We start from the raw sequence: 48055 nt of genomic DNA, 5'->3' as shown, positions 1-48055 counted from the left end.
AATGAGGAGGAATACGCTAGTTTAGTTGTGGAAAAAACTTAAGCCTCTGTAGCCTGGATTAGCGCAGCGTAATCCGGGGGGAAACGCATTGAGCCAGGGCATTCCCCGTATTACGCTGCGCGCTAATATGAGCTACGATTTATTAGGCACGATCCTAGGTATGGACCGTTCTATCTCTATCCTGTAAACACTGTAATACATCATAAAAACTCAGCTCACAGGTTTTTAACAGAACTAATAAGTGAAAAATTAAATCGGCACATTCATTAACCAATTCTTCTTTATTATTGCCTACTGCTGCAATAACCGTTTCCACTGCTTCTTCGCCTACTTTTTGGGCACATCGGTGAACACCAGACTCCAAAAGTTTTACTGTATAACTGTTTTCATCATTCGTTTCTGCACGTTCATTAATTAATTCAATTAATGCATCCAGAAAACCAAGAGTACTATAAAAGGGCGGCTGATAGCAGCTGTTATATCCTAAATGGCAGGCGGGTCCTTTAGGAATGACCTGAATTAAAAGACTGTCATTATCACAATCGGCACTGATGTGTTGCACGGCCATGCTATTACCAGACGATTCGCCTTTACGCCACAATCTTTTTCGGCTGCGACTGTATAAAGTCAACTGGCCAGACGTTAATGTAGCAATTAATGACTCCTGGTTCATATAACCTAACATGAGTACTTTGCCATTTTCTGCATTTTGGATAATGGCGGGAAGTAACCCCTGCATTTTCTGCCAATCCAGAGAGTTAATTTCTAAATCACTCATAATCTTACCTCTATTTTTTGTTCTTTAAGGGCTAATTTAACTTCGTTTATAGTTAATATATTGTCATGAAAAACGCTGGCTGCCAAAGCCCCATTTACATGAGACTGAAGAAAAACCTCAATAAAATCTTCGGTTTTGCCAGCTCCTCCTGAAGCAATTAAGGGAACCTGGCAGAGTGTACGCATTTCTTGTAATTGTTGGATATCATAACCAGAACGCACGCCATCAGATTGCATACAATTCAGAACAATTTCCCCAGCACCACGATCTTGAGCTTCTCGAATCCATTCTCGTGTTTTTCGTTTGGAATTGATACTTTTAGTTTCACTTCCCGTATATTGATAAACATAGTAATCATCAACTATCCATTGGCTGTCAATTCCTATAACAATACATTGACTGCCAAAACGAGTACTTAATTCATTGATCAAGGAAGGCTTTTCTAAAGCGGGACTATTAATTGAAATCTTATCTGCCCCCGCATTCAATATCGATTTTGCCTGTTCCAGGCATCGAATGCCACCCGCTACTGTGAAGGGAATATTAATCGTTGCTGCAACTTGATTGACCCAATCAGGGCATACGGATCTTTGATCGCTACTTGCAGTAATATCATAAAACACCAATTCATCGGCGCCTGAAGTGGAGTACTGAGAGGCCAAGGGCAGGATATCACCTATAATTCGGTGATCGCGAAATTTTACTCCTTTTACTACTTGATTATCGCGAACGTCAAGACAAGGAATAATTCGTTTGGTTAACATAAATCAATACCTCATGTAGTCCATATGGAGCATTGCTTCGTACGGACAATTAATCTTTAAAAACCTACGCCCCATAGAAGAGGGGACACAGGTTTGATTTAGGCAACAACACCAATCAAGTCGTGGGGCGTTGAAAAAATGATCAATGCGCTCCAGCATATTCTGCTAAACACTCAGATAAATCAAAATCACCAGTGTATAAGGTGAGTCCCAAAATAGCAGCAGTCACACCCAGATCATGCAGAATGGCGATATCTTTGGGGTTACGGATGCCTCCAGATGCTTGCCAGGCGATGTTTGGAAAGCGTTCCACAGCCTGTTGATATAAATTAAAATTAGGTCCTCCCATCATTCCATCACAAGCAATATCAGTGCAGAGTATTTCACGGACACCTAATTGTTGATAATAAGAAACCACTTCCCACAGGTTGCTTTTGCTGTTTGTTTGCCAACCATTAATAGCAGGAACAGGTATTTTTTGTTCTATACGGACATCAAGGGCAAGGATAATATGTTCTGGTTTAATTGCCTCAATGATTTGTCCGGTAAGAGTGGGATTGGAAATAGCGATACTCCCTAGTACTAAGCGAGATATTCCAGCCTTATAACACAGCTGTGCTTGCTCCATAGTTCTAATGCCTCCGCCTGCCTGAATCGGGATCCCCGTATTTTGCATGGCACAGATCAGGGGTAATTGTTGCATTGCACCAATCCGAGCACCATCCAAATCTACAATGTGAAGGCGTTGGGCACCTACTTGAGAAAAGTATGCCGCCCGTTCTATAGGAGGAGTATTAAACTCTGTAACTCGATCAAATTGACCTTGTTTTAAGCGTACACAAGTTCCTCCTTGTAAATCGATTGCGGGAATAATTAACATATCGACTCCAAAGATAAAAAATTATTAAGTAAAATCATGCCTGTTTCTGCTGATTTTTCAGGATGAAATTGCATGCCAAAAATATTATTCTTATTAATGATTGCGGAAAACTCCTGATTGTAATCACAGCTGGCTAAGGCATGTTGCGTTTCTTTTAAGGCATAACTATGGACAAAATAAACATGTTCCTTAGAGTCTAGCCCCTGTTGTAAAGGAGAGTTTTGGCGCCATTTTAATTGATTCCATCCCATATGAGGCACAGGATAGTATTTCTCTCTTGTTAAAAGCTCCGCGGTGCCAGGAATTAATCCTAAACAATCCACATCACCCTCTTCACTGTACTCAAGTAATAACTGCATTCCCAGACAAATTCCCAGTATGGGCTGTGTTAGTGTGGTCAAGACTTTATCCAGGCCATGTTCACGCAGGCTATTCATTCCATAAGCGGCAGCGCCTACACCGGGTAAAATAACATGGCTGGCTTTTTGAATTTCTTTGGCATCATGGGTCAAGACATAGTCAAAACCCAACCGTCGCAGAGCATTGGTCAGAGAGGTGAGGTTATTGCCACTTACATCGATGACTGCAATCATAAAACCCCCTTGGTAGAGGGAAGGAACTCACTGGTTTTCATACAAGCCTGACGTAATGCTCTTCCTAGTGATTTAAAGCAAGCTTCTATCATATGGTGGTGATTGGTCCCTGTGACGCTGATGTGGATGGTGGCACCCAAGGCACTGGCAAAAGAGTGGAAAAAGTGAGGGACCATTTCAGTGGCCATACCGCCAACAAATTCACGAGTAAACTGGCCTTTGAATTCACAAAAGCTTCGGCCACTAATGTCTATGGCAATGGATGCCAATGCTTCATCCATGGGTAGGGTGAATCCGTAACGGTTAATGCCCCATTTATCGCCAAGGGATTCTCTTAGCGCCTCTCCAAGAGCAATCGCAGTATCTTCTACTAAATGATGATCATCGACCTCTATATCACCAGTGGCGTTTAATTCAAGATTAAATCCACCATGTTTTGCTATTTGTTCCAACATGTGATTAAAAAAAGGTAATGGTGTTTTAATGCTGCCACTTTGGTCTGTATCTAAGGTTAAAGTCAAATCGATATCGGTTTCATTTGTTTTTCTTTTTATTACAGCAGTACGAGGAGTATTAAGTATTTCCTGGGCAATTTGACTCCAGGTGGATTGTTTGGACACCGGAAGGAATTTAACCCCTAAATTGTCTGCCAATTCTCTATCGGTATCTCTATCCCCTATGACCCATGAGGCTCGTTTATCAATAGCTGTGTGTCTCATCCATTGATCCAACAGTCCGGTTTTGGGCTTGCGACAAACACAATTATCCTCTGGCAAGTGGGGACAAACAAAAATTTCATCAAAGACTATTCCTTGAGAAGAAAAAAGATCGAGAATAAAATCATGACAAATTGCAAAATCTTCTTCTGGAAAAGCAGGTGTTCCAATGCCATTTTGATTCGTTACCATAATGAATTTAAAATCGGCATTTCTTAACTGGAGTAGTGCAGGAATTACTCCTGGAGTTAACTTGATTTTATCTAAAGAATCCACTTGAAAGTCAAATGGCTCTTCAACTAAAGTACCGTCGCGGTCAATAAATAAGATTTTTTGCATTTTTTAATCCTGAAACATTATTGATAAAAGAAGAGAGCGTATCGATTAATAATTGATTTTGCTGTTCTTCACCTACGGTAATACGCAGATGATCATGCAATAAAGAATTGGCTGGAAAATCTCTAATCGCTATACCATGACTGGCAAACCAGGTAGTTAATTCTTTAGCATAAGGGGTTTTAACCAGAATAAAATTGGCTTCAGTTGGATAGATTTTTTCGATAACTTCATTTTTTTGTAGCTCATTAAATAGCCAGTCTCTAGAGATTTTAATCTTTTCCAGAGCGGATAAAAACCAGCTATCTATTGCCAGGGCATTGGAGGCTAATTCGATAACAGCGCTGGAAAGTGTATAAGGGGGAATAATTTTTCTAAAAGCCTGTATGACATGTGCTTGGGCAATAACGCCGCCCAAACGCAGGCCAGCCAAACCACCTGCCTTGGACAGCGTTCTTAGTACCACTAAATTCTCAAATTGGGGAATTAAAGTTATGGCACTCTTGGCTTTGGCAAATTCAATATACGCTTCATCAACGACTACGAGTGATCGATTCTTATAGTGCTCACAGACTGCTGCAATGAGCTCCAAATCAATAAGAGTTCCAGTGGGATTATTGGGACTGCAAAACATGATAATTTTGCAGTTGGGCTGCCAGCTGCTTTTAATTTTATCCAGGGAAAGACTAAAGTTATCCTGCGGATCTAAAGGGCATTGAATCAATTCTCCCTGTTGCAAGCGGACATAAAATGCATACATGGGGAAGGTTGGTGAAAATTGCATGAACGCATCTTTGCCTGCGCTTAAAAATAAACGGGTGACTAAATCAATGCCATCATCACTTCCTCGGGTCAGCGCCAACTGCTCATCCTCAACCTGGTAACGTGCGGCTAACTGCTTTTGTAATTCATTGTGTAAATTAGTATTGGGGTAAAAATTTAAATTAACAGGCCTTGTTTCTATGGGAGTCCAGGGTAATTCATTGGCATGCAATCTATATTTTGCCTCCTCTCCGCCAGGCACATAATTGGGACTGTTTAATAATTCGGGGCGTATTAAATTGAGTATGGACATTTAAACCTCCAAAGCATTGAGTCGAATTTGTACTGCATTAGCATGAGCATCCAAACCTTCGATTTGCGCTAAAGTAACCGCTGTTGGGCCCAAATTACGTATCCCTTCCTGATTAATTGATTGCACGCTAAAGCGCGTCAGAAAATCTATGGTGCTCAGCCCATTATGACTTCTTGCAAAACCATTTGTAGGCAGCACATGATTACTTCCTGTCACATAATCACCCATAGTTTCTGCGGCCCAAGAGCCAAGAAATACAGTGCCAACAGCGCATATCTGGTCTACCCACAAAGCCGCGTCTTCCCTGTTAATGATTAAGTGTTCTGGCGCGTAGTCATTAATGATGCTGATTTGTTCTCTTTGAACAGACGATATAATAATCATACTGTGAGCTAGCGATCGTTTAATAAGATCTTGTCGGGACAGATGGGCTAATTGTGTTTTTAATTGCTGATTAACTTTTTCAGCACAGTCCGAGCTATTACAAACCAGTAATACTTGAGAGTCTGGACCGTGTTCTGCCTGAGCTAATAAATCAGCCGCCAGAAAAGCAGGATTAGCCTGATCATCAGCGATGATCATGACTTCAGATGGTCCGGCCGGCATGTCTATAGCCGCTCCACAGGGATCACTGGCAACCTGGGTTTTGGCTTCGGTGACATAACTATTACCAGGGCCAAATAATTTATCTACTTTAGTCACTGTTTCAGTCCCATAAGCCATAGCAGCAATCGCTTGGGCTCCACCCAGTGTATAAATAGTCTCAATACCACTCAACCGCGCCGCCACAAGCAAATGCTCATTGATTTCTCCTTTGGCATCAGGGGGGGTACAAAGTACTCTGATAGGGCATCCGGCAACACGTGCAGGTATTGCTTGCATTAACAACGAAGAGATCAGAGGGGTTTTATTTCCTCCTGGAACATATAATCCTACTCTTTGAATGGGTCTGTAGGTCGTTAAGATATCAATGCCTTTTGCGGTAGAAATCCGGGTATTTTCTGGCAATAAAGCCTGGTGGTAAGCAGTAATGGTTTCTATTGCCTGATTAATAGCCGTTAATGATTGTTGGTTCACGGCCGCTTTTGTAATTTTTTCAATGGGAACCTGAAGCGTTTCCAAGTGAGCTCCATCGAATTGTTCTGTTAATTCCAATAGGGCTTTATCGCCAAAAGACCGTACTTGTTTGATAACGGCTGAAACATTATTTTTGGCAGCAGAAACTTGCAAAGGTCGGGATAAGCATTGCTTTTTATCCGCTGAAGATAAAGAAGACCAGTTTTTGATGGTTAACATAATACTTACTCCAACATTTTTTCTATAGGTAAAACTAAAATAGAGCTGGCACCTAAACCTTGAATGGTTTCCAACGTATTCCAAAATACTCGTTCACTGGAAACAACGTGGACTGCTACTTTTTCCGGGTTACCGGGCAACGGAAGAATAGTGGGGGCTTCTGCTCCCGGCAGATTTTCCGCAATTCGTTCAAGTGCAGATTTGGGCGCATGAAAGACAATATATTTTCTTTCCTGTGCCTGCTGTACTGCCTGGATTCGCCGGGCAAGCATGTCAAATAAATCCTCATGCTCAGGCATAAATTGCTTTGACGTCTGAATGAACACCGCCTGGCTTTGCAAAACCGTGTCTACTTCAAGCAATTTGTTGTCTTCCAGCGTTTGGCCGCTTGATACCAGATCGCAAATTGCCTCTGCCATACCCATACGCGGTGCTACTTCAACTGAACCAGACAAGATGAGGCTTTCAGCGCATATTTTGCGTTCTTTTAAATATTCATTCAGTAAATAAGGGTAACTGGTAGCGATGCGCTTTCCATCCAGGCTTCCTGGACCTTGGTAATCGAAAGACTCAGGCACTGCTATAGATAAACGACAAGTACAGGTACCCAAGGCGAGTAATTTTTTGTATTGCTTTTGTGGTTTGGCAAGAGAAGCTTCCAATAAGACATTTTCGCCAACAATTCCGCCATCACATAAATTATCAAAAACTAACGTAGGGATGTCATCATCGCGAACAAAAAGTAAATCAATAGGAAAGTTATCTACATGAGTAAGTAACGCATTGGGTTTGATGCGAAATTTTAAACCACAACGTTGTAAAAGATTAAGTGATTCTTCAGACAAACGCCCTTTTTTTTGTAATGCCAAGCGTAAACGATTTTTCATTACTTCTCCGTTCTATCTGCAATAAGATTATATCCGCCTGTACCAAAGCTTAAACATCGTGCAACACGAGTAATTGTGGTGACGCTTACTCCGGTTTGCTCATGAATGGTACGGTAGGGGATGCCTTGTCGTAGCAAAGGTACAACTTGCCAACGATCAGCCATAGACTCTAATTCTGCTGGGGTACACAAATCAGTAAAAAAGTTTAAAGCTTCTTCTTGGTTTTTCAGCAAGCTAATTGCGTACATTAAATCAGGAAGAGCAGAGTGTTTTGTAGTAGAATGTATTTTCATATTAATGTATTAATGCGCTGCAACATGACTCAGATGATAATGATTATCTTTATTATTGTCAATATAAAAGTGAAAATATTTGGAAATAAAGCGCTAAATCATATAAAGTAATTACTTGTTTAAAATGGATAACGATTATGAAACCTTTTACTCGAGATATAACGTTAACTATTACCATTAAATTGATATTACTTTTTTTATTGTGGTGGATCTGCGTCAGGGGGATGCATCCGGTATTAACCAGCAGTCAGGAATGGTTGTTAGGAAAGAGTCAACAACCAGTTTTTTCCAAAAATAATAACATGAGGTGATTTGATGATACCCGCAAGTGAGGTAGTTGATCTATCTAGGTTACAGTTTGCTTTAACGGCACTGTATCATTTTTTATTTGTCCCTTTAACCTTAGGATTGTCAGTTCTGCTCGCCATTATGGAAACTGTTTATGTAATGACAGGACGTGAAATATGGCGGCAGATGGTAAAGTATTGGGGGGTTTTATTTGGAATTAACTTCGTTTTAGGGGTTGCCACGGGGCTCACCATGGAGTTTCAGTTTGGGACTAACTGGGCTTACTATTCTCATTATGTGGGTGATGTTTTTGGTGCCCCATTAGCAATAGAAGGATTAATGGCTTTCTTTCTCGAAGCAACCTTCGTGGGTCTTTTTTTCTTTGGATGGGATAAACTATCCAAATTAAAACATTTAACCTGTACTTGGCTATTGGCTTTAGGCACTAATTTATCGGCTTTGTGGATTTTAATCGCTAATGGATGGATGCAGAATCCAGTAGGGGCTTTTTTTAATTACCAAACCATGCGTATGGAAGTAAGCAGTTTTTATGACATGCTCTTTAATCCTGTAGCCCAGGCAAAATTTGTTCATACTATAAGTGCTGGTTATGTCACTGGTGCTATGTTCGTTCTTTCTATTAGTTCGTATTTTCTTTTACGCGGACGAAATAAAGCATTTGCGAAGCGCTCTATGACTGTTGCCGTTTCTTTTGGTCTGGCTTCGGCTTTGTCTGTTGTGGTACTAGGTGATGAAAGTGGTTATGTCGCCAACGAGAACCAAAAAATGAAGATAGCAGTAATGGAAGGAATGTGGCATACGGAGAAAGCTCCTGCGGGATTGACTTTGTTTGGAATTCCCGATGAAAAAGCACAGACCACACGCTATGCAATAGATATTCCTTTTGTACTGGGAATCATTGCTACCCGTTCGTTCAATACTCCTCTGGAAGGAATAATGAATTTAATTGAAGATGGGAAAGTAAAAATCAAGGACGGGATGATTGCTTATGAAGCGTTAAAGGCCTTGCAGAAAGATCCAAAAAATGAGCAGGCTAAAGCGACATTTGAACAACACAGTAGTTCTCTTGGTTACGGTTTGTTGCTTAAAAAATACACAGAGAACGTAACGGATGCAACTGAGGATCAAATCAATCAAGCTGCTCAGGATTTAAAACCTAAAGTTATCCCTATGTTCTTTTCTTTTAGGCTTATGGTTGCTTGTGGCATGTATTTTATTCTTTTGTTTGCTACAGGTTTCTATCTTTCAGCAAAGCATACCTTACACAGCTCGCGCTGGTTCCACAGGATCGCTTTCTATTCCTTGCCCTTACCCTGGATTGCTGCTGAATTAGGTTGGGTAGTTGCTGAATATGGTCGTCAACCCTGGGTTGTTCAGGGAGTGCTGCCTACGTTTATGGGAACCTCTGCATTATCTTCTGGTCAAGTAATGACGTCCATTGGAGGTTTTGTATTGTTTTACACAACTCTTGCTGTGGTAGAGCTTTATTTGATGGTGAAGTACATTCGCCGTGGACCTGATGGAATGATGCAGTATTAATTTTTAGGAGACTCTAATGCCCTTGGATTATGAAACTTTAAGAGTAATTTGGTGGTTATTGCTTGGCGTCTTGTTAATAGGGTTCGCCATTATGGATGGTTTTGATCTGGGTGTAGCGATGTGGCTTCCCTGGATAGCTAAATCGGATATGGAAAGACGAGTGCTTATCAATAGCATAGGTCCAACCTGGGAGGGGAACCAGGTATGGTTCATATTAGGTGGAGGAGCTATTTTTGCTGCCTGGCCTATGTTGTATGCTTTGTCCTTTTCAGGTTTTTATCTGGCCATGTTGGTAGTTCTATTGGCCTTGATTTTACGGCCGGTGGGATTTAAATATCGCTCCAAGATGGAAAATCGGACATGGAGAGCTACTTGGGATTGGGCATTATTTGTTGGCGGTTTTGTTCCTGCCTTGATTTTTGGTGTAGCCATAGGAAATGTGATACAAGGCGTGCCATTTTTCATTGATGATAGCTTAAGACCCTTTTATACAGGTACTTTTTTGGAGTTATTAAATCCCTTTGCATTAGCTTGTGGGGTGGTGTCTGTATTAATGCTTGCTATGCATGGAGCGTTTTTTCTCCAAGTGAAAACGGAAGGGATTCTTCAGCGCCGAGCCAGGATAAATGCGCGAATATGTGCGTTTTTATTGATGGTCTTGTTTGTGGCTTGTGGTTTCTGGGTTCATTATGGTATCAATGGTTATGTCTTATCCAGTCTGGTTCCTCATGATGGTCCTTCTAATCCATTATATAAAGATGCGGTCAGCCAGGCCGGTGCTTGGTTTAATAACTACAGAACTTATCCCATCACTTTAATAGTACCGATTATTGGTTTGGTGAGTGCTTTACTAGCGATAGTACTTGCTCGCAGGGCCGTAATCGCTTTTGTTTTCAGTGCATTGAGCGTGGGGAGTGTTATTGCAACCGTAGGAGTAAGTATGTTTCCTTTCATACTCCCTTCTTCAACCACTCCTAAAAGCAGTTTAATTGTTTGGGATAGTTCATCCAGCCAGCTCACGTTGTTTATTATGCTGATTGCTACGGTAATTTTTTTACCAATTGTTTTGGCATACACTGCTTGGGTTTATAGAGTTTTACGCGGCAAAGTGACTGAGGAAACCGTAAGGGCGAATCAGGAATCTGCTTATTAAGGAGGGTTTATGTGGTATTTTTCCTGGATATTAGGTACTGGCTTAGCCTGTGCTTTTGCAATATTGAATGCAGTGTGGTTAGAGCTTAGGGAAGGCGATAATAAGGAAATTATAGTTGAGGCAGATGTCATAAAATAAATTGACAATGTCGTTTTGAGCCCGGGCGAAGGCTTGCCGTAACCCGGGCGCTCGGAGCCTGTGCGTGTTCAGGTAAGGGCGTCAACTTAAGAGAAAATTGTAGCCTGGATGGAGCGAAGTGTAATCCGGGATCAATGCTCGAATCAGGTTTCGATCCTGGGTTACGGCTGCGCCTTCACCCAGGCTACTGATTTAGAACTAACTTGAGAGAAAAGATTATTCAATACAACCGTAACGCTGTTGGTACGCTTCCAACTTTTTAACTTCTTCATGTTGATTCACATTCTTTAAATAATCAATTAAATCAAATAAATTAATAATGGAATAAACATTGATTCCCATAGCTTTAATTTCTGATAGAGTAGATTTTTCCGTGGCTCCTTGTTCACAGCGATCGAGTGCTATAATCACCGCGGTTAACAAACCACCATTCTCTTTTATTAGCGCTTGTGATTCCCTAAAAGCAGTTCCGGCGGTAATCACATCATCTATTATTACCGTTTTTCCAGTTAAGGGAGATCCAATTAATTGACCTCCTTCACCATGGTTTTTAACTTCTTTACGATTGAACGTTACGGTACAATTTTTACCTTGTTCTGCAAGAGCAACTGCTGTCGTTGTGGCAAGAGGAAGTCCTTTATAAGCCGGACCGAATAAATGTTCAAACTCAACTTTATTGTCTAGAAGTGTTTGTGCATAAAATTGTCCTAACTGGCGTAAGGCATTTCCTTGGTAAAATAATCCTGCATTAAAAAAATAAGGGCTTGTGCGGCCTGACTTTAAAGTAAATTCACCAAATTTTAAAACCTGACAATCCAGAGCTAATTTTATAAAAGATGATTTGGTATGATTCATTATTCATTCCTAAAACAAAAAATTATTGAAAACAAACACATATTTTGTAAAAAATCCTTAACAATCAATAAAAAACTGTTATGCTAATCATAGTGTGCGTGATTGGTCGTGCATGGATAAAGTGCTTATTATAGCGCAGATGACTCATAAGCAAGTGTTTTTTTTTCGGGTCTTTTTCTGTCGTTCTAAAATGAGTAACTAAACTATTAAAAATAACGATAAAAATGTAAAAAGCTTAAGACAAAGGGGATAGCTAATGTCGCAAAGAGAAATAGGCCATGTTAAATGGTTTAATGAAAAAAAGGGATTTGGATTTATTATTAATCAGCAAGGCGATGATATTTTTGTACATTACAAAGACATCCAAGGTGTTGGATTTAAAACACTTCATGAAAATGATCCTGTAACTTTTGTGCTAGATAAAGGACCTAAGGGGCTTAAGGCACAAGAAGTTGTTGTAGAAACCGAATAATACTAATACAAGCCAGATAATTTTGTCTGGCTTGTTGTTTCAATGATTTTCTAAATATTTACTTCTCTCCTCAGCTTCATTCTTTAATGCCTCATTTTTTTATTTTGTAAATTTTAATTTCAGATCAATAAATAGCCAACTGCTGTAAAAAGAAGAGCAGTTATTAGCATTTTCTATATAACCAATAATTAATCATATGGGTCTATTTGTAATTATAATGGTTTAAATGTAAACTTAAATAAAGCGGTATTCGGAGAGAGGACTTTGACTCAAGCTAAAGAAAATAAGGAACAACACCTTGTCCAATCCATGAGCAAAAAAAAGCCACTTGCAGGAAAGTTGGCCTATACGCTTGATGGAATCGATCAAAAATATTTTGCTATTTTAGATGATTATAAGCAGAGGCTGGAGCAAATCACTACTCTTGATGAACTTCTGTATTATCAAAATAAAATAGTTAAAAACCATGGGGATGATATAAAGAACAAATCTAGTCCTGAAGTTTTACAGATGATTTATCAAATGTCCAATGATGCTGTAAAAATACTTGCAGAGGATCCTGGGTATTCTGTATTTGTTTATAATAAACAACCGAATGACCTATCTAAAATCCCTAAAAATGAAATTGCTATTTATTTCGATGAGACGGAAAAATCTTGGAATTTCATTGTGAATGAAAAATCGCATGTGCTTGCTGATCAGGATTTATCTGCACTCATTAAAGAGAACTTAACTTTTACTGTGAGTTTCCCCACCTTTGATAGTTTTGATCAAGTGACAAGTTGCTTGGATGGTGTCAAAAATAGTACGAAAAACGGAAAAGAGGGTAAATCAAATCTTCAAGATGAGAAAAGCACTGAGCGTCAAGTGTTTATAGCCCAGATGTTGCTAGCTATAACGGAGAGAGAAGGTCTTTTAAATGACACTGTAAGTACTCAAGTTCAATCCCCCCCAGCTCAGGATAGCAAAGAGCAAGACAAAGGGGCTTCATATCCACTGCAAGATCGAGTTAGCATCACTGTCCAATCCATGAGCAAAAAAAAGCCACTTGCAGGAAAGTTGGCCTATACGCTTGATGGAATCGATCAAAAATATTTTGCTATTTTAGATGATTATAAGCAGAAGCTGGAGCAAATCACTACTCTTGATGAACTTCTGTATTATCAAAATAAAATAGTTAAAAACCATGGGGATGATATAAAGAACAAATCTAGTCCTGAAGTTTTACAGATGATTTATCAAATGTCCAATGATGCTGTAAAAATACTTGCAGAGGATCCTGGGTATTCTGTATTTGTTTATAATAAACAACCGAATGACCTATCTAAAATCCCTAAAAATGAAATTGCTATTTATTTCGATGAGACGGAAAAATCTTGGAATTTCATTGTGAATGAAAAATCGCATGTGCTTGCTGATCAGGATTTATCTGCACTCATTAAAGAGAACTTAACTTTTACTGTGAGTTTCCCCACCTTTGATAGTTTTGATCAAGTGACAAGTTGCTTGGATGGTGTCAAAAATAGTACGAAAAACGGAAAAGAGGGTAAATCAAATCTTCAAGATGAGAAAAGCACTGAGCGTCAAGTGTTTATAGCCCAGATGTTGCTAGCTATAACGGAGAGAGAAGGTCTTTTAAATGACGCTGTAAGTACTCAAGTTCAATCCCCCCCAGCTCAGGATAGCAAAGAGCAAGACAAAGAGGCTTCATCTCCACTGAAAGATCGAGTCAGCATCACTTATCCATACGGTAAAGAGGGCAAGTCTCGAAGTCATTTTTATACAGTAGAACACTCAGACCCCAAATACAAAGACGAAAAAGGTAATCCACTTAGAGGGGATGCGCTTAAACGATACATTTTAAATGAGTTTAAAAAAGAAGTGGAACAATGCGCTACTCTGGATAAGCTGAATGAGCTTTTTGCACGATTTAAGACTCCTGATAATAAGGAATATAAGATTCTTGCAACGCATCAGCGGCCGCAGTTATTTTGTCAAGGAAAGCCAACCTCTGCTATCCAGGCTGTTGATCAGATGTACCTTGATGCTGTTAAGATATTTGCTCCTAAAGTCGAGTTGAATAGCGACAGTGATAAAAAAGAAGACATTGAGCCGGATTATGAAGGCGGACTTAGTATGAGTTAACAACAATAAGCATTGCATGTAGGCTAAACGAAGTGCAGAGTACACCTTTATAATATTTCAACTCGTTTGCTGCTGCACCTCCAGGTTGTAAACTCAGGATGATAAATATAATTGAACTGCTAGTTAGAAAAGCTTGTTGGGAGAACCTTGAATTGTTTCTTTTTCAAGATATTCCGTATCTATAGGCCCTTTACGAGTCCCCATTACTTCTTCATTTTTTTTGCGTCCACTTTTAGGTTTTTCCCCAGGGAAAAATTTAAATTTTTCTCCTATAGAAGATGAAGTAGTGGTGAGCGCAACGGGGGATTCTGAAGGTGTTAAGCCAGAGGAATGATCTTCCATTTCTTCTATCTCTATAAAGCCTGTAGTGATATCTTGTACATGATGACTTTTATGAGCACCCATGAGTTCTCTATCTTTTGGACGTTCATTTTTAGGTTTTTCTGCACGAAAGAGTTTAAATTTTTCTTCTTCAGGAGATGGAGTTATGGAAGTAGTAGAATTGAACCCTAAAGGCGTTGGTGCGGAGAAATGTTTTTTTTCTATAGTAGGCTTATCAAGTTTTTCAGTACTGCTATGTTTAGAGAAATGTAATTTTTTCACCTCACCAAAAAATTTTTCTTTTTTAGCAGATGGGGCTTCTGGCGGATTCAGCGGCATCATACCGGGCTCGTAATGGTTAATACATTTTATAGCTGACATGTCAAAACCATATTTTTGAGCTTCAGCATAGCTGGTAATTGCCTTTGAGGCTCCTGTGGCGCTTATATCCATTCCTTTTTCGGTCATTTTTTCTATCGTTACTGCCGCCATGGTTTTGACGGTTTGCCTGTAGTGTTTGTCTGCCTCTGGTCTTGTTCCGCTAATAGAGGGATAGTCCACTACCAAAGGATCAATCTCATGACTGTTTCTATCTATAGGACCTCTATACAGTTTCAAATTTAAGGTGACATTGCTTGGAATCAAATCTCGATGTTTTAAAAAATAGGCGTGTAATTGATTTAAAATATCTTCTCTATCGTCGAAAAAATTAAAATTAATAGGTTCATCGGGATGTTCTAAAGATACTTTATGCATTTGAGCATAAAGAACAGTCAGCTTACTTTCATCATGAATCCAGTTATAAAGAGATTTAAATTTTTTCTGACTGAGTTCTTTATAATCTTTATTGTTTTTAGCAAGATATTTTAATGCTTGCTTCAAACAAGTTCCGTCAGGCAGATCGTTATAGATATCACCTAGTAAAAAATTATCGAAAACCCCACCCAGCTCCGCAGCAACCTGCTCAGTTGCTGGATAACAAGACCCTCTCTCATCCGCTGAAGAGTTAGCAAGATCATCCCTAGGAGCCTGGCGATTAGAGCCTATGTAAATAATTTTGCGATTATTTGATGACTTAATTCTATCGAAGAGGATTTTATTGGCCCCAATAATATCTTTGATTTTACTTGATAAAAAAAGATAGTTGGCTGTACACCCATCAAAATCAAAAGAATACACATCATAAGCCACGGTATTTACTCCACAGAGACGAACGGCAGTTAACAGAACGAACAATTATTTTTGCTACACATATAAGCATATTGTTGAATATATTAAAAGTAATCTTTGACATAAAGTGGCTACGGTTGGTTTTTGAGGCTATAACTTAACATAGTGAGATTTAAACCCACATAAGAATGGGTAGCGAGGATCCATTGCAAGCAAATCTATTTTACCTTATCTGGGGGATGAAATTATTATGTACGGTGAGCATCAGAGTTATCTTATACACTATTTTATTTGTTGCAGCAAAACACAGCGCCCATCTTAATAGTTATTCTTGGGTAGGTGTAGCGGTTAATTTCTTTATTATTATTGCTTCATTGTTAACCTATAAAATGCTCGATAAATTTCTACTGCGTCATGTATTTCAACTTGTAGTATTAAGTCAATTTTTGGCTATTCTCTTATTATCCCACGTTGGGATAAATATTAAGAACATATATCCTATTCTAATTATCATTAGTTTATTTATCCTTAATACCATTGAAACCAGTCTGTTTGATAAATCAATTAAAGTTCTTTTGCCTGAGAATATATGGAGCGTGGGTATATCGCTTAGTTTAGTCATTACTGCATTAAGCTATATTATGTCTCCGCTTCTGGCCAATTTTTTGCAAAAAATTATATTACCGTCTCAGCTGTGCTGGATTACTATAGTTTTTTTAACTCTTTATTTTATTGTACTTCATTTTATTAAAAACAATAAAAAGGCGGAGATAACCTCAAACCAAAATTTATCTGATTTTTTTCATTTCAAGTTAATTGGAAGCAAAAAGATCGTTATTCAATTGTTATTATCATTTTCCATTGCTACTGTATGGATAAATTTTATGACTCTTCTTGCCATACCTATTGTCAGTGTGTACCACAGCCAACAATTTATTAGTATAGTGCTGGCCTTTAGTGGTACAGGCCTATTATTTGGTGCAATATCACTATCCTTCTTCTCTTGGCTTCCTTGCAATTCTAACGGATTATTGTTCTGTGTTCTCAGTACCATCGGTTGTATTTTTATATTTCTCCTATTTTGTGACAATTATTTAATTTGTCTTTTATCTGCATTTTCAGGAAGCGTTTTATCTTATTGGGCTTATGGCTTATCACAAAAAATCAGTCAAACCAAATTTGACTCAGAAAAATTGGCCGGCTTTTATACCTTACGCGGCGCATGTAGCGCTTTTTTACTAATCATTTTTTATGTGGTTAATATTTTTTTCTCGGAAAATCTAACCCAATTATCATTCAGTATCATCGGCTATTTAACTGCTTATAGTCTGATTTATACCTACACTTATATATCTCAGAAATACATCTAATTTAATTTAAAATACGGTCCATATTGAACAATATGTTTTGAGAGGCGAAAAACTGGTGTGGGATTGAGGGCATTAGGTAATGCCCTCAATCATTCATTTAAAATTAATCCTCATCTTTAAATTCAAGCAGATCTCCTGGTGCACAATTCAAGTATTTACAAATAGCATCTAAAGTGGATAAACGAATCGCCTTTGCTTTTCCTGTTTTCAAGATCGATAAATTTTGTTCTGTTATTCCTATGGCCTCAGCTAACTCTTTAGAGCGAATTTTTCTTTTAGCCAACATGACATCAATATTTACAATAATAGACATTTTAATACCTAAATAGTCAGTTGCTGTTCATCTTTTAATTGGCAGGCCTCTGACATAATCCAGGAAATTAAAATAATCATGAGGGAGGTCAAAACGATAATGACGCTAGTACCTGATAAACTGATGACCGCAATTCGCTGTCCTACTGGATTGTGCCAGGTAAGAGTTGCTGATAATAATGCTTCATGGAAGGGAGCCAAGAGACAGCCAACAAGAAGGGTGCGTCCAATTTTTTTGATGTAAGTGACGCTGTCCAGATTAAAAATCTCATTTTTTTCATACTGCTTAAACAGTCTAATCAAGAAAAATAAAATGATCTCTGAAACCGTTACTGGAATAAGAGAAATCAAAAAACCCAAGAATTTGGTATTTGCAGAAAGAGGGGACAATATTTTTTGTTGAATGTTCTCCGGAATAAAATGAATCAGACCGCCCCATTGTTCTGTCCCAAGGTTATCTGGCAAAAAAAGCCAAAATAAAGTTAATACCACGGGCGTAGCATAAAACAGACATTGAAAAAAAATACGAAAATAAAAACTGACCCGCTGAATCTTATTCATTACAACCGCTCCAAATAAATTAATCAAAGGAAACTCAAGAGAATATTAGTTAATTTATTATCGTTTTACAATGATAAATTAACTAATTTTTTAAATTATCCAGAATTCGATTCAGAAATTCACGTAGTTTAAGTTGCTCTTCTTCTGTAAAGCCGGAAAAGGCTTGATGGTTTAAACGATCGGCACTTTGAACCAAATCACTTTGAGTGCTTTTGGCTTTCTCGGTCAGATGGATATGAACAACTCTTCGGTCTGAAGTGCTGGGCTTTCTGGTAATAAATCCATCTCTCTCCATTCTGTCCAAGGTTCTTACTGCGGTAGGCTGTTCTACTTCTATTAATTGAACCAGTTCTGACTGGGTTAAACCATCCTGATTAAATAATTCCATCAGGATAAAAGTATAAGCATGATTAATATCATAAGGCTTAATGACTTCATTGGCTCGTTTAAGTAATAATCTGTTGGTTTTTTTCAGTAGAGTAGATAGATACATGAATGCCCTTAAATTAAATAGCTTGCTATATAATAATAAGCTATGTTATTCTGATCAAGTGATTTAGGAGGAGTTTATGAAGAGTTTAGCTATATATCAAGTTGATGCATTTGCTTCTGCCTTATTTAAGGGAAATCCTGCTGCAGTTTGTCCTTTAGATAAGTGGTTGAGTGATGAGCAAATGCAGAATATTGCTGCAGAAAATAATTTATCGGAAACGGCTTTTTTTGTTCCCGAGGGGGAGGGGTTTCGCATTCGCTGGTTTACTCCTAATGAAGAAGTAGCTTTATGCGGACATGCAACTCTTGCTAGTGCTCATGTTCTTTTTGAACAATTGGGATTTGCTGGTGAAAAAATAATATTTACTAGTCTTAGTGGGGAACTGCTCATTAAAAAAACAGCTCGTGGTTTAGTAATGGATTTCCCTGCATTGCCTTATCATGAAATTGAATTTTTGTCCCAATTTCAGTCTTTGAATTTAAAGAAACCAAAGCAAGTGCTACAAAGCCAATTTGATTTGATGTTTGTTTATGAAAATGAAGAGGATGTGAAAGAGGCTCAGCCTGATTTGGATGCAGTTGCTGGTTTGGACTATCGTGGATTGATATTAACTGCTCCTGCAAGTAGTTCAGATATTTATTCTCGCTGTTTTTATCCTGGCTGTGATGTCCCGGAAGATCCAGTAACCGGCTCAGCTCATTGCGTTATTGCACCTTATTGGTGCGAACGGCTTGGTAAGACGGAAGTCAATGCACTACAGGGTGGGCGACGCCAAGGTGAATTATTTTGTGAGGTAAAAGAAAATCGCGTTTTATTACATGGTACCTGCCATCTTTATTTAGAAGGAAGGATCTATTTACCATGAACACATTGGAAACCCCGCGACTTTTATTAAGACCTTGGAACGATGAGGATGTCGTTCCTTTTTATACTATGGGGCAGGATCCACTGGTTATGGAATATTTTCCCAGTCTATGGTCTATGGAGATGGTTAACCAGTTTATTGATCGCATGAATGTTCAATTGATTGATAAAAAATTTACCTTATGGGCGGTAGAAGAAAAAAGCACTAAAAAATTTATGGGATTCATTGGCTTAAATTGTCCTGCCTGGGAGTCCCATTTTACTCCCTGTGTAGAAATCGGTTGGCGTTTGGCTACAGTTTTTTGGGGTAAGGGGTATGCAACTGAAGGGGCTCAGACTGCTCTGGAATATGCGTTCAAACATTTAAAATTGCCGCAAGTGGTTGCTTTTACTGTACCAGATAATCTTAAATCGAGAAGAGTGATGGAGAGAATCGGGATGAGTAGAGATTTTGAGGGGGATTTTCTCCATCCTAAACTGGAACCCCAACATCCATTGGCCAGGCATGTTTTATATAGGATTAAGAACTCTTGTTTTAATCAGAGCTAGCCATGAGTTTTCTTCCAGCACAGGGGCGCCATTCAAACACGTTGATCAGGATTATGAAACAATAAGGTTACTAAACAATAATTTTAGTGCCAAAGCGATTAAGATAATCCCAGTAATTCGCTCTACCCAATGACTGATTTTTTCAAATTTAGCCCTGGTTTTTTTTCCTGAGAGGCTAAAGGCTACAAACGAGAACCAAAGCAACGTTTCTAAGAAGAGGATTAACGCTAAAATTAATTTGTTGGTTAGGGTTATATCTTTAGGGATAAGTACCGAAAACAAGCTAACGCAAAAGAGCATGAGTTTAGGATTAAAGAGATTAGTAAGTAATCCTGTTGAAAATGCTTTCATTGGTTTCAGATCGGTTTTTGAATGTGCCCCACTAATTTTGTCTAAATGACTTTGAGCTTTAAGGCTCTTGTATCCTATATAAAAGAGGTACCCTGCACCTAAGTATTGAATAATATGTAGCAATACAGGGGTTTTGGTAATCAATAACGCCAGTCCAAGCAGGGTATAGCTAATATGGAACAGGCATCCTGACGCAATGCCTAAGGCGGTTAATAAACCACTGCGTCGCGAATAAATAAGGCTGTTTCTGACCGTAATAGCGAAATCAGGTCCCGGACTAATTAATGAGACGAAAAATACAATAAGAAGAGGCAAAAGATTTGTAAATTGCGATAGAGATGACATAAAAAATCCTTACAGCTTGAAAGCGAATTTTAAGCAAGATCATAACTGATTTTTAAGCGATCTTGCTTGATTTTTGCTTTAATTAATCGCACTATTTTTAATTCGTTTAAGTTCAGTAAATGGGTGCCGCCACATGGTTGGAACGGGTAATCTCCAATGCGAATCAAGCGAACTTGTTCTTCTGCAGGTATCGAGTAGGGGAGATTAGGGCAATATTTTGATAACTCATTCCCTGAAATAAATTTAGACTCAAGCCTTAAGTTTTCTTCAATAACCTGCTTTATTTCTTTATCCACTTGGGACAGATCAATGTTCTTAATTGAGTGTTTTGCTTTAAATTCAACATAGGCTTCACCAGGAAAATGATGTCCTTTTACGGCCACCCAATCAGGGTGCATTTTTTCAACAATATTACTTAATAAATGCCCTGCCGAATGGAAGCGGGTGTGAGTTACTCTCTTTTCCTTATTAATCTGACTATTCGCTACACAGCCGGGCTCAAAGATCTGAGGTTGGCGCGTGTAATGACGCACTTGACTGTGGATCATTCTTACATGATGAATTTCAATTAAGGAGTCATTGATGGCAATAACTCCTTGATCTGCAGGTTGCCCTCCTCCTTGAGGGTAGAAAATCGTGTTGTTCAAAGTTAAATAATGCCCTAAATCATCAAGTCCGTGGTTTTGATACGTTGATGTATTTTCAGTTAACAATGGGTTATCTAAATAATTAAGTTTAGTCTTCATAATTAATAAAATTAAGTAAAATATGAAACAACTTTAATTAAAAAATTAATTATACGCAATAAAATAATGGGTTTTTTTATATAAATTATGTAAAATACATAAATGATGAAAGTAATTTAATAATAATGAGGTTTATTATGGAGCCCAACTCTATCGATTTATTAAGACATTATTCCAGAAAATTAGTCCGGGAATTAGGAATGTTGCAACTGGATAAGTTTGATGAAAAAGAACAACCTTCTTATTGGCATACTTTAATAGAGATTAACAAAGAACCTGATCTGACTATTTCCAAACTAAGCCAATTACTATTAATTTCATTACCTACGGTATCTCGTATTGTCTCTGCATTAATTAAAAATGGATTAGTCACCGTAAGAGAGGGTTTAGATAAACGTGAGCGCTTTCTGAGTATTACAGAAAAAGGGAAGGATAAAATTCGTTATATTGATGAATACTCTAATGCAAAAATCAAAAGAGCATTTCATTTTTTAACTCTTGAAGATAGGGCGCAATTGATTCATGCCATTGAAAAATATGCTATGGCTTTGGAGCAAGGTCGTGTCATCCGAGAGCAAGTCAAAATATTAAAGCTGTCAACTTCACGAACTTTACGCAAACAGATTATTTATATGATCGAACAAATTCAGATAAATGAGTTTCATCTTCCTATTACCCCTGAAATAAACTCTCCTATTCTTAAAGCAGAAGATGAATATTATTATCATCAAACCTGTAATTTCTGGTATGCCGTTGATGGCCAGGGGGCAATCATAGGTTGTATTGGATTAAAAAAATTAAACGAAAAACAAGGAGAGGTGAAAAAATTTTTTGTCCTTCCTGAATATCGTGGACTAGGGGTAGCACAACAATTAATGAGTAACTTGATTAAAAATAGCTTAAAACATGGTTTTACTGAATTGTTCCTTGGCACCGTCGAACAATTGAGCGCCGCTCGGCATTTTTATGTGAAAAATGGATTTAAACCCATCGAAAAAGAATCATTACCTCAGCAATTTCAATTGTCGCCGGTGGATACCCATTTTTATGTTGGAGACACTAAAGAGGTGGATAAAACATTAGGGCGGTTATTTTAGCATGGAGGAGAGGGCTACTCTTGCTTGATGTGAGACTTGGAGACAGCGTAAACACCTCCTCAGTCTGAACGGTTAATTATTAACCTATAAGAAATACTCGTTATCAAAATTAGTCTTAATCTGACGTCTATGGGGTATGACCCGCTCTGCCGTGGAGCAAAATAACCAGAAAAGACTCTGTCTAATGCAGATTTCTTATTTACTTTATACTATGACATCAATATTCTTAACTACTTGATTTTTTTTTATTCTGATGGAGTTTTTAATGGGTTCAGGTTTTGCTTACCTGTTGAAAGAAAGAAGATTCTTGCCTCTTTTTCTTACTCAGTTTTTTGGGGCTTTTAATGATAATGCCTTTAAGTTAGCCATGCTAACCATGATTAGTTATCATTTATCTCATACGCAAGATCAATCGGAATATTATCAGGCTCTGGCCGGCGCTTTATTTATACTACCTTTTTTTCTTTTTTCAGCAACAGCAGGTCAGTTGGCTGATAAGTATGACAAAGCCTTGATGGCTCGTTTAGTTAAAGTGTTTGAAGTAATCCTGATGATTATGGGGAGTTTTGCATTTTATAAAAGTAATATTTTTTTCATGATGTTAACGCTTACGGGTATGGGAATCCATTCTGCTTTTTTTGGACCAATAAAATACGCTATTCTTCCTGACCATTTACCCAAAAAAGATATACTGAGGGCCACAGGTCTCATTGAGGCCAGTACTTTTTTAGCCATTTTATTAGGTACAACTCTTGGCACCTTGGCTATTGGGACTACTAATGTGACCCCATTCATTGCCATTTTTATGACGGTCTTTGTTGCTTTTGCTGGTTTGATTTCCAGTTTATTTATTCCAAGTGCTCCATCCAGTAGTGTCGTGAGTTTAAAGATTGATTTAAATATTTGGCGAGCCATAGTAAATCTGTTGAAACAAGCTAGAAAAGAGCCTGGAGTTTTATTAGTCATTTTGACTATCTCCTGGTTTTGGCTTATCGGAGCTGTTCTTCTGACAAAATTACCTGATTATACTCATTATGTATTGGGAGCTAATACTACTGTTTTTGCCGTATTTCTTGCTTTATTTTCTTTAGGCATTGCGTTCGGTTCCTTGCTGATTAGTTGCATTTTACAAGGGCGTATTACTCTTTCCGTTGTTCCCGGAGCTATGTTCTTGCTCACTTGTTTTTCTTTTGATCTTTATTGGGTATCTCCGATTGAAGAGGCCAAAGAACCACTTTTGACTTTATTGTCCTTCTTTACTGATTTTAATCACTGGCGTATTACTTTCGATTTATTTATGTTGGCTCTTAGCGGGGGAATATTTGTGGTGCCGTTGTATGCTTATTTACAAGTTGCCAGTCAAGCAGAAACGAGGGCACGAACTATAGCGGCAAATAATATTTATAATTCCTTATTTATGGTGTTAGGAACTTTGTTGGTGATGCTGTTATTGAAGTTCAAGGTTGCCATTCCTCAAGTATTTTTAATCCTCGGTTTATTAAATATTCTTGCCGCGTCATGTTTATGGATTTTTTTGAAGAAACAGAAAAAAAATGCAGAGGACAGGCCTCATAAATAACCTCTCGACAACTTGGGGAAAACCATAGCTATCCCGATGTTCGAGACGACGTTTCTTGTATTGTAAAATGAACCTGTACGTCTAAACAGTACAGGTTCATAAAGTAAGTTACATCTGCGGGGAACTTGAACCAGGGAGTTGTGTCGGTGAGCTATTATCATCCTTATCCTCATCAGATGATAATGGGGCAAAAATGCTCATAACGTGTGGTTTCGGTCCTTCTTGTCGCGGTGTAACACTTCCATTCGGTTTAAAGTTCAATCCCGAAAATTCTTCAGCTTTCAGTAGCTCACTTAACTGTCTGATACATTGGGTAACATTCAACGTTATTGAGGAGTACGTACGCTTGGGTTTTTCCTCGGAAGGATTTTCAAGATCTTCGGAAGATTTTGCGGTGGGATCAACCAGAACAAATCCTGTTCTAATGATTTCAAATAATTCTGTTCTAAGGCTTTTATTTTTAGTTACAGGATCAAAAATTGCTTCCTGTAAGGTTTCCTCTTCATCCAGTCCATCCGGGTTGATGCTACTACTAGCATTACTTAATATAGCCGATAAGGACTGTATGGCGGCTGGAAGGATTTTCATGTACCACATTTTTAGATTTTGATTCGCCAAATGCTTGTTGGCTTCTTGTTGAATTATTGGATTAATAAAGCGCAATAAAATAAATCCAAGAAACGTCCTCATTCGATTATCATTTTCATTATGAATGTCTTCTCTTTGTGCTAAATCAGCATAAGCCAGACTTAGGAATTTCTGTATTAGAGGAGGAAAATTTTTAGAGGCCAGCATACTTTTCATTACGGTAGAGAATTCTTGCTGTAATGAGCTAATATCAGCTGTCTCGGCGCTAAAACTCTCGGGTGTCATTGCCATTGAGGCTCGTTGTTGAACTTTAATGTTGGATATCGGTTTTGCTAGAGCGTAAAGAGTAGTCCAGAGAAAATCTTTAAACCCCTGACATTCTTCTTTTGCCATATATTGCTGTATTAATATAGGTAAAAGTTTGTTACCCCGGCACCAAGAGTCGCTTTTTTCCCCTTTAAGTAGTTCATCAAAAACATTCAGCAATTCTGATTGACTCAGATTATTGATTAGTACGTCTGCTATCTGCTTATTGGTTTTGTCACAGGCTTCATTTAAAACCTGAATGCCCCAGGAAAATTTGGTTACATCTTTAGTTCGGACAAGAGAGAGCACAAACAGGGTGGCCTTTTCCCTATCACAAGTAAATAAATCATTAAAGTAACCTTCCAGGGTATTTTCATTTTTCTTAGCAGGGATAGAGAGCATTGGAACGGCGCTTAATGTTGGTAACACGTTTTTTTTGCCAGCCAGGGCTGAGGTGGAACGTTTTCTTGTAAGTTCAGCAGATGGTGCTGGTCGCGGCGTTTCGATTTGAGAATTACCTGATGATTTATAAAAACTGATAGCTCTGGTTTTATTAGCATAGGCATCTCTTAATAGAGATTTCGTAGACGAACTCGCTTTCTCCTGTGGTTCCTCTTGAGTTGATGTCGGTTTGCTGGTTGTCACATTTCGGGGGGAAGTTGCTTTCTTCTGTAGCATTGTTTCACTATTTTCACTGTCAGCCAAATAGCCAAGAGTAGCAGAACTCGATTTCTTTTCTTCTCTTGTTTTCTTCTCTCCTTTAGATGTCCCAATAGCCGTAAAAGTACGTTTTACCGTTTCTTCCATAAGAGGACTGCTAACCAGATCAAATAATGCAGGACAAATAACTCCTGCTGATTTAATTTTTGCAATCTTATCAGGTGATTTCAACCCGAGCATAATATCAAAGGCGAGCGATAATTCCAGTCTGAATTGTTGACGAGCCTGATCTGGCCATTTGCCTGTCAGTTTATTTTCAACCTGCGCCAGGAGGGGCGAAATCAGGCCGAAATAAAATGCTGATTTCAATAGAGCATCCTGGCTCGCCTGTAATTGGGTAATTTTGAGATCTCTATTGGCCAAATCTTGCATGGCAATATCTAAAATAGGTCTAAAATGAATTGCTGTATTTAAGACTGAGCTTAAAAACTCAATAAACGCGTCATTGCCAGAACCTTCTTTGTTATTTTCTAACAAGGCTTTAACGCTGGTTTCAGAGCCGCCCAAGATGCCTTTGACAAAGGAATCACATATTTTGTTACACACCAGATCCTGATTGACAAGTAAAGCCAGTGATTGAACGAGTAAACTGGAGTTACGACAATATTGCTCTGTTTTTTCTGCTGCAAAAAATGCACGCATAATCAGATGATTTTCCTCGTTGTCTTCTGCGAAAAAGCCCACGCAAGCCTGAGTTAGATGGTCATTCTGGATTCCATTAATTATTTTAATTAATTTATATAATCCATTAATACTGATCCCATTGAATTTAAAGTTGAGAGGCTTCTTGTCTTTTAAAAGCAGATGAGCTATTCGCGCAATATGGATAACAGTAGTCGCTGTTTCTGCAGATGATGCCAAAAATCTCTTTTCTAAAAGTGCACGTGCTTCACGTATATCTGCCTTAGTAACACCAAATTTTTCTTTTATATAATCTCTGATATTCTCTTTTACATAAGCAATGACATGATCGAAAACTAAAACGTCTCCAGAAGTGATTTTTTTTATTTCTTTTTCACTGGGAGACAGGATTTTTATAAAATCTTCATCTACTTTTTTTGAGGGCAAATCAAAACCGAAAATATTTGCCACTAACTGATTTAAATGAGTTTGTTTTTCTTTATAGGCTTTCTTAAATAATTTTTCCTCCTCAATTAGATTGAATAAACTTTGAGGATTAGTTGCCGTATGGAGGGATTTTTTAAATTCTTCCAGCATGGCAACACCATCATTTAAGCCAAATTTACGGGCTAAACGCTGTGCTTCTTCGATAACACTCAATAGAAGTTGGTATTTCTGTTGTGCAGTAAGTGACATAAAAACAACCTATAACATAAAAAATTCACTAATTAAGCGCATCTTTCTAAAAAAATAAAAATCTGCTCTTGAGTAGGTGCAATAATACACGGAAATTTATATATGTACAATATTTGGCCATTGTTTTAGTCGGATTTTGGACTAATTGAAGCTTTTTTTAACCTCCCCTCAGGGAGGAAAATAGAAACAGTTTTGTTTTCACCAACAGACGGCGGCTATTTTGGGATATTGACTGTATTTAACCAGTCGCGCGCAGGCAGATAATCGGTGTAGAGTTTTGCTTCAGCGCTGTTTTCTTCGGGATGCCAATTATATTGCCAACTTACTTGTGGGGGCAGTGACATTAATATTGATTCCGTTCTTCCTCCTGACTGTAATCCAAACAAAGTACCTCGGTCATAGATTAAATTAAATTCGACATAGCGGCCGCGTCGGTAATTTTGAAAGGCTTTTTCTCTTTGTGCGAAGGGATGGGACATTCGACGAGATACAATAGGAGAATAAGCTTTTATAAAATGATCTCCTATGCTTTGCATCAGGCTAAAACTGTGATCAAAACTAATTTCATTGTAATCATCAAAAAATAATCCGCCAATTCCCCGTGCTTCTTTTCTATGTTTAATAAAAAAGTAATCGTCACACCATTGTTTAAATCTGGGATAAATCTCATCACCAAAAGGTTGGCATGCTTGTTGTGCCGTTTGATGCCAGTGTTGACAGTCTTCCTCAAAACCATAATAGGGGGTTAGATCAAAACCACCGCCAAACCACCACACGGGAGCAGATCCTTCTTTTTCAGCAATAAAAAAACGCACATTTGCATGAGTAGTTGGAACGTATGGATTATCAGGGTGAATCACCAGGGATACTCCTAAAGCACTAAAATTTCTCCCCGCCAATTCCGGTCTTTGTGCTGTGGCTGAAGCAGGGAGTTGCTCACCGGATACGTGTGAAAAATTGACTCCTGCTTTTTCAAATACGTCACCATGGGTCAGCACTCGACTAATCCCGCCACCTCCAGTGGGTCGTTCCCAGACGTCTTCAATAAAAGCAGCTTTTTTATCTAAAACTTCAAGGGTGGAGCAAATAGTATTTTGCAGTTGGAGGAGGTAAGATTTTACCTGTTCAAGGGCATTTGACGGGAGCATTTTAGCGTAGGACATGAGGTACTCCACTTACTGGTAATTGGTTTAATTATTTTATTTTCTCATTCTTTCGAAATTGGCACAATGTTTGCTTTAATAAAACGACTTAAAAACAGGAGTGTTTATGGCCCTTAATCTCGATTCTTATCTGGGGATTCATGCTAAGGCTCTGATAGCCCGAGATCAACGTGCGTCCCAATTAGCGAATAATTTAGCTAATGCTAATACCCCAAATTATAAAGCGATGGATGTAGATTTTAATGATTTGTTAGCTACCAGCATGGGAACGGGTTCTCAACGCCTTCAGGTAACTGCATCTAACCATATAAATACTAATGCTGATTTTAGTACTAATTTGAAATACCGTACTCCGAATCAAACCTCTTTGGATGGAAACACAGTGGATAAAGAGATAGAAACGACTGAGTTTGCCCGAAATGCGCTTAATTATCAGGCAAGTTTAAGTTTCCTGGATAATAAAATAAAATCCATGGTATTGGCGTTGAAAGGGGAGTAATTATGTCATTAAATACAGTCTTTGATATCGCTGGATCTGCAATGAGTGCTGAAACGACACGTTTAAGTACCAGTGCGGAGAACATGAGCAATGCAAATGTCTCCAGAGGAAGCCCCGACGAAGTCTATCAACCCAAATATCCGATTTTCGAAACCGTCCAGGAGAAGCAAAGTCAATGGATGGGCGATCAGATAAAAGCAGGTGTTCAAGTTAAGGGAATATATGAGAGTGATGTTGAACCTACCAAACGCTATGAGCCCAATAATCCCATTGCTGATGAAAAAGGTTTTGTTTACTCATCCAATGTGAATTATGTTGAACAAATGGCTAATGTGATTTCTGCTTCTCGATCCTATCAAATGAATGTCGAATTAATTAATACAACAAAGCAACTGATGCAACGAACACTACAACTGGGTGAATAAGGGGAAAAGGATGACAACAAATTCAGTTAATGGGTCCAATTCTGCAGCAAACCTGGGTTTAAATCAGCCAGATTCTGCTTCAAGAACAAGTTTAGGCCAAAAGGATTTTTTACGCTTGATGGTCGCGCAGGTTAAAAATCAAGATCCAATGCAGCCTCAAGCTAATGGTGAATTTTTATCGCAGTTGGCTCAATTTAGCACTAATGATGGAGTGACGAGAATGCAAGAGTCTTTACAGCAAATGGCTTCATCGCTACAGTCTAATCAGGCTTTGCAAGCTTCTGCTCTAGTGGGGCGCAAGGTTTTGGTTAATAGCGACCATCTAAGTTTGGGCTCTGAAGGGGATGTAAAAGCAGCAATTGATATGCCTTCAGGCCTGAGTAACTTAACTGCATCGGTATACTCAGAGTCCGGGGAGTTAATAAAAACAATTCCTTTGGGGCAACCAACCCCCGGATTTTTCCAATTTGCCTGGGACGGTACAGGGCAAAATAATCAGCGTATGGCGGCAGGCAATTATAAAATTTCTGTTCGTGGTACCTATTCTGGAAAGGAGGTATCCTTAAATACAATGACCTCAGCTAATGTGGACAGTGTCAGTCTTGGGCAAAATGGCGAAGGCTTAAAATTAAACGTTGCCGGAGTAGGCTCAGTATCACTGGATCAAGTAAGACAAATAACAGTATAGTTATAAGTATCTGCAATCCCTTGATTAAGAGGGGAAAATAAAAATTATAAGCAGGAGGCTAATATGGTTTTTAATACAGCGTTAAGTGGAATTCAAGCAGCAAGTAAGGCTTTGGATGTAACCGGTAATAATATTGCCAACTCAGCAACCGTCGGTTTTAAAGGGTCTCGAGCCGAATTTGCAGATGTTTATAATTATAATGCCTATGGTGTAAGTAGAACGGCAGTAGGCGGGGGCGTGAGTCTTTCTCGAGTCAGCCAATCATTTGCTACCGGGGATATATATGGAACAAATAATGCCCTGGATCTTGCAATTAATGGCTCAGGATTTTTTATCCTGAACGACCAGGGAGCTAAAGCTTATACTCGAGCGGGTCAATTTAGCTTAAACAATCAGAGCTATATAGTAAACGACAAGAATCAACGTCTAACAGGATTGCTTGCCGATAATAATGGTAACATCACAGGGGTTTCTGGTGATTTACAAATTAATACTGCGAACATAAAACCTAAAGCAAGTTCTGTTGTGACTGCGGGTTTGAATCTGTATGCTACCAGTACTCCTGCTGCTATTGACTGGACAGGGGGCGCAACACCGGTTAGTGATACTTATAACAATACTACCTCATCAACTGTTTACGATAGTTTAGGTAATTCCCATGTCTTAAGTATGTATTTTATAAAAGCGGATCCTAATGCCCTCGCCGGCGCACCAAACGCTGCGTCACCTCCAGGTACACTGGATCAGTGGTATGTTGCTTTTCAAATTGACAATCAGGATGTTCCTGCTCTTGGTGGAGCTCAGAATACTAATAATCTTTTTAGAGCAAATTTTAATCCCGATGGCTCTTTTGCAGGGGTTCAGGACACAACCAATACCGGATTACCTAATAATTTAATCCCCTTAACCATGAATTTAAACAACGGAGCTAATCCATTAAATTTAAATATTGATTTATCTGCAAGTACTCAGTTTGGTAGTCCATTTGCGGTGCAATCAACATTCAATGATGGTTATACAACTGGAAGTCTGGCGGGATTGGATATAGATGTCAGCGGCGTTATTTTTGGTCGTTATACGAATGGTCAGGCTATGGCTATGGGGCAAATCCAGTTAGCCAACTTTGCGGATCCCGAAAGTTTGCAAAATGTGGGTAATACCAGCTGGGCTGAAACCACTGGTTCAGGCCAGGCTCTGATTGGCGTTGCGGGGACCGGGGGATTGGGTTCAATTAATGCGGGTAACCTTGAGCAGTCGAATGTGGATATAACAAATGAGTTAGTCGATTTAATAACGGAACAGCGTAATTTCCAGGCTAACGCCCAAACGATACGTACAGGGGATGCTGTAACACAAACCATTATTAATATACGTTAGGAGATAAATGATGGATCCTATCCTGTATAACGCCTCCAGCGGCGGTCGAGCTGAGTTTAACAAGCAGGCAATAATCGCCAATAATTTGGCGAATGTGAATACGCCTGGTTTTAAAGCAGACCTGTACCAAGCGCAAACCATGTATATGGGTAATGGTAATAATGCAAGCAGACAAACTTTTAATGTTCAGGGGCCTAATGGTATTGATCTAAGCCCTGGCGAAATAATTCCTACTGGTCGTGACTTGGATGTGGCCGTTGATGGAAATGGATGGATTGCATTGAAAGACACTCACGGACGAGAGGTATATACGCGGGGAGGTAGTTTGCGTGTAGGCGTGAATGGTCAGTTAACTACTGCTTCGGGCAAGGCTGTATTAGGGGATGGAGGACCTATTTCCATCCCGCCAGCCCGATCGATTGAAATAGGATCAGATGGAACCATTTCCATTATTCCGTTAGATGGTAATGTCAATGAATTGGCAGTATTGGATCGGATTAAGCTGGTTACTTTGGATAAGAATAATGTAGTTAAAAACGATGAAGGTATGATACAACTTAAGCAAGGACTTAATGCGCCTGCTGCTGATGCATCAATTAAATTAATTAATGGCGCTATTGAAGGCAGTAATGTGAAAGCGGTAGAGCAGATGGTAGAAATGATCAGTGCCGGTCGGGAGTTTGATGCTCAGATGAAAATTTTATCGACAGTTGATGATAATTCACAAAAATTGGCACAAGTATTGCACGAGTAGTTCCCATGATAATTAAGAATTATTGCAGGAGGCTTTAATGGAACCAGCACTATGGGTGAGTAAATCTGGCTTGGAAGCTCAAGATCAAACTATTGCTACCATTGCGAACAACCTGGCTAACGTCAATACAACTGGTTTTAAAAAGGGCAGAGCTATATTTGAAGATTTGATTTATCAAAACCTCCGTCAGGCAGGGGCACAGTCTACTGCAAATTCGCAGATCCCCACCGGTATTAACATGGGAACTGGGGTGCATTTAGTTGCTACCGAAAAATTGTTCGCTCAGGGCGGGCTGCAGAATACACAAAATTCTTTGGATGTCGCTATAGAGGGCGCAGGATTTATGACGGTCATTATGCCTGATGGCAGTTTGGCTTATACTCGCGACGGTAACTTAAAATTAAATAATGCCGGTCAAATAGTCACCAGCAATGGTTATTTAATTCAACCCACGATGACTATTCCCGCACAAACCGAGAACATTACTATTGGTAATGATGGCACGGTGAGTGTTACTGTAGCAGGAAATAACGCCCCCTCTGTTCTGGGAAATATTCAATTAACCAATTTTATTAATCCAGCGGGATTACAACCTATTGGCCAAAACCTGTTTTTAGAAACTCAGGCAAGCGGGAATCCTTTGACTGATAATCCCGGTAGTTCAGGCTTAGGTACATTATTGCAAGGGAATTTGGAAGCTTCTAACGTCAATGTGGTTGAAGAGTTAGTTAACATGATTCAAGCACAAAGAAGTTATGAGATCACCGCGAAGAGCATACAGACTGTAGATAGTATGCTGCAATATTTAAATCAAGCACTCTAAGCGGATTATATTAATGAGATTATTTGATTGCGCTGTAATCACTTTGATTGGTGTTCTTTTAAGTGGATGTGAGGCTTTAAATCCGCCTAGTCAAGGAACAGATCCGGACTATGCCCCCACATATCCTGATACACCAGATCCCAAACAATTAAGAAAGGTTAGTGGTGCAATTTACAGCAGTGAAACAGCTTTACCCCTTTTTGAGACGCCCAGAGCGCGACATCCGGGAGACATATTAACCGTATTTTTGGTAGAAAATACTAATGCTCAAAAGAATGCCTCGACCGTTCAAAAGAAAAATGAACAGGACAAAATCGTTAATGCAACCTTTTTAGGTAGGCCCATTAGTTTTGGGAGTGGGTACAGCATGGACTTTGATTTAAATAATCAACGGCAATTTACTGGTCAAGGACAATCGCTACAAAATAATCAAATGACAGGAAGTATCTCGGTTACCGTAGCGAAAGTATTTCCTAATGGAAATATGGTAATTCAAGGCGAGAAGTGGGTTAACATTAATCAGGGAAAAGAGTACATACGATTATCGGGTGTCGTTCGTCCACAGGATGTTAAAGCCGATAACTCTATTACTTCTGATCGAGTAGCAAATGCCAGAATTTCTTATGGCGGCACTGGTCAGATTAATAATGCTAACGCTCAAGGTTGGCTAGCCCGTTTTCTGTGGAGCCCTTTATTCCCAACTTAATTTTGAATTGATTGGACGTATCTTTTATTATGGATGTAACTAAATGTGATTCCGGTTGTGGAAGTCCGTCGATCATTGGATTCGATGTTCTGTGCCTTGTTCGGCCTTGTTGCATCAGCAAAATTTGCGCACATAAGTCGAAATAGTTTTAAGTATTCATAGCAGTAAAGGGTTTGATTCCGATAATTATAATAAGGACTGTAAAATAATAACTTCGACAAGGACAGTAATGCGGCCACGAATGCTGATTATTACAAGATTGTTAGCACTATATTTGATAACAGGCCAGGTTTTTGCTGAGCGGATCAAAGATATTGCTACTTTAGCTGGGGTTCGTACTAACCAGTTAGTTGGCTATGGCTTGGTAGTCGGGTTAAATGGTACAGGGGATAAATCCGGTACCAAATTTACAGAAGACAGTTTTGCCAATATGCTCACTCAGTTAGGAATAAACATTCCACCAGGACTCAAACTTAACTCCAAAAATATTGCTGCGGTAATGGTGACGGCCAGTTTGTCTACTTTTATGAAAAAAGGACAAACTATGGATGTTAATATTTCATCTGTGGGGGATTCAAAAAGTTTATTGGGCGGTACCTTGCTGCTTACGCCACTCAAAGGAGCCGATGGGCGTGTCTATGCTATGTCTCAGGGAAACGTGGTTGTTTCAGGTATCAGTGCCTCCGGAAGTGACGGCTCAAGCGTTACCGTAAATGTACCCAGCGGAGGGCGAATTCCAAATGGTGCTACCGTAGAAGCAGATATTCCAAATCCTTTTTATTTTTCAAAATCACTGACTTATAATTTACATAGTCCTGATTTTACCACTGCGAAACGGATGAGTGATGCCATTAATGAGTTGATGGGCCCCGGAACCGCAAGAGCTATGGATGCTACTTCTGTCGTAGTGACTGCCCCTAAACAATTGAATCAACGGGTGGATTATGTCTCTGTTCTGGAAAATATAGAATTTAAACCTGGCGAGCCAAACGCCAGAATCATTATTAATGCGCGCACTGGAACTATTGTGATATCAAGTAATGTCATCGTGAAATCTGCTGCCGTGTCGCATGGTAACCTGGTGGTGAGCATTACTGAGACCCCAGTGATCAGTCAGCCTAATGCTTTTGCTGGAGGTCGAACAGTTCAGACTCAGCAATCACAAGTTAATGTGGACCAAAAAAATAATCATGCCTTCGTACTTCCCAAGGGAACAACATTGAAGGATATAGTCAGAGGAATTAATGCGGTAGGAGCGACTCCTGCTGATGTGATATCCATACTTGAAGCTTTGCAACAGGCAGGCGCATTGAATGCAACGTTAATCGTTATATAAAGGTGATAACATGGAGTTACAAGGTATTGCTACCAGCGACTTTCAAGGTTTAAATGAATTAAAAGTGCGGGCAAAAAATGATGCAAAACAAGCCTTGCCTGAGGTTGCAAAGCAATTTGAAGGAATATTTTTACAATCAATGCTTAAAAGCATGAGAATGGGACAACATTTTCTTGATGAATCCAGTCCTTTTAGCGGAAAGAATCAGGCAACTTTCCAAGAGATGCTGGATGCACAATATGCAAGTAATATTGCCAATTCTAAAGGGGTGGGTTTTGCTGCCATGCTTGCAAAACAGTTACAGGGAACCGTCGGTGGGGGCGATCATAAAACCGCAGATGCGGTTCAAACCAATGTTAAAAATACGTCATTTTTAAATGAGCCAGCGAAAATAAAGGAAACATCCACTGCAGGTATTGATGATTTTGTTAAGTCTATTTGGCCTAAAGCAAAAGAAGCTGCATCAGTGATGGGACTTGATCCGAAGATCTTAATTGCCCAAGCCGCTTTAGAAACAGGATGGGGAAAATTTATTGCTAAAGATGCAGATGGAGCGAGTAGTAATAATTTATTTAATATTAAAACAGGGAATAACAAAGATTTTGAATCAGTTAAAGTTAAAACAACCGAGTATATTGCCGATACACCCATTAATATGACTGAGTCTTTTAGAAAATATTCGTCAGTAGAGCAAAGTTTTAATGATTATGTTTCTTTAATTAAAGGAAGTGAGCGTTATCAAAATGCTTTAGCGCATGCTGGAAACCCGGAGCTTTATGTTAATGAACTACATAAAGCGGGTTATGCCACCGATCCAATGTACGGTAATAAGATCTTATCGATTTATCATGGAGAGGATTTGAATCAGGCAATGCAACGATGCGGAATATCAGGGCAAATCTGATCATTTAAAGCGAATACGATTAGTTTAGGGAGTGAACGAGTATGTCCATATTGAGCATAGCCAATTCAGGATTGAATGCATTTCAGAGCGCATTAGCTGTAACTGGAAATAATATAGCGAATGCCAAAACCAGAGGTTATTCGCGACAAACGATTAATTTTACTCCCAGTCTTTCGCAACGATTTTCCAGCTCTTTCATTGGTACTGGAGTATCAGTGAATTCAATTTATCGCAATGCCGATCAATTTGCCAATTATCAGGTTAGAAATACGCAAAGTTTTAAATCGCAATATGAGACTTTTTACCAGCAGGCATCGCAGATTGATAAATTGCTTTCCCAAGATGGAACCAATATTTCAACGTCGTTACAATCATTTTTTGACGCCCTGGGTCAATTGAATAACTCTCCTGATACAGGTGCTTCTCGAGATGTTACCTTAAGGCAGAGTCAGTTATTAGTACAACAGTTTAATTTTTTGCAAACAAAACTGGATGAGTATCAAAATAATTCTACAGCTCAAATTTCACAGGCGACTCAGCAGATAAACCAAATCACTCGGGGGATTGCTGATGCTAATCGCCAATTGATGAGTACTCCTGACGCGCCCGAATTGCTCGATCAACGGGATGAGTTGCTAAAGCAGCTTTCTCAATTTGTAGATGTAACCACATTTGATCAAGGGGATGGGACAATTAATGTGGGGATTGCCAGTGGAGAAATGCTGGTAGCAGGAACAGCGCAACGAGATCTGGTTGTCTCTTCCGATCAATCCAATACGGCAGGTACCAAGGTTCTTTTGGGTAATGGGGCCGGGCAATTGGATATTACCTCCAAATTAACCTCAGGCATGATTGGTGGTTTGTTGACCTATGAACAGAGCGTCCTAGGCCAGGCCAGTCAGATGATAGGCCAGATGGCTATAGGATTAGCGCAAAAATTTAATGCCCAGCATCGGTTGGGCATGGATATGAATAATCAATTGGGCAAGGATTTCTTTACTGACTATAACTCGCTAACCCAACAATTAAATCGGTCTACTGCTTCATCTAATAACACTGGAACAGGGGTATTGTCAGTAAACATTTCCGATATATCTCAAACTCAATTAAGCGACTATCAGTTAGTCGTAAGTGATGTACTAACAAATCAGATCCGGGTAATTCGTCAATCTGATGGGGAATCTACGATACTCAATTGGTCCAGTAATCCGCCTGCTCCTCCTGCAGGACAAGTCGTGATTGATGGTATGACGATTACTGTCGATGATATTGCCAATCTTGCCAATAAAGATACTTATACACTTACCCCAACTCGCGGTGCAGCGCGTGACTTTGCCTTACAAATTACCGATGCACGCCAGATAGCTATGGCTTCTCCAGTAGTTACTTCGGCTTCATTAAGTAATACGGGCATAGGACAGATTGCATTAGGTACGGTCTTTAATACAACCGCAGTGAATAACCAATACCGAATTGATTTTATTTCTGATACGCAATTTAATTTGGTTGATCTGACTAATAATACGACCACAGGTCCTCTTCCCTTTGTTCCTAACAGTGACAACACGATTCAGATACCAGATGCCCTTAATCCATCATACTCTGTAGTTTTATCTGGTATACCCAAAACGGGAGATCAATTTACCGCCAATTATAATGCAGGGGGAATAGGGGATAACCACAATGGTTTATTACTCGCGGGTCTACAAAGTAACAAATTTTTTTCTGGTGGATCAGAGGGGCTTTTTGATCGATATTCCGATTTACTGGTTGATGTAGGTGGTCAAACCAAACTGGCAAAAAATAGTTATGAAGCTTCAGACATCTTGTTTAAACAGGCTGTTGATTATCAAGACAGTATTAGTGGGGTGAATTTAGATGAAGAAGCTGCCAATTTATTAAAATTTGAGCAAGCTTATGAAGCTGCCGGGAAATTAATGGCGGTTGCCAATCAGATGATTAATGTATTATTCGATATGATGAGGTGATAAATGCGTATTTCAACGAATCAAATTTATGAACGTGGATTAAGCAGTTTATTAATTCAGCAGCAAAAAGCCTCCCAGTTGCAAGAACGACTCTCCAGTGGCTTAAGAGTAGAGTCACCTGAGGATGATCCTATTGCAACAGCTCAAATTGAACTAATGAATCAACGGATCAGTACTACTGAATTACTACAAAAGAATCGTCAGAACGCCGTAAGCGCGCTGACTTTGGAAGAGGGCATCCTGGGGAGTACCGCTACCGCATTGCAACGGTTACGAGAAATTCAGGTTCAGGCAGCCAATGCCTCTTTATCTGAAGACGACCGTAAGTCTCTAGCTGTAGAGGCCAGTAATCTCTTAGGTCAATTACACGATTTTGCCAATACAAAAGACGTTAATGGTAGTTATATGTTTAGCGGGGGGCAGGCTGCAACTCAACCTTTTTCTTTAAACTCGTCTGGACAATATGTTTATAACGGAGATAGCACACAGCGTTATCAAGCGGTTAGTGGCAATTTGCAAATGGCAATTAATGACACGGGTGATGACATTTTCATGCGTATATTTAATGGTAACGGTACTTTTGCCATATCTCAAACCACAATTCCTCCTAATGCGGGCACTGCTTCAGTGAATACGGGTTCAGTAGTAAATCCTACGGCTTACGTACCTGATAATTATACAATGAGTTTCGCATTAAACAGCCAGGGGAATCTTGTGGTCATGGTAAGCGGCGCTGTAAGCGGCAATGTAATCCCACCGACGGGGTTACCGGATGATGCTCCATTATATCAGGATGGTTCATCCGTCAGTTTTAATGGGATGACGATGACTGTGAGCGGCACACCGCTTCCAGGGGATTCTTTTTCTATTACTCCTGCCCAGAATGAATCAATTTTCGCGACTGTGCAAAGCATGATTGCCAATTTAAACCAACCTTACGGAACACCTGTTGAAAAAGCAGCAACACTGACCCAAAGTAATCAATTGCTTGCACAATTAGACAGTGCTCTTAACAATGTTTTAAATTATCAATCTGATGTAGGGGCACGTTTAAACCAACTTGATTTAGCAAACGATGTAAACACTAATTTACTTCTGGTAAGTCAAGAGACACGCAAAAAGCTACAGGAAAATGATCCGGTAGCTGTTGCAACTGAATACAATTTACAATTAGTTAACTTGCAAGCGGCACAACAAAGTTTTGTCCGCATCCAGGGACTATCGGTTTTTCATTATATGTAAGGGGCTGAGGAGTTTGTAACCTGGGTGACACGAGGTGAAACCCGGGTTTCAGATCTAACGAGCCTCTATCCAGACTACTCACTTATTTGCGGGCTCCTGCCATGCGGCCTGGTTGCAACCACGCAAAGAATTTATTACCAAACAAACCGGATAAAGAAACTACCCCTACGCTAATTTATTAGTGTTATTACATAGCCAAGAACACTTGAAGAAACCTGGTTGCGAGTAAATCAGGTTACGTTTGCTTAATCTTACCTTAATGTGAGTGGTTTAATATTATATCATAGTGTATAAATTAAACCCACAAAGGGATGAGGGGGTTGTATGCAAAGTAAAGGTGAGATTCTAAAGCAAGTGGTAGCAGACACACAATGGGGCAATAAAAAAGGAGTGACCACAATTATTTTAGGGGAGGCTTGTGGATATCCTTTGGGGCTTATAAAGAGCAGATCTTGTAAGCAACCTATAGACTTCGATGCTTTGTGTTTAAACAGTGGAAAGGATGACGGGAATAAACTTGGATTTATTGATTTCGTATTTGATCATAAAACGGGCTTTATTGGAGTAACCTTTAGTAAGAATCTTAATCCATTTGGACATGACGGAATTGCTAATTCCTTGCAGTCTGCTGGCTGGACAGGAAGTGACCCAAGACGAGCTGCAATTGTCGGCGGCCGAATTGCATTTCTAAATGGTACGTTTGTCAGTACAGAATGGAGTGGTCATTACGGAGAGCTGTGGAATGCAAATATCATTGGACATTTTCAAAGTGTTTTTTATTGGACTACAAAACAACCCATTCAGCATATTAAGTGGAAGGATGACGCTCCAAAAGAAGAGGGCGCAGTGGCTGTTGCAGTAGCTGGTCAGGATGCAGAAAAACCTCAAGCGAGGCTGTTGGTGAGTTGTGGATTTTTTTGCGTTAATAATCGCACCACTAAGGACGGTGTTAAGGCCAATACACCTTTGATAGATGAGCTGTCCGACGTAGTCGTATCCTATTTGCCGAAAAAATGATGGGGCCCGGGGCATACGGTCTGCCTAGCAGGCGTGATGCTGGATTTTGGTGCCGCGAAACAAGAGCATTTTCCCCATTACGCTGTCGCCTCAGGGCATCAATATAACCTTTGCTCCTGTTGAAGGTTCTGCTAAGGGAGTATTACCCTCTAAAAATGCTGACAATCAAAATCAACGTTATCGTGGCTATCAAATGGGTTTCACTCATAATGCAAGTGGGAAAGTAATCGATCTGGTTAATTTTCATTTAAATTACGAATATGATCATCGCCAAGATCTCATATGATTGCAACCAGGCTTGCTTAAAAAGGTGGGGGGCTTCCTCATTTATAACACTTTTGCTACTGGCTTAATTTTTGAAATTTTATCCGCAATCCGCGTTGGCTCAGGCAAGCGATATTTGGTTAAACACTGGAACACCAAATCCACTGCCTTTTCTTGTCCAATCCTGTGTCCTGGGGAAATAAATAGTGGTTTTACTTTATCTTTGGGGCGCAGAACCGTACCTATTTTTATCCCTTTATCAGTCAGCTCGTTCCTGCTACCTTTTGTAAGATTGGGCTCCCTATACTGGCCGGTAAGTTTTGATTTCGCCACACCTATAGACGGGATATCCAGTAATACTCCTAAATGAGCTGCAATACCCAACCGTCTTGGATGTGCAATGCCGTGTCCATCAACCATTAGCAAATCTGGTTTTACTTGCAGTTGATTAAATGCTGCTAATATAACGGGAATCTCTCGGAATGATAAAAGTCCAGGCACGTAAGGGAAATGAGTAGGTAGTTCTGCTCTTACGATATCAATGGGTGTTAACTCATCCATCTTCATAATAACAATAACGGCAAAACTCAAATTATTTTTGATATCGTAGCTGCAATCGATCCCGGCAATATATTCTATCTTGGCAAAATCATCGTATATCCTCACCTCACCCCTAAGTTTTTCTTGGATAGCAATGGCTTCTCTTGCATTTTGGGGCCAACAAATATCAGGAATGGACGCTTTAGTTATCATAAAAAATCCTATGGAGTGGATTAATTTTGTCTCAATTAGCAACTACGCAATCAGGAATCCTATCATTTGTGTAATAGATATCAAAAGAAAATAATTTCATGATATTTGAATAGACAATCAGATCCCATGATTAATCGCTAGCAATACATTATTGGCATTTAGCGTATCCTGGTTGCTTGCAACCAGGATACGCTTGCTGATGGAGAGGGGTACCTCGCTACAACATTGGTTGACTTATAATTAAACAAAAAGTATAATTGTTCGCAGCTGATTGGAAATTCAGTTGAGCTCGCGACCTATCTTCTCCTAAGGGACTAATGGAGAACTGGTTCTCCCTAGCTTTAAGCATTAAACGGGTTCGTCGCTGAGGTAAAGACTTAATGGATGGTAAAGTGTATTCATACATCTTTTCTCCTGGGGCTTTGGTTCAGCGAACTAGCTTTTTTCTTCGCATCATCGAACTCTTTAAGTCTTGTTTATTCCTTAATTGGTACTCTCGATAGACATTAGCACTATCGTCTCAAACAGAATAAACGCCTTCAATGCCGATTGAATCCCTTTTCATCTTTCATAGATTAAATTGAGGAGTTCATGAATGACCGTTTCTAAAATAGAACATAATATTATTTTTCCAAGAAAAATCCAAAGGGGGCTAGGGTTTTTGAATCAATTTCCCCAAAAACGTTTTTTCCAATTATTTGTACACGGCGATGTGCATCTTAGAGAAAATGGCCAAAATGGATTTGAATCGCGTGAGCCTTATTGTGTCAGGCGCTTCTATGATGGCTTTATCCACGCAATTCATAATATTAACGGCCCTCTCTCCGTAAATCTTTTACTTGAAATTCATGCAGCTGCCACGAAGGGACTGCAAGGTGAGTTCAGAACTACTAGGATAGGAAAGTTTCGTAATTGTCCAATGCAAGCAATTACGTTTGATAAAGATATGTGCACCATAGAGGGCATTAAAGAACAGATTAGAATAGGAGAATCATACGAGGGAGGAAATATTCTTGGTGGATCGATAGAGGTGTATAGACCTGATGTCTCTAGAAAGATTAATCTTTTATCTTTTCGTTATTTTTCCATAGTGAGTAAAGCACAAGCGATATATGAGAATAGCAACCAAAGTCCTCTTTATTTCACACCACCGTCAAATACTGCATTATTAGCTGAGGAAGCTCAAAAAATCATTGACGACTACTTAACTCAAATACAGGAAGCTCAGAATACTGATGCTGAACTATTGGCAATTGTATGCTGTGCGAAAAGAATGTTACTACTTCATCCTTTTGAAGACGGTAACCTACGCGTATTTGTTAATATCATGCTCAACTTTTTGTTAATCCAACGCGGATATCCTCCCTGTATTTTTTATAATCCAAATGTTTTTTATTTATTTGCAACAAAAGAGTTAGTTGAGGTAGTAAAAATTGGCATTATGGATAGTATTTTTGTTATAAATAACCCGACTATGCCTTTATTTGGATACGATGTATGTGATGAGAAATATATGACAGAAACCCGAGAGTTGAAGCGAGCTATTCGGAGGGAGAATAAAACGTATTCGACGTTTCAAGAAGAGCTAGATACTAAAACTCAAGAGTTGGAACAAGATTTTTACACCTCCATAAATCCTGCTGTTAAAATATTCCATCAAGTCGCAACCCAAGGACGTATAGAAATCCTTGATGAAATGCAAACAATCGAAATTTTACAGGCAAGAGGCCCTGAAAATACAACCACTCTTTTTAAAGGAAAAACATTAATTCAGTTAGCGTTTTTAACAAACCATTGTGATTTATTATATTCTTTGTTAAACGATAATCCTCAACTGATTAATGAAAAAGATTTATCAAATAAAACTATCGTACACTATGCAATAGAACATAACCAACTTGATTTAGTCGCTTATTTATGCAGAAATCCCTATTTGGACTTGGAGTGTGAGCCTATCAGCTATTTAAACTTTGCCGTTATGAATAATGATTTAGAGGTCGTAAAAATATTGCTTGAACATGGGGCTGTGGTAACCGAAGACTGGTATAAATTCATACCTGGCGAGAGCGTTAATAAAGAAAAACTTCACGATTTATTCACTGCATATAGTGCTGGATTGTCTCACAGAAGCTAAGCTATAAAAGCACATAATGCGAGCACTTTTTAAATTTGTATAGAGAATTAAGGATCATTTGAATTATATTCATTACAATCCAGTGAAATATCAATTGGTTCAAAAGATGGGGGATTGGCCTTATTCAAGTGTTCATAGCTATATAAGAGAAGGCATTTTACCAAAAGATTGGGGGGGATTTCATTGTCTGCTTTATATGGGGATTTTGATTAATCAAAATCCTGGTTGCTCGCAACCAGGACTTCCATCATTTGTATAAAGAAAATAATTTTATGATATTTGTTAATAGACAATCAAATCCAATAGTTAATCGCTAGCAAGACATTATTGGCATTTAGATCAAGACGAGCATATCCGTTAGGATCTACTAAGCCATAGATACTGGGTATTTTCATTTTGATAGCATTTCCATAATTTACATAAGAATATTCTGCGCGCAATGACCAATTTTGCATAAAAGCCCATTCGATACCTGCGCCTATTAGCGAACCGGCTTGATTAGTATTTTTGGAATAATAGTCCCCCCCCTCATTTGTATAGGCCAATCTTACATTAGCAAAGCTGACTCCAGCTGTTAAATATGGAAGAAGAAGGCTTTTATTCCAATTAACGGCACTACCCACTCGGCCCTTAATAGAACTTTGCATCTTATTCCTAAATGAGAAGCGATCAGAAACATTGAGATTATTGGGGCAGTTACAACCTAATGTAACTTGTTGATTCGTGTTAAAGGTGGCATTAGCTTCTATGCCTGATACAAGGTAGTTGGGAAGTTGATATATATAGCCCAATTGTATACCAGGAGAGTAAGTTGAAAAATCTGAACTGGTATTACACGTTTCACTTGGGTTAGTAAAACCTAACTGTTGCGATTTTAATTGGACATTGCTAAAAACAAATCCCTCATTCACGCCAGCATAAAGTCCAGTCCAATTCTTTAATAATGAATAGTTGGAGGAGTCATTATTAGCATAAATTGTTTCAATCAGAGCCATTGCTATCATAACACTCTTAGCCATTATCGAAAGTTTATTCATGGTGCGATTACCTTTAAAGGATTAGAAACGATACCATCTTTTGTGCCAATAATGGTACAGGAACCGTTTTTACCATGCATCTTCAGATAGGTTTGAGAATTGGTCTGTCCAATTTGACAGGTGACATTACCAGTCCGGTTGGTAATAGTATAAATGGTGGAACCAGATCCTGGTACTGGTAAAGGTCCCAGGAGAACGGGCCTGCCACAACAAACAACGGCAGGATTCAGGATAGGAGAGCCATTTACTGTGGCTGGTATGTCAACGGACGTAGGAGGTGATGGGGGAGTGGGGTAGCCTAAAAAATCAAATTGCACGTATGTAGGGGCTCCGGCTGGTAGATAGGAGAGTGTATAAAGCGGGTTTTGTCCTGCAAATATGCCAGAATTACCTGTAAATGTGACGGAATCAAAGGTTCCTGTAATGCCTGATGAAGTGAGTAGGATGTATTGGCCTGGCTGAGCGTTTGGAGTCAGGTTGATTTCCAAGGTACCTGCTAGTGTTGCGGATCCAGTAACGGCAACTAAAGAGGTGCCGTTGGAATCAATATTGGTATGAACAAGGCTTCCGAGGGTGCCGTTAACTGGATCTGCTGAATTTAGAGCCAGGCTGCCAAGGGTAAGCGTTTGTCCGATGTCTGGAGAAATCGTCCCGGAATTGGCAAAGACATTTCCGGTCACGATTCCGCTTCCGCTGAGCGTACCTCTTTGTGAGCTGAAGCTGCTGTTTCTGCAGACGAAAACAGGTGCTTGATCGATCTGTCCATTCACTTTGAAATTCGCATTGTTAACTATGACGGATCCTTGATAATCCGTCGTGCCGTTGTATACAACAGTTCCATTTCCTCTAATACTGACATTGGTTCCGCCTGCGCCGAAAACGGTATCATCGGTAAATGCGACCTCCGTCCCGAGGGTCAAAAGGTCACCTGCTCCTTGCGCGATGAGTGTGAGAGAAGAACCTGTACGCAGGAAAATACTATTTCCCAATGCTGAGCCATCCAAGCCATCTGCCCCCCCGGGGCCGCCAGTTCCGTGAGTTCCCGCTTGTGTCGAATTGTTGGGGGTGTTGAAAGTAGTCGGAACTCCCGAGAGTGCCTGTACAGTGAAATTTAAATTACTATCCACAAAAATAGCAGCGCCAAGACCGCTTCCTCCACCTCCGCCACCGCCCCCAAAGCCGGAGCCGTAGGTATTGGCGCCAATCCCTCCGGCTCCTCCACCAAGATTTCCTGTATCAGTTCCACCTACAGCAGTGGGGCCATTAGAGGGGCCACCACCTCCACCGCCGCCTCCGCCAAGAGAATTGCCGCCCTCCGCAGGCGTCGTACCCGATTGGTTGACTCCACCGCCACCGCCGCCACCGCCAAGTCCTCCCGAACCACCTAATACAGCATATGCTGTATCGTAAGCACCGGTACCAGCGCCGCCTCCACCGCCACCGCCATAGCCGCCATTTCCAGATTGTCCATCAACTTCATTAGTAATATCTGTTACGACGACCCCACCTCCGCCGCCTCCCGCCCCATCTCCTCCATTACCTCCGGAAGGTACGGGATTCTGTCTGCGTAATGGTGGTATAGAGCCTTTAGGCTGCAGTCCATTCGTCCCAGAGCTTCCTCCTCCGCCTCCTCCAGGCGCTATAGCAGCTCCACCACCACCTCCTCCCGCATTGTTTCCTCCACTATTGCCTCCTCCACCAGAACCAGCAGTAATGGTAAGACCATAACCATTTCCATCCTGTCCAGGGTTTTGATCTGAACCACCATTCCCTAGATTTGTAAGCACTCCTAAGGTGGCGAGGGATCCCAGACCGCCGCCGCCACCGCCCCCACCGCCAATGCCGGATGGGTCGTTAGTCGAAAGAGTGACATCCCCACCATTACCACCAAAACCTCCGCCTCCAGCCCCCCCGGTAATTCCTGTAGTTGTAATAGAACCTCCATTACCGCCCAAGCCACCACCCCCGCCGCCTCCCTCATTACCTGTAGAAGAGGAGCCTAAATAATTTCCTCCATTTCCACCAACAGCAGAGCAGTTATTTATCGATACATTCATCAAGGTGATTGAAGGATTCGAGCCATTTAAAAAAGATTGCGGTGCGTAAATAGCTCCTCCAGCACCCATGCCACCGCCGGCCCCCGAAATTCCGTCTCCACCATTACCTCCTTTTGCGGTCAGATTTTGAAAGATCATGTTTTGAATCGTCACATTCCCCATTGGAATGAAAAAGCCGCTGTAGGCGCCATTGTTACCGTCAATTGTGACTGTAGGAATAGAGCCTGGGTTGCCAATAGTGATATTCACAGGATTTAAGGAGTTATTAATAATTGGAAGAATTCCATTGAGTTGAATAGTCATTGGAAAGGCAAAAACAATCTCATAATCATCGGGTATCGTTTGTAAATCATGATTCATTGAATTCAACCAATATCTCAGATCGCCTATCTCTCCTATGCCACCCGGATTATTGTCTGAGCTTAGTGTTACAGTGAGCGTTGTTAATGCGTACAAAGAATGAGAAGCGAAAAGAGAAATACAAAAAATCCAATCCTTGAATTTGAGCATGAGAAAACCGTTATATTTTTGTTTTTAGCATCCTAATATGTAAAAAAAGATTATTCAACATTTAAGTTGGGAAGAGGGAAATATTGATTATCTTAAATAATTTGTTTTATAAATTATGAGGTTAAGAAAATTAACGTTTTTCTCATGTCCCAAGTCGAATATTGGATTTTTTCTCAAGCCTTCTGAAGACGTATGATAAAAACCGTTCATGCACCATGATTAGCAAGTGTAACCTGTTGCTTACAACCAGGCTACGCTCGCTAAAAATGTAATTCGGAAGGGGATTTGATAAGTGTCCCGATACATCTCTATGTATCCCCATGCAAATCATACCCTTATAAATAGAAGGCTTTCCTGCTTTTTAATTACATGGAAATACACTGTTATATAAATAGGGCGCTCTATTCGCTATTTAAAAGAAGATTTAGATATTTGGTAGGATCACCAAAGAAAGCCGTAATCCATGCGGCTTTCTTTAATTGTTAATTTCGTACTCAATTAGCTCATCAAATGTCATAATTTTTAATTCTGGAATTATATAATCCGCATGTTTTTTTAATTTCTTCTCATCAGTTACAAAATAGGAGCATAAAGAAGCATCAATCAAATGGCGAAAGTCATCTGTTTTGTCTTTAGATGGTGGGGATTTATAGTTACGTGCTAGATAACTCATATATAAATTGGCTCTAATAGCAGTTTTGATTACAGCAAGATCATTTATTTTTAATATTAATTTTTCCGCGTAGAATTTGTTTAATGTTAAATGACATATTCCTTTGATTAAATGAATAATATTATCTCTTATCCTCGTTGTATCGCAATAAAACTGCTCAAAGCTTGTAATTTTAGAACATGTAAACAAATGGTTCCATTGGTTTTGATTATTTTTAATTTCTGATTCTCTTGAGCGTATCCTATGTATATCTATTTTAGATATATCTCCTTGAGAAACTTCATAAATTATTTTATTTAAATAAATTAGCTTATCTTCGTTGATTAGGAAGTCACAGTCATTTTCATAAATTAATCTATTAATTTGCCTTGCTAGTAACTCTGATGTAAGACAAGAGTATGTAGGATTTAAATCTTTAAGAATGGAGAATAATGCTATCCCAATCTTTGTATTTTTAACATTGTCAAAGGTTCTCGCTATTTCATAACACGTATGAAAATTCACAATTGGTAATAATTTTTTTTGCGATAATATGTCGGCCAGTTGCTTTCCTGAATAGCCTTTATAGAAACATGCATTTATTGCATTTGTTTCTAATAGTGCAGTTTCCATGTGTACTTCGATCCATTAATTTGAAGTATATTTTAATTATAGGAAATTTTAATTATTAATAATCATAATGTGCTTAGGAGGAAGTAGATCTTCTTCTATAGAGATGTAATCAAATTTATCATTACACATTCAATTTGCACCCTGGTCGCACCCTGTTATTTCTTTTTTCTAGGCC

At 39.4% G+C, this 48055-nt stretch carries 47 protein-coding genes; 25 read left to right on the top strand and 22 right to left on the bottom strand.

Going from position 1 to position 48055, the window contains the following annotated elements; genetic code table 11:
- Positions 1-154 precede the first annotated feature (154 nt).
- The 9 genes from hisIE to LOX96_RS14975 form a co-directional block, all read right to left on the bottom strand.
- Positions 155-778, bottom strand: a complete 624-nt coding sequence (hisIE, locus tag LOX96_RS15015) for a bifunctional phosphoribosyl-AMP cyclohydrolase/phosphoribosyl-ATP diphosphatase HisIE (RefSeq protein WP_250423571.1) — start codon at positions 776-778, stop codon at positions 155-157.
- Positions 775-1542, bottom strand: a complete 768-nt coding sequence (gene hisF / locus LOX96_RS15010) for an imidazole glycerol phosphate synthase subunit HisF (RefSeq protein WP_250423578.1) — start codon at positions 1540-1542, stop codon at positions 775-777. The genes hisIE and hisF overlap by 4 nt, the downstream gene beginning before the upstream one ends.
- Positions 1543-1684: 142 nt before the next feature.
- Positions 1685-2422 carry a 1-(5-phosphoribosyl)-5-[(5-phosphoribosylamino)methylideneamino]imidazole-4-carboxamide isomerase gene (locus tag LOX96_RS15005; RefSeq protein WP_250423579.1) on the bottom strand — a complete coding sequence of 246 codons (738 nt, stop codon included), beginning with the start codon at positions 2420-2422 and terminating at the stop codon, positions 1685-1687.
- A complete protein-coding gene (gene hisH / locus LOX96_RS15000) occupies positions 2416-3015 on the bottom strand; it encodes an imidazole glycerol phosphate synthase subunit HisH (RefSeq protein WP_250423587.1) in 600 nt (199 codons plus the stop codon). The genes LOX96_RS15005 and hisH overlap by 7 nt, the downstream gene beginning before the upstream one ends.
- Positions 3012-4070, bottom strand: a complete 1059-nt coding sequence (hisB, locus tag LOX96_RS14995) for a bifunctional histidinol-phosphatase/imidazoleglycerol-phosphate dehydratase HisB (RefSeq protein ID WP_250423588.1) — start codon at positions 4068-4070, stop codon at positions 3012-3014. Before hisB ends, hisH begins: the two co-directional genes overlap by 4 nt.
- On the bottom strand, positions 4048-5142 hold the full coding sequence (hisC, locus tag LOX96_RS14990; RefSeq protein WP_250423589.1) for a histidinol-phosphate transaminase: 1095 nt from the start codon (positions 5140-5142) through the stop codon (positions 4048-4050). The genes hisB and hisC overlap by 23 nt, the downstream gene beginning before the upstream one ends.
- Positions 5143-6438 carry a histidinol dehydrogenase gene (hisD, locus tag LOX96_RS14985; RefSeq protein ID WP_250423590.1) on the bottom strand — a complete coding sequence of 432 codons (1296 nt, stop codon included), beginning with the start codon at positions 6436-6438 and terminating at the stop codon, positions 5143-5145.
- A 5-nt stretch (positions 6439-6443) separates the two neighbouring features.
- Positions 6444-7325: an ATP phosphoribosyltransferase gene (gene hisG / locus LOX96_RS14980; RefSeq protein ID WP_250423594.1), complete on the bottom strand. Its 882-nt coding sequence runs from the start codon at positions 7323-7325 to the stop codon at positions 6444-6446.
- On the bottom strand, positions 7325-7618 hold the full coding sequence (locus LOX96_RS14975; protein ID WP_250423598.1) for a YerC/YecD family TrpR-related protein: 294 nt from the start codon (positions 7616-7618) through the stop codon (positions 7325-7327). Before LOX96_RS14975 ends, hisG begins: the two co-directional genes overlap by 1 nt.
- A 137-nt stretch (positions 7619-7755) precedes the next feature.
- Here LOX96_RS14975 and cydP point away from each other — a divergent pair, with 137 nt between their 5' ends.
- Genes cydP through cydX form a run of 4 tightly spaced genes read left to right on the top strand, consistent with a single transcriptional unit; the run spans position 7756 to position 10757 of the window.
- A complete protein-coding gene (gene cydP, locus LOX96_RS17655; protein WP_348645857.1) occupies positions 7756-7929 on the top strand; it encodes a cytochrome oxidase putative small subunit CydP in 174 nt (57 codons plus the stop codon).
- Positions 7930-7933: 4 nt separating this feature from the next.
- The gene (locus tag LOX96_RS14970) at positions 7934-9466 is read left to right on the top strand and encodes a cytochrome ubiquinol oxidase subunit I (RefSeq protein WP_250423599.1); all 1533 of its coding nucleotides are present in this window, start codon (positions 7934-7936) and stop codon (positions 9464-9466) included.
- A gap of 16 nt (positions 9467-9482) precedes the next feature.
- Entirely contained in the window at positions 9483-10619 is a 1137-nt protein-coding gene (gene cydB, locus LOX96_RS14965) for a cytochrome d ubiquinol oxidase subunit II (RefSeq protein WP_250423600.1), read from the top strand.
- Between the two features lie 9 nt (positions 10620-10628).
- Positions 10629-10757 (top strand): cytochrome bd-I oxidase subunit CydX, encoded by a 129-nt coding sequence (gene cydX, locus LOX96_RS14960; protein ID WP_250423604.1) that lies wholly within the window; start codon positions 10629-10631, stop codon positions 10755-10757.
- 216 nt (positions 10758-10973) lie between these two features.
- On the opposite strand, the gene pyrE is transcribed toward cydX, so the two are convergent.
- Positions 10974-11612, bottom strand: a complete 639-nt coding sequence (gene pyrE / locus LOX96_RS14955) for an orotate phosphoribosyltransferase (RefSeq protein ID WP_250423608.1) — start codon at positions 11610-11612, stop codon at positions 10974-10976.
- A 256-nt stretch (positions 11613-11868) separates the two neighbouring features.
- On the opposite strand from pyrE, the gene LOX96_RS14950 reads away from it, so the two are divergent.
- Positions 11869-12084, top strand: coding sequence for a cold-shock protein (locus LOX96_RS14950; RefSeq protein WP_250423610.1), 216 nt, complete (start codon positions 11869-11871; stop codon positions 12082-12084).
- 264 nt (positions 12085-12348) lie between these two features.
- Positions 12349-14229 carry a hypothetical protein gene (locus LOX96_RS14945; protein ID WP_250456378.1) on the top strand — a complete coding sequence of 627 codons (1881 nt, stop codon included), beginning with the start codon at positions 12349-12351 and terminating at the stop codon, positions 14227-14229.
- Between the two features lie 123 nt (positions 14230-14352).
- Here the strand turns inward: LOX96_RS14945 and LOX96_RS14940 are convergent, their stop codons facing one another.
- Positions 14353-15741, bottom strand: a complete 1389-nt coding sequence (locus tag LOX96_RS14940; protein ID WP_250423614.1) for a hypothetical protein — start codon at positions 15739-15741, stop codon at positions 14353-14355.
- A 185-nt stretch (positions 15742-15926) separates the two neighbouring features.
- On the opposite strand from LOX96_RS14940, the gene LOX96_RS14935 reads away from it, so the two are divergent.
- A complete protein-coding gene (locus LOX96_RS14935) occupies positions 15927-17090 on the top strand; it encodes a hypothetical protein (protein ID WP_250423615.1) in 1164 nt (387 codons plus the stop codon).
- A 103-nt stretch (positions 17091-17193) separates the two neighbouring features.
- Here LOX96_RS14935 and LOX96_RS14930 read toward each other — a convergent pair whose 3' ends face one another.
- From LOX96_RS14930 to LOX96_RS14920, 3 genes are all read right to left on the bottom strand, one after another.
- Positions 17194-17403, bottom strand: coding sequence for a helix-turn-helix domain-containing protein (locus LOX96_RS14930; RefSeq protein WP_250423617.1), 210 nt, complete (start codon positions 17401-17403; stop codon positions 17194-17196).
- A gap of 8 nt (positions 17404-17411) precedes the next feature.
- The gene (locus LOX96_RS14925) at positions 17412-17963 is read right to left on the bottom strand and encodes a DUF2975 domain-containing protein (RefSeq protein WP_250423619.1); all 552 of its coding nucleotides are present in this window, start codon (positions 17961-17963) and stop codon (positions 17412-17414) included.
- 82 nt (positions 17964-18045) lie between these two features.
- Complete coding sequence (locus LOX96_RS14920; RefSeq protein WP_250423621.1) at positions 18046-18456, bottom strand: MarR family winged helix-turn-helix transcriptional regulator; 411 nt, start codon at positions 18454-18456, stop codon at positions 18046-18048.
- 76 nt (positions 18457-18532) lie between these two features.
- Here LOX96_RS14920 and LOX96_RS14915 point away from each other — a divergent pair, with 76 nt between their 5' ends.
- Both LOX96_RS14915 and LOX96_RS14910 read left to right on the top strand, forming a co-directional pair.
- Positions 18533-19321, top strand: a complete 789-nt coding sequence (locus LOX96_RS14915; RefSeq protein WP_250423623.1) for a PhzF family phenazine biosynthesis protein — start codon at positions 18533-18535, stop codon at positions 19319-19321.
- Complete coding sequence (locus LOX96_RS14910) at positions 19318-19869, top strand: GNAT family N-acetyltransferase (protein WP_250423624.1); 552 nt, start codon at positions 19318-19320, stop codon at positions 19867-19869. Before LOX96_RS14915 ends, LOX96_RS14910 begins: the two co-directional genes overlap by 4 nt.
- Positions 19870-19920: 51 nt before the next feature.
- Here the strand turns inward: LOX96_RS14910 and LOX96_RS14905 are convergent, their stop codons facing one another.
- Positions 19921-20565, bottom strand: coding sequence for a LysE family translocator (locus LOX96_RS14905; RefSeq protein WP_250423626.1), 645 nt, complete (start codon positions 20563-20565; stop codon positions 19921-19923).
- A gap of 29 nt (positions 20566-20594) precedes the next feature.
- The gene (locus LOX96_RS14900; RefSeq protein ID WP_250423627.1) at positions 20595-21311 is read right to left on the bottom strand and encodes an alanine--tRNA ligase-related protein; all 717 of its coding nucleotides are present in this window, start codon (positions 21309-21311) and stop codon (positions 20595-20597) included.
- Between the two features lie 137 nt (positions 21312-21448).
- Between LOX96_RS14900 and LOX96_RS14895 the strand changes: the two genes are divergently transcribed.
- Together LOX96_RS14895 and LOX96_RS14890 are read left to right on the top strand one after the other, a co-directional pair.
- Complete coding sequence (locus LOX96_RS14895) at positions 21449-22408, top strand: bifunctional helix-turn-helix transcriptional regulator/GNAT family N-acetyltransferase (protein WP_250423629.1); 960 nt, start codon at positions 21449-21451, stop codon at positions 22406-22408.
- Between the two features lie 265 nt (positions 22409-22673).
- The gene (locus tag LOX96_RS14890) at positions 22674-23987 is read left to right on the top strand and encodes an MFS transporter (protein ID WP_250423630.1); all 1314 of its coding nucleotides are present in this window, start codon (positions 22674-22676) and stop codon (positions 23985-23987) included.
- Between the two features lie 108 nt (positions 23988-24095).
- Here LOX96_RS14890 and LOX96_RS14885 read toward each other — a convergent pair whose 3' ends face one another.
- The gene (locus LOX96_RS14885; RefSeq protein ID WP_250423631.1) at positions 24096-26918 is read right to left on the bottom strand and encodes a hypothetical protein; all 2823 of its coding nucleotides are present in this window, start codon (positions 26916-26918) and stop codon (positions 24096-24098) included.
- Between the two features lie 215 nt (positions 26919-27133).
- On the bottom strand, positions 27134-28081 hold the full coding sequence (hemF, locus tag LOX96_RS14880; protein WP_250423632.1) for an oxygen-dependent coproporphyrinogen oxidase: 948 nt from the start codon (positions 28079-28081) through the stop codon (positions 27134-27136).
- A 106-nt stretch (positions 28082-28187) separates the two neighbouring features.
- Here hemF and flgB point away from each other — a divergent pair, with 106 nt between their 5' ends.
- The 13 genes from flgB to LOX96_RS14815 all read left to right on the top strand — a co-directional run bounded on the left by flgB (position 28188) and on the right by LOX96_RS14815 (position 40126).
- Entirely contained in the window at positions 28188-28580 is a 393-nt protein-coding gene (gene flgB / locus LOX96_RS14875) for a flagellar basal body rod protein FlgB (RefSeq protein WP_250423634.1), read from the top strand.
- A 2-nt stretch (positions 28581-28582) separates the two neighbouring features.
- A complete protein-coding gene (gene flgC / locus LOX96_RS14870; RefSeq protein ID WP_250423635.1) occupies positions 28583-29005 on the top strand; it encodes a flagellar basal body rod protein FlgC in 423 nt (140 codons plus the stop codon).
- A gap of 10 nt (positions 29006-29015) precedes the next feature.
- Positions 29016-29693, top strand: a complete 678-nt coding sequence (locus LOX96_RS14865) for a flagellar hook assembly protein FlgD (RefSeq protein ID WP_250423639.1) — start codon at positions 29016-29018, stop codon at positions 29691-29693.
- Between the two features lie 63 nt (positions 29694-29756).
- Entirely contained in the window at positions 29757-31070 is a 1314-nt protein-coding gene (gene flgE / locus LOX96_RS14860) for a flagellar hook protein FlgE (protein ID WP_250423640.1), read from the top strand.
- Positions 31071-31080: 10 nt separating this feature from the next.
- A complete protein-coding gene (gene flgF / locus LOX96_RS14855; RefSeq protein ID WP_250423658.1) occupies positions 31081-31824 on the top strand; it encodes a flagellar basal-body rod protein FlgF in 744 nt (247 codons plus the stop codon).
- A gap of 37 nt (positions 31825-31861) precedes the next feature.
- Entirely contained in the window at positions 31862-32647 is a 786-nt protein-coding gene (gene flgG / locus LOX96_RS14850) for a flagellar basal-body rod protein FlgG (RefSeq protein ID WP_250423641.1), read from the top strand.
- Positions 32648-32660: 13 nt separating this feature from the next.
- Positions 32661-33353 (top strand): flagellar basal body L-ring protein FlgH, encoded by a 693-nt coding sequence (gene flgH / locus LOX96_RS14845; protein ID WP_250423643.1) that lies wholly within the window; start codon positions 32661-32663, stop codon positions 33351-33353.
- Between the two features lie 241 nt (positions 33354-33594).
- The gene (locus LOX96_RS14840; RefSeq protein WP_431606650.1) at positions 33595-34689 is read left to right on the top strand and encodes a flagellar basal body P-ring protein FlgI; all 1095 of its coding nucleotides are present in this window, start codon (positions 33595-33597) and stop codon (positions 34687-34689) included.
- 10 nt (positions 34690-34699) lie between these two features.
- Entirely contained in the window at positions 34700-35593 is an 894-nt protein-coding gene (gene flgJ, locus LOX96_RS14835) for a flagellar assembly peptidoglycan hydrolase FlgJ (protein ID WP_250423648.1), read from the top strand.
- Positions 35594-35634: 41 nt separating this feature from the next.
- Positions 35635-37581: a flagellar hook-associated protein FlgK gene (flgK, locus tag LOX96_RS14830; protein WP_250423649.1), complete on the top strand. Its 1947-nt coding sequence runs from the start codon at positions 35635-35637 to the stop codon at positions 37579-37581.
- A 3-nt stretch (positions 37582-37584) separates the two neighbouring features.
- Positions 37585-38823, top strand: a complete 1239-nt coding sequence (flgL, locus tag LOX96_RS14825) for a flagellar hook-associated protein FlgL (protein ID WP_250423650.1) — start codon at positions 37585-37587, stop codon at positions 38821-38823.
- A gap of 324 nt (positions 38824-39147) precedes the next feature.
- On the top strand, positions 39148-39840 hold the full coding sequence (locus tag LOX96_RS14820) for a polymorphic toxin type 43 domain-containing protein (RefSeq protein ID WP_250423651.1): 693 nt from the start codon (positions 39148-39150) through the stop codon (positions 39838-39840).
- Between the two features lie 49 nt (positions 39841-39889).
- Complete coding sequence (locus LOX96_RS14815) at positions 39890-40126, top strand: hypothetical protein (protein WP_250423652.1); 237 nt, start codon at positions 39890-39892, stop codon at positions 40124-40126.
- Between the two features lie 41 nt (positions 40127-40167).
- Here LOX96_RS14815 and nfi read toward each other — a convergent pair whose 3' ends face one another.
- On the bottom strand, positions 40168-40857 hold the full coding sequence (gene nfi / locus LOX96_RS14810) for a deoxyribonuclease V (RefSeq protein WP_250423653.1): 690 nt from the start codon (positions 40855-40857) through the stop codon (positions 40168-40170).
- A 595-nt stretch (positions 40858-41452) separates the two neighbouring features.
- Here nfi and LOX96_RS14805 point away from each other — a divergent pair.
- Entirely contained in the window at positions 41453-42991 is a 1539-nt protein-coding gene (locus tag LOX96_RS14805; RefSeq protein WP_250423654.1) for an ankyrin repeat domain-containing protein, read from the top strand.
- A 293-nt stretch (positions 42992-43284) separates the two neighbouring features.
- On the opposite strand, the gene LOX96_RS14800 is transcribed toward LOX96_RS14805, so the two are convergent.
- From LOX96_RS14800 to LOX96_RS14780, 3 genes are all read right to left on the bottom strand, one after another.
- A complete protein-coding gene (locus tag LOX96_RS14800) occupies positions 43285-44028 on the bottom strand; it encodes an outer membrane protein (RefSeq protein ID WP_250423655.1) in 744 nt (247 codons plus the stop codon).
- Positions 44025-46595, bottom strand: a complete 2571-nt coding sequence (locus LOX96_RS17585; RefSeq protein ID WP_284498391.1) for a hypothetical protein — start codon at positions 46593-46595, stop codon at positions 44025-44027. The genes LOX96_RS14800 and LOX96_RS17585 overlap by 4 nt, the downstream gene beginning before the upstream one ends.
- Positions 46596-47070: 475 nt before the next feature.
- Positions 47071-47880, bottom strand: a complete 810-nt coding sequence (locus LOX96_RS14780) for a hypothetical protein (RefSeq protein WP_250423657.1) — start codon at positions 47878-47880, stop codon at positions 47071-47073.
- Positions 47881-48055: the final 175 nt, after the last annotated feature.

Origin of the sequence: Legionella maioricensis, assembly GCF_023618015.1 — a bacterium.
GTDB classification, from domain to species: domain Bacteria; phylum Pseudomonadota; class Gammaproteobacteria; order Legionellales; family Legionellaceae; genus Legionella; species Legionella maioricensis.
Note: the sequence above shows the minus strand (reverse complement) of the source record. Positions and strands in the feature narration are given on the sequence as shown.

Excerpts from the sequence above, each read along its gene's own strand:
- hisIE (WP_250423571.1), bottom strand. The coding sequence starts at position 778 with ATGAGTGATTTAGAAATTAACTCTCTGGATTGGCAGAAAATGCAGGGG.
- hisF (WP_250423578.1), bottom strand. The coding sequence starts at position 1,542 with ATGTTAACCAAACGAATTATTCCTTGTCTTGACGTTCGCGATAATCAA.
- LOX96_RS15005 (WP_250423579.1), bottom strand. The coding sequence starts at position 2,422 with ATGTTAATTATTCCCGCAATCGATTTACAAGGAGGAACTTGTGTACGC.
- hisH (WP_250423587.1), bottom strand. The coding sequence starts at position 3,015 with ATGATTGCAGTCATCGATGTAAGTGGCAATAACCTCACCTCTCTGACC.
- hisB (WP_250423588.1), bottom strand. The coding sequence starts at position 4,070 with ATGCAAAAAATCTTATTTATTGACCGCGACGGTACTTTAGTTGAAGAG.
- hisC (WP_250423589.1), bottom strand. The coding sequence starts at position 5,142 with ATGTCCATACTCAATTTAATACGCCCCGAATTATTAAACAGTCCCAAT.
- hisD (WP_250423590.1), bottom strand. The coding sequence starts at position 6,438 with ATGTTAACCATCAAAAACTGGTCTTCTTTATCTTCAGCGGATAAAAAG.
- hisG (WP_250423594.1), bottom strand. The coding sequence starts at position 7,325 with ATGAAAAATCGTTTACGCTTGGCATTACAAAAAAAAGGGCGTTTGTCT.
- LOX96_RS14975 (WP_250423598.1), bottom strand. The coding sequence starts at position 7,618 with ATGAAAATACATTCTACTACAAAACACTCTGCTCTTCCTGATTTAATG.
- cydP (WP_348645857.1), top strand. The coding sequence starts at position 7,756 with ATGAAACCTTTTACTCGAGATATAACGTTAACTATTACCATTAAATTG.
- LOX96_RS14970 (WP_250423599.1), top strand. The coding sequence starts at position 7,934 with ATGATACCCGCAAGTGAGGTAGTTGATCTATCTAGGTTACAGTTTGCT.
- cydB (WP_250423600.1), top strand. The coding sequence starts at position 9,483 with ATGCCCTTGGATTATGAAACTTTAAGAGTAATTTGGTGGTTATTGCTT.
- cydX (WP_250423604.1), top strand. The coding sequence starts at position 10,629 with ATGTGGTATTTTTCCTGGATATTAGGTACTGGCTTAGCCTGTGCTTTT.
- pyrE (WP_250423608.1), bottom strand. The coding sequence starts at position 11,612 with ATGAATCATACCAAATCATCTTTTATAAAATTAGCTCTGGATTGTCAG.
- LOX96_RS14950 (WP_250423610.1), top strand. The coding sequence starts at position 11,869 with ATGTCGCAAAGAGAAATAGGCCATGTTAAATGGTTTAATGAAAAAAAG.
- LOX96_RS14930 (WP_250423617.1), bottom strand. The coding sequence starts at position 17,403 with ATGTCTATTATTGTAAATATTGATGTCATGTTGGCTAAAAGAAAAATT.
- LOX96_RS14925 (WP_250423619.1), bottom strand. The coding sequence starts at position 17,963 with ATGAATAAGATTCAGCGGGTCAGTTTTTATTTTCGTATTTTTTTTCAA.
- LOX96_RS14920 (WP_250423621.1), bottom strand. The coding sequence starts at position 18,456 with ATGTATCTATCTACTCTACTGAAAAAAACCAACAGATTATTACTTAAA.
- LOX96_RS14915 (WP_250423623.1), top strand. The coding sequence starts at position 18,533 with ATGAAGAGTTTAGCTATATATCAAGTTGATGCATTTGCTTCTGCCTTA.
- LOX96_RS14910 (WP_250423624.1), top strand. The coding sequence starts at position 19,318 with ATGAACACATTGGAAACCCCGCGACTTTTATTAAGACCTTGGAACGAT.
- LOX96_RS14905 (WP_250423626.1), bottom strand. The coding sequence starts at position 20,565 with ATGTCATCTCTATCGCAATTTACAAATCTTTTGCCTCTTCTTATTGTA.
- LOX96_RS14900 (WP_250423627.1), bottom strand. The coding sequence starts at position 21,311 with ATGAAGACTAAACTTAATTATTTAGATAACCCATTGTTAACTGAAAAT.
- LOX96_RS14895 (WP_250423629.1), top strand. The coding sequence starts at position 21,449 with ATGGAGCCCAACTCTATCGATTTATTAAGACATTATTCCAGAAAATTA.
- LOX96_RS14890 (WP_250423630.1), top strand. The coding sequence starts at position 22,674 with ATGGGTTCAGGTTTTGCTTACCTGTTGAAAGAAAGAAGATTCTTGCCT.
- LOX96_RS14885 (WP_250423631.1), bottom strand. The coding sequence starts at position 26,918 with ATGTCACTTACTGCACAACAGAAATACCAACTTCTATTGAGTGTTATC.
- hemF (WP_250423632.1), bottom strand. The coding sequence starts at position 28,081 with ATGTCCTACGCTAAAATGCTCCCGTCAAATGCCCTTGAACAGGTAAAA.
- flgB (WP_250423634.1), top strand. The coding sequence starts at position 28,188 with ATGGCCCTTAATCTCGATTCTTATCTGGGGATTCATGCTAAGGCTCTG.
- flgC (WP_250423635.1), top strand. The coding sequence starts at position 28,583 with ATGTCATTAAATACAGTCTTTGATATCGCTGGATCTGCAATGAGTGCT.
- LOX96_RS14865 (WP_250423639.1), top strand. The coding sequence starts at position 29,016 with ATGACAACAAATTCAGTTAATGGGTCCAATTCTGCAGCAAACCTGGGT.
- flgE (WP_250423640.1), top strand. The coding sequence starts at position 29,757 with ATGGTTTTTAATACAGCGTTAAGTGGAATTCAAGCAGCAAGTAAGGCT.
- flgF (WP_250423658.1), top strand. The coding sequence starts at position 31,081 with ATGGATCCTATCCTGTATAACGCCTCCAGCGGCGGTCGAGCTGAGTTT.
- flgG (WP_250423641.1), top strand. The coding sequence starts at position 31,862 with ATGGAACCAGCACTATGGGTGAGTAAATCTGGCTTGGAAGCTCAAGAT.
- flgH (WP_250423643.1), top strand. The coding sequence starts at position 32,661 with ATGAGATTATTTGATTGCGCTGTAATCACTTTGATTGGTGTTCTTTTA.
- LOX96_RS14840 (WP_431606650.1), top strand. The coding sequence starts at position 33,595 with ATGCTGATTATTACAAGATTGTTAGCACTATATTTGATAACAGGCCAG.
- flgJ (WP_250423648.1), top strand. The coding sequence starts at position 34,700 with ATGGAGTTACAAGGTATTGCTACCAGCGACTTTCAAGGTTTAAATGAA.
- flgK (WP_250423649.1), top strand. The coding sequence starts at position 35,635 with ATGTCCATATTGAGCATAGCCAATTCAGGATTGAATGCATTTCAGAGC.
- flgL (WP_250423650.1), top strand. The coding sequence starts at position 37,585 with ATGCGTATTTCAACGAATCAAATTTATGAACGTGGATTAAGCAGTTTA.
- LOX96_RS14820 (WP_250423651.1), top strand. The coding sequence starts at position 39,148 with ATGCAAAGTAAAGGTGAGATTCTAAAGCAAGTGGTAGCAGACACACAA.
- nfi (WP_250423653.1), bottom strand. The coding sequence starts at position 40,857 with ATGATAACTAAAGCGTCCATTCCTGATATTTGTTGGCCCCAAAATGCA.
- LOX96_RS14805 (WP_250423654.1), top strand. The coding sequence starts at position 41,453 with ATGACCGTTTCTAAAATAGAACATAATATTATTTTTCCAAGAAAAATC.
- LOX96_RS14800 (WP_250423655.1), bottom strand. The coding sequence starts at position 44,028 with ATGAATAAACTTTCGATAATGGCTAAGAGTGTTATGATAGCAATGGCT.
- LOX96_RS17585 (WP_284498391.1), bottom strand. The coding sequence starts at position 46,595 with ATGCTCAAATTCAAGGATTGGATTTTTTGTATTTCTCTTTTCGCTTCT.
- LOX96_RS14780 (WP_250423657.1), bottom strand. The coding sequence starts at position 47,880 with ATGGAAACTGCACTATTAGAAACAAATGCAATAAATGCATGTTTCTAT.